We start from the raw sequence: 57,671 nt of genomic DNA on the forward strand, positions 1-57,671 counted from the left end.
ACCCGTTCCCATACCGAACACGGAAGTTAAGCTCTTCAGCGCCGATGGTAGTTGGGGGTTTCCCCCTGTGAGAGTAGGACGTTGCTAGGCATGCGAAGCCATTCCCTTTGGGGAGTGGCTTTTTTGTGTTTTATCACAGTAATACTCACTAGACAAATGAGTCAAAAAAAAACAATCCATGTCGGAAAGCCCATGGATTTGATAGCGATTATTTCTATTTAATACAATTCAATTGTAGCCGGATAATCATACGGAGTAGTAAATATCGTCTTCGCTTTCGTAGCGTACATTAATACAGAGCCCATTGTCGCATTGAAATTTAAGTCTAATAATGTCCAGATGACCAGTAAGAATTGAAAATGAATGTCGGTCCTGTTGTACAGGTAAAAGAGAATAATGGATAATATCAAAAATAAGGGAAGACAAATCTTCATAAGAAGTAAAGACATAATATTCATTAACTATATAAGCCGGCATATTGTTCATCTCCTTTTTAACTAGCTTAAAGACTGGATCGACGGGAGAGAGACCATAAATAATTATCCATTTAGCAAGTACCTGAACGCTAATTTCAATAAAGTAAAGGATTTAATTTAATGTGCAAAACCGTAAATAGAAAAATCATTCTACAGTTATTATATAGTAGAATGACAGAGAATACTATTGAGTATTGTTAGTAAAATGAAAGATGGGTGAAAAGATTATTTTTTTAAACTGACCATGGTTTTTACGAAAGCCAATAAAGCATTTTTCTCTAAAGTTGATAGTTGTATGCCATTGTAAGAAACCTTTTCTTCTAATAACTTTTCAAGAGCCATTTCTTTAGTATTTAGTTCGTCTTTTGAAGAAATATATACTTGATCAGACTTATCATTTGGTATAAAGCCGGCCAATATTAGTAGTTCATTCCTATCCACATCTAATGCAGACGCTAATGCACAAATTGATTCACGTGAAGGGTTATATCTTCCTTTTTCCAATGAAGCAATGAAGGAATAGCTAAGATTAGCACGTTCAGCCAAATAACGTAATGTCATTTTTTTTTGTTCTCGGAGTTTCCGCAAGCGTTTCCCAAACTCATTCAATTTCTTCACCCACCTTAATATGTCTAAGTTTGACGTTCTAACTGTATATCTATCATAACCGATACCTTAATAAATATAAAGAAATAGCTAGCAGAGAAATATTCAAAATAGATTTAATAGTGTGTCGTGTCACTTCACATTTATTATTTACCGTAAGTAGGCACAAAGACTAAAATCAAAAATGATTAAAAGTCTATTTTTAATTGGATATTGCAACTAGTGTGGTTGTTTAGCAGATTTATTTCAAATTTCCATAATATTGGTAAGATGATTAACAGATTATATAGACTTTTTTGATAGAAAACAAAGTTTAAGTGTTGACAAAAAAAACATTTAGACATAAAATGTGTTGTAAAGCTAAACAAATATTGTGAATTAATTGTATAAAGTGTTCTCTGCGTTTAATGGAATGGAAAGTTTCTAGAAAATTTTATTCTAAGAATTTTACTCTATTCTCTAATACGAAAATATTTGTAAAAAAAAATATGATTAACTAGTACAACCTACAATTGATAGTGAGCTTATATACTGGCGACCCAATAATTAAGAATATATAGCATTAGGCAAAAAGAATGAAGAGACATATATTACTTATCCAATAGAAATATATTTAATATTAATGACACTACAAATAGACACAAATTATAGAGCAAAAGTGGGGAGTTGGATTAGATGTTTGCCAACAATATAAAAGAGATTAGAAAGAAGATGAATTTAACTCAAGCGGAACTGGCAGAGCAAGTAGGAATCGGTCGTACAGCTTTATCCAAAATAGAAAACGGTGCTTATTATCCAAGTGCTAAAACCATGAAAAAGATTTCGGATGTTCTTAATATGCCGATAGGAGAAATATTTTTCAACTCAGATATTGAGTGAATTGGAAATTATAAATCAGTAGATGCTTAGATAGGTTTTCATGAGTGATAGAAAGGAGTGAAGATCAGTGATCAACAACGGCTCAGATGAAAAGATTAAAATGCCTATTGCTGATAATGAAATTATCGACAGAAGACATATAGATTTGCTTGAAAATAAGAAACTAACGCGATTGACTATTGTACGAGCACCCCTAGGATATGGAAAGTCCATGCTTGTAAGTAAATCAATTGCATATACGAGAGATCATGCGGCGTGGTTGACGCTAGACGAAATGGATAATGATCCCATTCGATTTTGGATTTACGTGATCATGTCAATTGAGAAAAGTGGGACTAAAATTAATGCAGAAAAGTTATTGTCTTTCGTCAAAACAACCCCGCCCTATTCTATGATTATTGATATGTTGTTGGATGAACTCAGTAACCAATCTGGAAGAACCATACTTATTCTGGATGATTATCATAAGGTTGCGAATCAGGCTGTTCATAAAATGATGAATCGCTTCATCGATAATTTACCACATCACGTAAAGGTTTTTATAATAAGTCGTAGTGAAGTACCCCTAATCATTTCTAAATGGAGGATGAAGGGTTGGGTGTACGAGGTTGGTATTGAACAACTTAAATTCCAATTAGATGAAGTACGTGAATTTTACGATAAGCGTTCTCTTAAATCGAGTCATACAATCTTTTATTATCAGCAAGTATTGCGAATTACAGAAGGTTGGCCTTTAGGTATTCAATTGATAAATTTAACTGAATCAGAAGAAGATCCCCAATGGAAAGCAAAAGATTCCTCCATTCTTTCGCCTATCGTGACAAATTACTTACTATTTAAAGCCTTATTCAGTCTCACTCCCTCTATGCAAGATTTTCTCATTCGTACATCGGTATTGAAATATATAACACCGGAAAGTTGTAATCAGGTATTGAATCGTAAAGATAGTGAAGAAGTATTGAGAGAGATTGAGAAGAGGGGTCTGTTTATCAATCGTTTGAAGGGCAATCAACTAACGTACAGATACCATAATTTTTTTTCAATTGCTCTACAGAATGAAATGCATCAACGTTTTTCGAAAGACTGTATAACAGAAATTTACGGTAAGGCAGCTCACGTTGAGTATGAACAAGGAGATTATGAAACAGGAATCGAGCTAGCGATCGAAGGGAAATTATTTGATGTAGCCGATCGTTGGATAGAAGAGAATCTAGTAAATATCTTTTCATCAAATCAGACTGAGCTGTTCATGCGGTGGGTCATAGTGCTGCGTAAAAATTCTTTTGAACTCCATGTGGAAACGCTTGTAGTATATGCAATCAATCTAGCTATTCAGTATAAAATGGATAAAGCGGAGTCGATTATCAGAGAGCTTGAACGTAGGCATGAAAAAACGAGTTGGAAAGAGAAAGATTCATTCGAAGATGCTTCGCTGATGTTCGACAGTGTAAAAAAGTTTATGTTGTTTACGCTTCATGGAGTGAAAAAGGAAAAAAACTCATATTTACAGGGAAGAATTCATGATTGCTCAATGCCTGCGGATTCCCGATGGAGAAATGTATCGATGATTTACAACCATTTTGAACCACAATTATTAAGAACCAGTTTAGGCAACAGAGGGAAGCTAAACTCCATCAAACGACTTCCTACATTTAATAATATCTTGCGAAGTAATATGTTCCTTGCACATAATCTGGCAGAATACAGTCAAGGTATACAAGCTGAAGTTTTCTATGAAATGGATCTATTATTCGAGTCTGAACAATATATGAAAAAAACTATGGATTATACTGATCGTCATAGTGATCCAGGCTTGTCTGTACCGATGTACATTTTACAAGCTAAAATTTATTTGGCTGATGAACAATTTGTCAAAGCTCAGGGCATACTGAACTATGCAATGGAATCAATGGTTAATACTAACTGGCAATGTATTTTAATTACAATGAAGGCACTAGGTTATATTCGAGAAGGATCCTTCGATCGTGCAGAGTTTGAATTAAATAAATTATCCAACTTAATACATCAGCAAGCCGAACCTTGTTTGGAATTCTGGATGCTTGTAAAAGCAAGACTGCATATGATGAAAGGTAATACGCGAAAAGCACTATATTATATTGATCGAGTCACACAAGAAGCTAAAGAAGAATTTCAAATGACAACTATTATCGAGGTGAAAATACTACGGTCAATCTGTATGTGGAGAAACAACAAGAAAAAGTTAGCAATTGATATACTTCATGACGCACTGGAATTGGCAGTTAGATTAGGTTATAAACGCTTGTTTTTAGATGAAAAGGCTTTACATCCAGTGCTGATGAGTTATATAAAAAGTCGAATGAACTTTGAACAACCACAATGGAAAACCGTACCACTTGTTTTTGCCCAGTCGTTACGGACCGATCAAATTATTCGTCCCGTAGCTATTCATCACCATAGTAAACCAAATTTGACTTCCCGCGAGGAAGAGTTGATTAAAGCGCTTGCTGCAGGCCTATCCAACAGGGAAATTGCCGAACAGCTTTTTCTTTCAGAGGGAACTGTAAGAGTGTACTTATCGAAAGTCTATAAAAAACTCAACGTCAGCTCACGGACTCAAGCAATATTACAGGCCAAGGATTGGCAGTAGACAGGATAACTACTATCGATTAGGAGGTGACTTTCATGATCACGTTGTTAGCCTCAAAAATACAAAAACCTGCCAAGCGTGAAGAGTGGATTAGCAGAGAGAATATGGTTACTGTCCAATATGAAGCTGTGCAATCCAAAGTACTATTTATTACTGCTCCAACTGGTTACGGAAAGACGTCATTTTTGTCTCATTGGTCGGACAACTTGGATGAAAACATCGCATGGCTGAAAGTCGATGAAACCGACAATGATGCTGTCCAATTTTTTCGATATATCGTCTATACTGTCTACTCGGCATGCAATTTGCTTCCACAAGAGAAACTACAACAAAAACTTGCCAATGCAGACCGTGACGAACTGGATACGATGTGGGATTTCTACAAAGAACTAGGTAGTGTAATGACAAAACGAGTTCGATTAATTATCGATGACTTTCATCATATTACTGCTCTAGAACTCTTGGAAATGATCCAGTATTTTGTAATGGATTTGCCCGAATCATTGAAAATTTGCTTCGCCAGTCGTCATCTCCCTCCCTTTACACTTGCACTCTGGCAATCTTTATTTACTGTTACTGAAGTCAAAATGCAGCATCTGCGTTTTACGACTGTAGATATGAAAGTGTTTTTGAAAAAACAACCTCAACAGCAGCAATCAGTATGGCAAGAATTCATTCAGACAGAAGGTTGGCCTGCAGGACTACGTAATGTTGTACAGTCACAAGATACATGTGATCTGCAGCATGTTAGCAGGCACCAGCAGTACACTATGAATGTGTTAATGAATGATCTGTGGGATGACTTTTCCAGCTCGGCACAGCATTTCCTATTAGCAACATCCATTCTGAGCACTATGGATCAAAGAGTATGTGACGCACTACTTGGGAATAAAGAAAGTCTGGTTCATTTAAGGGATTTAGAAGGAAAGGGTTTCTTCATAGAGATGGACACACAAAAAAACGCACGTTATCGTTATCATCCTCTTTTCGCTATAGCTTTACAGCAAAACTTGCAACAAACCTACCCAAGGGAGTTTGTATTCAAGTTGCATAAAAAAGCAGCAGGAATATACTTTCAGCAAGGTGATATTGTGCGTGCAATCACACATGCTTTGTTAGGAAAGGCGTATCCACTTGCTATCACTTGGATGATGAATTACGGCGAAGACATTGTTAGGAATGGAGAAACTTCGACTTTCCTAGCTTGGTGCCACGAATTTGAAGAAGCACATATTCCATTAACTTTAGATCTTCAGTTACTGTATGCTTTTTCTCTTCTTGCCGAGCACCAAGTGGATGCAGCGGATCTTGTCACAAGCAAAATGACAGCACAAGAGAATCGGAAAGAATGGAATGCTTTTATCGTAAGAAGCCAATCTGCTGCCTACGATTATTTCTTAATCAAGTCCTACATCACAATCATTCGAATGGGTGGAGTGACAGAAGTGGGAGAGTGGCTCCAAAAAGGTTTTGATTTACAAGTGCAGAAGCATTCCAAATTGTATTTAATGCCACTTCAGTTCAATAAAACGGAACCTACGTTGTCACGTACGCCATTAGGTTCTTATAAAAAGTCGGCCATCCATGAATACCGAAAATTGCAATTGAAACGTCAATCCTGCCAAAGAAATAAACTTTCTATCGTCGGTTATTATCACGGAATTCAGGCGGAGATATTGTACATGAAAGGTTTAATGAAAGAATCTCGAGAACATCAGGTAGAAGCACTTCTGTCAGCTCATCACTTCCAAGATCCGGGTCTGCTAATTCCTATGTATGTATTGAGTTGTAAGCTACATATGGCAAATGGCGAGATGGAAAAAGCGCATAGAACGTTGCAGAGTGCATTATTATATACAAAAGATCGCTATTGGAAAGATTTTTTATATGCATTTGAAGTATTCATTTACTTGAAACAAGGTTGTCTAGAAAAAGCAGAAATCGTCTTTTTAAAAATACAAGAGTATTTCGTAGAAGATCTTCAACCACACCCATTTGTCACACTCGTAGATGTAAGACTACTGTTGCAGAAAGATCAATGGGAAGATGCGTTAAAGAAAGTATTACATGTGAAAAGTGAAGCGTTACAGGAAGAGCAAATTGAGACATTCATCGAAGCGACAATTTTAGAAAGCTCGTGTTACGCTCATCAAGAACACTGGTTGGAGATGGCCCGGTCTTTACATGAAGCTATGATGTATAGTAAAGAATATGACTATACGCAGTTATTTATTAAGGAAGAGTCGATAGGATCGATGTTGAAGGAATATGTAAGAGTTCGTAAGCAACAACAAGATGTGAACTGGACTCGGGTTCCACATTTCTACGTAGAGCGATTAATTCAGGCATCAAACAACAGAATTTCGTCTTAGAGCTGCTGCCTCACGCTAATAAGAAGTGTCAGTTAAAGCCTATAAGCTAAGTTAACAGCGCGTAAACACTATGATGTGACATGAAAAGCGATACTCCCTTAGTCAGGAGTGTCGCTTTTTGCTATACTAAATGAAAGTAAAGGAGTGCGTATGATGAAGTATCAAGATCGTCCACTTGTGCAGGCATTGGAGAATTTCCATAATAGGAAACCCGTTTCATTCCATGTACCCGGACATAAAGGTGGCGCATTATCTGATTTGCCGGCAGCTGTACGCCAAGCACTTGCCTATGACCTGACGGAACTGACAGGACTTGATGACTTACATGAACCGACAGGAGCGATTAAAGAAGCAGAAGACAAGTTGGCGCGTCTTTATGAAAGTGAACGGAGTTTCTTTCTGGTGAATGGTTCGACTGTAGGGAACCTGGCTATGCTGTATGCGACAGTTCAGCCGGGAGACTTGGTAATTGTGCAACGTAATGCACATAAATCGATATTCAATGCGCTGGAACTGACAGGTGCGAATCCAGTGTTTCTATCTCCGGATTGGGATGAACAGACGCAGACGGCTGGAACGGTATCATTGAAGTCTGTAAATGAAGCACTCAAGCAGTATCCGAATGTGAAAGCGGCTGTTCTCACCACACCTACTTATTACGGATTAATAAATAAAGATTTAAAACAGATTGTAGAAGTATGTCATAGCCACAGTATACCGATTCTCATTGATGAAGCGCATGGTGCACATTTTATAGTAAATGATGCATTTCCCAAGAGTGCACTTGAACTCGGAGCAGATCTGGTCGTTCAGTCTGCGCATAAAACATTACCCGCCATGACGATGGCTTCTTTTTTACATGTTCGATCGAAATTTGTGAAGGGGGAAAGAGTAGCACATTTTCTCCAGATGCTACAGTCGAGCAGTCCATCCTATTTATTGATGGCCTCTTTGGATGATGCAAGGTATTATGCAGAGACGTATAGTGAAGATCACTATAAAATCTTTCAAATATACCGAAATAATTTAATTCAAGGTCTGTGTAATATAGAGTGCGTCGAAGTGGTGGAGACTGACGATAAACTAAAGTTGCTGATCCGTGCTACAGGTCATACGGGATACGCCTTGCAGGAAGCATTGGAGCAGCAGGGAATTTATTCAGAATTGGCGGATGTGTATCAAGTGTTGTTTGTATTGCCCTTGGTGAAGGCGGGGGATGAAGAACGATGCGCTGACATAATTGGAAAATTTAAACGAGCGATGGACTGTGTAACGGTGAAAAAAGCTACTTCAATACGGGTCAACAACTTTTTATCGATCAGTTCTCCGTCATCGGTAGTATATACAGCAACTCAGCTTCATATGATGGATACGGAGTGGATACATATCCAGTTAGCAACGGGAAAAGTAGCAGCAGACGCGATTATTCCATATCCACCCGGTATACCTCTTTTATGTGCTGGAGAACGTATTAGCCAAGAGCACACCGAACAAATACAAGATCTTTTAATGGCTGGCTGTAGATTTCAAGGAGCAATCAATATGGAGACGAAAAAAGTAAAAGTAGTTCTGGAATAGATAGGGGATAAGAAGATGGCAGGATTATTTATTAGTTTTGAAGGGCCGGAAGGGGCTGGTAAGACGACCGTATTGCAAGAAATTGCAGAACGCCTAAAGGCACAAGGGCAAGATGTGGTCATGACACGAGAACCAGGTGGTATTCCTATTGCAGAAAAAATTCGTGAAGTCATCTTGGATTCAAATCACAGTGCGATGGACGGCAAGACGGAAGCATTGTTGTATGCAGCCGCGCGCAGACAACATTTAGTAGAGAAAATTATACCTGCACTAAAGCAGAACAAAATTGTATTATGCGATCGTTTCATTGACAGTTCATTGGCATATCAAGGATTTGCACGTGATTTAGGCATTGATGAAGTACTGGCAATCAACTTGTTCGCGATTGAGGAATATATGCCGGATTGCACAATTTTCTTCGATGTGCCGCCTGAAGTAGGACTAGCCCGAATATGGAGAGATAAAGACCGTGAACAGAACCGTCTGGATTTAGAAAAAGTGGAATTTCATGAGCAAGTGTACAAAGGTTATCAAGAAGTGATGCTACGGAATGAAGGGCGAATCCGAGTGGTAGACGCTCAACAATTACCAGCACAAGTGGTTGAAAATGTTTGGCAAATTGTAAGTTCAGAAGTCAACTTACATAAGAATTCGTGATATAATAAAGAAGATATATGTTTTTATGAGAAATCGGAAAAGGGGAGAGTACATTGAAACTGATTGTAGCAGTGGTACAGGACCAGGACAGTAACCGATTATCTTCCGCATTGACTAAAAGTGATTTTCGGAACACAAAATTAGCCAGTACAGGTGGATTTCTTCGCGCAGGTAACACAACGTTTCTAATGGGTGTGGAAGATGAGTTAGTCTCCAAGGCACTGGATTTAATTCGTGATAATTGCCGTTCTCGGGATCAAATGGTCGCACCAGTTTCACCAATGGGCGGTAATGCGGATTCATATATTCCGTATCCAATTGAAGTAGAAGTAGGCGGAGCTACTGTATTTGTCTTGCCAATTGAACAGTTCCACCATTTTTGATTTAGAGGTGAATGCTGATGAAAGTCAATGGTGAATACCGTACAGGGATGGATAAGTTATCGCCTGATCCACTTCGGCATGCACAAAGTAATGCCAAGTTTGGACAAATGGTAGAAAAACAAGGATCGCGTCTGCAAGGAGAACAGATCGCACGGTTATTTGGGGATATCTCAAGTGCTGGAGATCGTCTCGCGAGGTCTCGAAATTTACGTGACATGGCAAAATATAAGATGTTGATCAAACGCTTTTTGAAAGAAGCAGTAGATTCAGGTATTGAGTTAACACAATCTCATACATGGAACCAATTTGGTGAAGGTCGCCGGTTGAATCTTGTCCAAACAATAGATGAAAAACTAATGGCGTTGACGGAAGCGCTGTTGGATGAAGAAGAATCATCCATTGATTTACTTGCCAAAATAGGTGAAATCAAAGGTCTTCTGATCAATTTATATACGTGATCCCGTGCCGCACTTACATGTAGCACGGTTTTTTTGCAACAACTTTACTAACTAAGGAGGAGCTTGCATGTCACAGAAGTTGCACGACCATGCATTGCAGTCTCAGAAACCAGTTATCGATAAATTAACTATGATTCACAAAAGACAGCGTATAGGACATGCTTATATATTTGACGGTTCAAATGGTGCAGGCAAAGAAGCGGTTGCGCAATATTTTACGAAATTGCTATTATGCATGAATCCAAAAGAAAATGTTCCATGTGAAACATGTCATTCGTGCAAACGTATAGAATCGGGTAATCATCCGAACGTAGTATGGATTAGACCGGATGGACAGGATATCAAAAAGGATCAAATGTCTGAATTGATTATGAAGATGACGAAAAAAGGGTATGAAGAAGGACGGAAAGTATATGTAATGGTTCATGCGGAAAGAATGAATATTTCCGCAGCCAATACATTGCTGAAATTTCTTGAAGAACCTGAAGGAAGTGTTACAGCTATCTTGCTTACGGATTCCTATACATCCATTTTGCCGACGATTCAATCACGTTGTCAGCGTATTTCACTTCAGCCGATGAATCGCCAAAATAGTATTGAAAGTCTCGTGGAAAAAGGAGTTACAGTTTCTATGGCATCCACTGTAACGATGATGACAGCAAATGTCGAAGTGGCTTATGAGATGGCCCAAGAAGATTCCTTTGTACAGAGACGGAAATTAGTGTTAAAATTAGTAGAAGCAATCGAACAGCGATCTCCAGGAGAGGCATTGCTGTTCATTCAGACGGATTGGATGCCTTTCATGAAGGAAAAAAGTGATTGTGAACAAGGGCTTGATTTGCTTCTCTTCGCATACCGTGATATTGTGGCGATAAAAGCGGGTTTGCAGTCGACTATATCCTATCCCGATCAATTAGAAGTTTTCACGGGACACTCTGTAAAAAACGCATATAGCAGTTTAACTGTTAAAATAGATGCCGTCTTGCAGGCGAAAAAACGATTGCATCAAAATATGAATCGTACGCTTTTACTAGAACAATTGGTGCTTACTATGCAGGAGGGGTTATTGTTTGTTTAAAGTCGTAGGCGTCCGCTTTAAAAAGGCGGGGAAATTATATTATTTTGATTCCTTGGATATGCCAATTGAAATTGGCGACTATGTCATTGTGGAAACCGCAAGAGGCGTAGAGTACGGTAAAGTAGCCAGTCGAAGTAATGAAATAGATGATGAAGATGTCGTCCTGCCACTGAAAAAGATCATTCGTCTTGCAGATGATGGTGATCGTGAACGTGTGAAAGAGAATGAGCAAGAGGCAAATGAAGCGTTTGATGTCTGCGCTGAAAAAATCATAGAACATCAATTAGATATGCGTTTAGTAGATGTAGAATATACATTTGACCGTAATAAAATTGTCTTTTACTTTACTGCTGAAGGTCGCGTGGACTTCCGCAATCTAGTAAAGGATCTTGCTGCGATTTTCCGGACGAGAATCGAATTGCGCCAAATCGGTGTACGTGATGAAGCGAAAATGCTAGGTGGGATTGGTCCATGTGGTAGAATGCTTTGCTGTTCAACATTTTTAGGAGATTTTGAGCCGGTATCCATTAAGATGGCAAAAGATCAAAACCTTTCACTGAACCCATCGAAGATTTCAGGTCTGTGCGGTCGCTTGATGTGTTGCTTGAAGTATGAAAATGATGAATATGAAGAAGCGAAAGCGCTAATGCCCGATCTTGGTAAACAAGTAGTGACACAAGATGGAGTAGGAAAGGTAGTCGGACTGAACTTATTGGAGCGTGTGCTTCAAGTGAATATGCCGGCATTTGAACGAGTAGTGGAATATGCGTGGAGTGAGATTGAGGATTTACAGAAAGAAACAGCTCAATTGACTAAATGATGAGGTGGAACAGTTGAAAGAAGTGAACTTCCTTGACAGGGTAATGGATTTTGAACAACAGTTGGATTCTATGCAAAAACAATTCAGGGAACTTATTGGATTTGTTGCAGAGATGACTGAAGAAAACCACTCGCTTCGTCTGGAAAACCATCATCTACGAACGCGACTCGATGAAATCGATAAGATTACACAAGAAATAGAAGAGGCCGCGCGTGATGAACGTCCAAAGAAGCTTGACGTGGGCGAAGGCGTAGACAATCTAGCTCGTTTGTACAATGAAGGTTTCCATGTGTGCAATGTCCACTATGGCAGTAGCCGTAAAGGCGAAGATTGTCTATTCTGCCTGTCATTCTTAAATAAACAGAACGGTTGAGAGGTCAATTCCTATTTTTAGGTATTGGCTTTTTCTTTTGATTAAAGGAGTGTAGATTGTGAACCTAGAAAGTGATGAACGACTAGACTATTTATTAGCGGAGGATTTACGCATCATTCAAAGTCCTTCTGTTTTTTCCTTTTCGCTAGATGCAGTTTTGTTGGCTCGTTTTGCCTATATGCCGATCCGTGGAGGAAAGGTTGTAGATTTGTGCACAGGTAACGGTGTAATCCCTTTGTTTATGAGTGCTCGGACGAAAGGTGAAATCATTGGTATTGAATTGCAAGAACGTTTAGCGGATATGGCACAAAGAAGTATAGCGCTAAACGGTTTGGAAGAACAGATTACCATTGAAAACGGGAACGTCATAGGTATTGCAAAAAAAATCGGTTATGAGTTATATGATACCGTCACATGCAATCCGCCTTATTTCCCGGCAAATGAAGCAAGTGCTAGAAATAAAAGTGAGTATTATACGATTGCTAGGCATGAAGTGGAGCTTACACTTGATCAAGCAGTAAAGTCTGCAAGTGAATTATTGAAACAAGGTGGAAAAGCTGCTTTTGTCCACCGTCCCGGTAGACTCCTAGACATCATCACATCCATGAGACAGTATCGACTAGAACCGAAGCGTATTCGTTTTGTTTATCCGAAAGAAGGGAAAGAAGCGAATACACTATTGATCGAGGCAATTAAGGATGGAAAACCTGATCTTAAAATTCTTCCTCCTTTATATGTCTATCGAGAAAACGGAGAGTATACAGAAGAAGTGAGGCAGTTATTGTATGGAGAAGAATGAACATTTCTTCTATGTGCTGACATGTAATGATGGATCATACTATGCTGGATATACGAATGACTTAGAACGCCGCTTGCGTGTACATAATGAAGGAAAAGGTGCAAAGTATACGAGAGGGCGTCTGCCTGTAAAGTACATTTATCAAGAATCATTTGAAACACAGCGACAAGCGATGCAAGCAGAATATCAGTTTAAGCAATTAACCCGAAAACAAAAAGAACACTATATAAAAAAGGAGCGGTCCACATGATTACGTCACAAAAGAGTGCCGAAGCAACAGAGTTCGGAAAATTGTTCATCGTAGGCACACCAATCGGCAACCTCGAAGATATGACATACCGTGCAGTCCGGATCTTACAGGAAGCAGATTATATTGCGGCGGAGGATACGCGTAATACGATTAAATTATGTAATCATTTTGAGATTAACACACAAATGATCAGCTATCACGAGCATAATACGCGTGTGGCGGGAGAAAAAATTATAGAACTCCTTCAAGAAGGGAAGGATATTGCCATTGTCAGTGATGCGGGAATGCCATGTATTTCAGATCCTGGTGCAGATCTCGTGGAATTGGCGATTGAAAAAGGAATTGCTGTCGTTCCCGTGCCGGGACCGAATGCAGCTATTACAGCATTAGTAGCTTCAGGTATTACACCGCAACCATTTCTGTTTTTCGGATTTCTATCGCGTCAAAAGAAGGAATCAAAAAAACAGCTTGAGAAATTACAGCACTATGAAGAAACATTGTTATTTTACGAAGCCCCACATCGTTTAAAACAAACATTGCGCGGTTTAGGAGAACAATTTGGAGATGAACGGAAGATTGTGATGGCCCGTGAATTGACGAAGCGGTTTGAAGAGTTCTTAAGAGGAACGATTGCAGAAGCAATTGAGTGGGCAGAATCCAATGAAATCAGAGGGGAGTTCTGTTTGGTTGTGGAAGGTAATCAAAACGTGCAACTCGAAATCGCGACTGCCTGGTGGACAGATTTATCGATTAAACAGCATGTCGAGCAGATAATAGAAGAAAAGGAAGTTCGTTCGAAAGATGCAATCAAGGAAGTGGCAGATGTTCGTGAGTTGAGTAAACGAGATGTTTATCAGGCATATCACGTGGAATAAGACGAAAAAACCTGAACGTATACATGTTCAGGTTTTTTGTCAATCAATTGATTTTGTTTTGAATTTCATCCATCAATTGCTTTGCACCTTCAGGGCTCAAAATTAATTTACCATCGATCAAACGAAGGTTATCGTCCGATACTTCTCCTGTAATAGAACATGTCATATTAGGCATGTACTTTTTCAAGATAATTTTATCGTCGTCCACGTATATTTCTAACGCGTCTTTTTGCTCGATACCGAGCGTACGACGAAGTTCAATCGGGATCACAACACGGCCTAGCTCATCAACTTTTCTTACAATTCCAGTAGACTTCATGGAAAGAATTCCTCCTACACTCCAAATTTAACATTCGCCAAAATTCGACATGATTCTCTTGTCTGTTAAATATCATACCAACTCTTCCAATAATCGTCAATCATCATAACTCAAATAAACACTATTAATTTTTATTAATTATTTGACAGGTAAAAAATGAGAGACGTTGTAAGTATGGGAATTGTCGTCAATGAGCAAGCTAAAAGAAGTTATAAAAGTATAAGCTTCAGAGGAGAACATGGCACTTTTGTGTAACATCCTATAAAATGAAAATATACATTAATTATTTGGAGGAATTACGCGTGGAGAATCAATCAAAAACATTTTATATCACAACACCTATTTATTATCCAAGTGGAAAATTTCACATAGGAACTGCATACACGACAATTGCATCAGATGCAATGGCGCGATATAAGCGTTTACGTGGATACGATGTCAGATTTCTAACTGGAATGGACGAACATGGCCAGAAGATTCAGGAAAAGGCAGAAGAGGAAGGTCTATCTCCAATTAAATATGTCGATGGCATTGCGGACATCGCGAAAGATTTATGGAAACTGATGGATATTTCTTATGATGATTTGATCCGTACAACAGAAGACCGTCATAAGACCATCGTTGAAAAGATATTTAAGAAGTTCCTTGATAATGGAGATATCTATAAAGGAAAGTATGAAGGATGGAAATGTGTTCCGTGTGAATCGTATTTTACCGAGTCGCAACTGGTAGATGGAAACTGTCCAGACTGTGGTCGTCCGGTTCACCGAGTAGAAGAAGAGTCATACTTCTTCAATATGAAAAAGTATGCAGACCGTCTACTTACCTATTATGAAGAGAATCCTACATTCATTGAACCGGAATCACGCAAAAATGAAATGATCAATAACTTCATTAAACCAGGACTTGAAGATTTATCTGTTTCCCGTATGTCATTTGACTGGGGAATTAAAGTGCCTGGAGATTCAAAACATGTTATTTACGTCTGGGTTGATGCATTGACGAATTACATTACGTCACTTGGTTATATGTCTGATGACGAGTCTTTATTCAATAAATACTGGCCTGCGGACGTTCACGTTGTGGGGAAAGATATCGTTCGTTTCCATACAATTTATTGGCCAATCTTCTTGATGGCACTCGATTTGCCATTACCGAAGAAAGTATTTGCACATGGTTTCATCATGATGAAAGACGGTAAGATGTCGAAATCTAAAGGCAATGTAGTTTATCCGGAAATGCTTGTTGAACGCTATGGTCTTGATGCTACGCGTTACTTCCTACTTCGTGAATTACCATTTGGTCAAGACGGCGTATTTTCACCGGAAGCATTTGTCGAACGTATTAATTATGACTTGGCGAATGACTTAGGAAACTTATTGAACCGAACGATCTCTATGATCAATAAATACTTCGATGGTGAAGTTCTGACAGAAGGTCTTGTACCGACTGAATTTGATGCGTCATTACGCGATATGATTCAGCATACAGTGAAAAAATACGAGACCTCTATGGAGAAAATGCAATTCAGTGTCGTTCTCTCCGATGTGTGGGCATTAATTTCTCGTACAAATAAATATATTGATGAAACATCTCCATGGGTATTGGCGAAATCAGAAGAAGATCGCATGAAATTAGCGTCAGTCATGTATCACTTGGCATTATCCCTTCATCATACAGCGGTACTCTTGCAGCCGTTCATGACAAATGCACCGAAACAAATGATAGAACAACTAGGTCTATCTGATGATTCATTAGGTTGGAGTACATTACATGAAGGCTATGCAATTCCTTCGGGCACAACTGTTATCAATAAAGGTGTTCCCATCTTCCCGCGTCTGGAGACAGAAGTAGAAGTCGAGTACATTCGTCAGCAAATGGCGATCACGGCTCCTGCTGAAGTGGAAGAACAGGTGGAGGAAATGAAAGAAGAAACAAATGAAATCACATTCGACGCATTCATGAACGTCGACATGCGTGTAGCCACTGTCACAGCGTGTGAAAAAATGCCAAAAGCCGACAAACTATTAAAGCTACAGGTGGACTTAGGCTATGAGCAGCGTCAAGTAGTGTCTGGCATTGCGCAACATTACAGTGCTGAGGATGTAGTAGGTATGAAAGTAATCGTCGTTGCGAATTTGAAGCCAGTTAAACTACGTGGTGAATTATCACAAGGTATGATTTTAGCAGGCGAAAAAGACGGTGTGCTAAAACTTGCTACTGTTGATCCGGCATTAGAGAATGGAGCACAAGTAAAGTAATTGGTCATGTAAATAAAGCTGTCAGTAGAGGTCAGAATCAATGACTTCTGTTGGCAGTTTTTTTGTTTAGGTATCAATTAGGTGGTTGAAGAGTAGGATGCGGAGTTATGTAGTTGCGCATGAGGGATTATTGCTTGTTATGTAAAGGTTTGGCGACTTGGTAGGAAAGAGACGGTATTAAACAGTTGTTTTGCTAGAAAGCTTACGCGACATGTCTAGTTATAGAAAATGAAGAAGTATATACTTTTTCCGTGTCCTTTTCTTAGTCCAAACATCAAATGCAACGTCCTTTACCCTAGAAAATGATATACCACTTTGCTTAACTTTATGTCGCACATGTTACAACAAACCTATAAATACTAAAAGTTTACCGGCTCCTCGCTAATGCTTGAGCATGTCTAGCGGTAAAGCGTTCCGAAGCACGTAGACGGAATAAACAAACTATTTGTTACACAACTGTAATACAAATGAGATGAAAGACACAATCAAAGACAATAGAATAGAAAACAGTGTTAGGAGAGATACTATGTTTATTGATACACATGTTCATTTAAATGCAGATCAATACGAAGAAGACGTGGAAGAAGTCATTCAACGTGCTATTGATGCAAACGTAGAAAAAATGATCGTAGTTGGGTTTGATACAAAAACTATCAACAAAGCTATGGAATTAGTAGAAAAATACACATTCATCTATGGTGTTATTGGTTGGCACCCTGTCGATGCAATAGATTGCACTGATAGCGATCTACAATGGATCAAAGAGTTGTCAGCCCATCCGAAAGTCGTCGGCATTGGAGAAACCGGTCTCGATTACCACTGGGATAAATCACCGAAAGATATACAGCAAGAGTTGTTCCGTAAACAGATACAACTGGCAAAAGAAGTAGAACTGCCAATCATCATTCATAATCGCGACGCAACAGGTGATGTAGTCCGTATTCTGCAAGAAGAAAATGCAGCGGAAGTTGGCGGGATTATGCATTGTTACAGCGGTAGTGTTGAAACAGCAAAACAATGTATAGAAATGAATTTTCTTATCTCGCTAGGCGGACCTGTAACATTTAAGAATGCTAGAATGCCAAAAGAAGTAGCAACAAATATTTCCCTAGACAAACTACTGATCGAAACGGATGCACCGTATTTAGCGCCACATCCTTATCGGGGGAAACGCAACGAACCTTCTTATGTCACATTAGTGGCGGAAGAAATCGCAAGGTTGAAAGAAGTGTCGGTTGAGGAAGTAGCAAAGCAAACGACTGCAAATGCATTACAACTGTTTAAGATTACGTGAACGACTTATGGCAATTATTTGTCTAACGGATCTGAAATGTCTTAAGTTGGGAACGGTTAGTAGTTTGGAAGTTTGACAGTGTAAAACAAACGCTATATACTCAGCCGAGTAATGAAAGGGGAAAATTTTAACATGTCACAGAAGAATACTAAGTTTATGCGCATTGCGATTTTATTTATGGCAGTGGCATTATTCGTAGCGACAACGTCACTCGTATTGATTGACGGAAAAAAGAAGAATGTCTCAATGGACCTTAATGGTAAGCAAATAGAATTACGTACAGCAGCAGCGACAGTCGGAGAAGTACTAGCAGCGAATGACGTGAAAGTACAAGAGCATGATTTAGTAGAGCCGACAGTGAACACGCCAATTGAAAATGATACAAAAATCAAATGGCAAAAAGCAAACAAAGTAGTAATTGACGTAGATGGCAAAACACAAGAACTCTGGACAACAGAGGCAACAGTGAATGATGTACTGAAAACGGCAAATATTGAAGTTACTACACATGATGAAGTTGAACCAGCTTTAGCGACGAAGATTACGGAAAATCAACCGATTGCAATTGCTAAAGCATTCCCTGTGACTGTTAAAGACGGGGGTAAAGAGCGTACGGTATGGTCAACGCAAACAACGGTCAGAAAGTTTTTGACAGATCAAAACATCCGTCTTTCAAACTTGGATAAAGTAGAAGGCGACACGAGTGCAAAGTTGACGGCATCTAATGCAGTGGTTAACATTGCACGTGTAGAAAAGATTACAGATGTAATTGAAGAAACAGCAGACTTCAAAACAAAAAGAAAAACAGATATGACTATGCTTAAAGGTAAAGAGAAAGTTGTTACGAATGGTAAAAATGGTAAACTACAAAAGAAGTTCCAAATTACCAAAAAGAACGGAAAAGTAGTTTCTCGTGAATTAGTTGGTAAGACAATGGTGGAAGAACCTACACATAAAGTAGTGCATGTAGGAGCTAAAGCACCAAAAGTAGAAGTTGCAACTGCAACACCGGCTCTAGCAAAAGCATCTACAAATGCAACGGCAAAGTCTTCAAGTACACCAGCACAGGCGCAAGTGGCAGTATCACGTGGTAACAGTAGCGAACCGAGCGGTGGAAAAGAATTCTTCGCGAATGCAAGTGCGTATACAGCTTATTGTAATGGTTGTTCAGGGATTACAGCGACAGGTATTAACTTGCGTGCGAACCCGAATATGAAATTAATCGCGGTTGATCCACGAGTGATTCCACTAGGCTCTAAAGTTTGGGTGGAAGGCTATGGTTATGCAATCGCAGGAGATACAGGTGGTGCTATCAAAGGAAACCGTATCGATTTACACATGCCTACAAAAGAAGCAGCTTACTCATTTGGTCGTCGTCAAGTAAAAATTAAAGTCATCAATTAATAGCCATATACCGATAAGAGGAGAAAAATACTCACTCTTATCGGTTTTTTCTGTTTCCTGCCGATATGGTTGTACAGAATTGAAAAAACACAGTAAAATAGAAAGAATGCTATCGTAAGAAAAGAGGAATAGTGTGAATATAGAAGAAGTAGTTGTGGTGGAAGGGAAGTCCGACACTGTGGCTGTCAAACGTGCGACAGGAGCGGATACGATTGAAACGAACGGTTCAGCGATCTCAGACAAGACGATCGAGCGGATACGTCACGCACAACAGACACGTGGAGTCATTGTTTTTACCGATCCAGACTTTCCAGGCCGACGCATCCGGGCAATTATCGAAGAACAGATTCCTGATGTGAAGCATGCGTTTTTACCAAAGAAAGAAACTATTGCGAAAAATGGACGTGGAGTAGGAATCGAACATGCGAATGACGAAGCGATTCGTCAAGCATTGGCTTCTGTTTACACGGTGAGTGAGCATACAATAGAAGAGATACCGATGGCTATATTACTAGAGGCCAGATTAATCGGTCATACCGACTCCAGAAAAAGAAGAGAACGTCTGTCGGAGTTATTGCATATTGGGCAAGTAAACGGTAAAGGATTGAAAAAACGACTGGAGATGTTCCGGATTTCTGTCGCGAAGTTGAATGAAGCGATACAAGTTCTTAATGAGGAGGAAATGAAAACAGATGTATAAAGATATAGCAACCCCAGTGAGAACAAAAGAAATTTTACAGAAACATGGGTTTTCATTCAAGAAGAGTCTAGGTCAGAATTTCTTGGTGGATTCGAACGTACTGCATAATATCGTCTCTCACGCAGCGATTACGAAAAACACGGGAGTCATTGAAGTAGGACCAGGAATTGGTGCGTTAACAGAGCATCTCGCACGGCAGGCGGGCAAAGTTGTAGCATTTGAAATTGACGGTCGACTGTTACCTGTACTCGAAGATACAATGTCTCCTTATTCGAATGTCACTGTCATTCACCAAGATATACTAAAAGCAGATATTCATCAAGTAATTGAAGAGCAATTTGCAGACTATGAAGATATCGTAGTCGTGGCCAATTTACCGTATTATATTACAACACCGATCATCATGAAGTTTCTGATGGAAAAAGCCCGCGTAAGTCAGCTTGTCATTATGATGCAAAAAGAAGTAGCAGATCGAATTACAGCCGTACCAAGTACAAAGGCATATGGTTCGTTATCAATCGCTGTCCAGTACTATATGGATGCAGAAGTATCTATGATTGTACCAAAAACGGTATTCATTCCTCAGCCGAATGTAGAATCCGCTGTACTTCGTTTGACGCGCAGAGAAGTGGCACACGCTCCTGTAGAGGATGAAGACTTCTTATTCACTGTGACGCAAGGGTCGTTCTTGCATCGTCGTAAGACGCTGTGGAACAACCTTCAGTCCTCACTCCCTGAAGGTAAGGAAAAAAAGGATTTGATTCAGCAAGCGTTTGAACAATCAGAGATAGATCCAAGTAGAAGAGGGGAAACATTATCGATTCCAGAGTTCATCAAACTGGCCAATGCACTATACCCTTACTTTGGCAAGCTAAAAACGGAATAAAATTAATGACAATTTCATATGAAAAAATAGTGAATTTCATCATAAAGTGATTGACAAAGACATATAGAAACTGTTAAAATAAAAATTTTGTTGACAAACGTCTGGAAAAATGTTATGCTTGTATTTAGTGAGGTGTAAGTAACATGCCAAAAACATTAGCAGACATTAAAAAGTCACTGGACGCTCATTTAGGGAAACGTCTCCACTTAAAAGCAAATGGCGGTCGTAAGAAGACGATTGAACATGCTGGAGTCTTGCGCGATACGTATCGTGCCGTTTTCGTAGTAGAGTTGGATCAGGATGACAATGCGTTTGAAAGAGTTTCTTACAGCTATGCTGATATTTTAACCGAAGCGGTTGAAATAACAGTCCTTGATGGTTCGGACCAAACGGCCTTTATCATCAAATAATTTATCATGCTATTTTAATTTATTTCCTAGTGAATCCGCCCGGAACGTTCTGGCGGATTTTTTATTACGTTAACTAATCGAAGTGTAATTTTCTCTGTATGGCGCAGACTACAGATGTCAGCCGAAAAGGAGGAAACTAAAATGGCGAGAAAAGGCGTCATGTCAGATCAATTGAAAGTAGAAATCGCGAAAGAGCTTGGCTTCTATGATGTAGTACAGAAAGAAGGCTGGGGCGGTATCCGCTCACGTGATGCAGGAAACATGGTAAAACATGCAATTGAAATGGCGAGTAGACAAGTGGAGGAAAGAAAATAATCCAACCAATGTCCTTAGAATCCAAAACAGGCTGACGAATGGAACTGCAAAGGAGAAATTACTTTGCAGTTCTTTTATTGCGATAAACTTTAAGGCTATCTACCAGTCATTATAATCTGTAGACGGTCCTGCAATCATATGGAATTATTTACGTTTCCACTGTTTACTATCACTGGGAACAATCGCGCTTGGTTTGCTTGGAAGAAGAGGTGTCATGTCCACAGCCTTGTACGGATCGGTTGGAAGTACTTGTTTTGCACCGAAGTCTACTTCAATTACATTGTAGAATTGCATTCTGTGTATCACCGATATTCCATACATCGAAGATCACGTGATAACATGTACGTTTAGGTTACTTCGGAAGGGGATCTATTTCTTGCCATCTACTGTACAGAACTTCCGAAAAACGACACTATTATAGCAGTTCATTTTATAGTTTTAGTTAGAACAAGATATTGTGCTCAATTGCTTTTACAGCGTTGTGTTGCACAACACAATATTGATAGTATACTCCGACTGATTGAAGCGTGTGCAGTAAAAATATATTATTGAAATCCTTAGAAAATAGAACCACACCAATGCATGTAGACGAATTATGATGATGTATGTAGCGAATTTAGTATGTTTGTGTAGTAAAACAACATGTTTTAACATATTCAACTTTTTGCTTAATTAACGTGATATAGTCATTACATATTATGGCGAAAAGGGGATCAACACGTATGAAAAATGTTTTTGCAATAATTTTAATACTTGTTTTGACGTTTTCAGTAGCTTCTAAAACACAGGCTTCCACTAAAATATTTACAGATGTACCGAAAAATCATCCGAACTATACTGCGATTATGTATTTGCTGGAAAACAAAGTGATTGAACCTAGTGTGCGCTTTGGATTAAATGACAAAGTGTCACGTGAAGAGGTTGCAATTATGGTGGCTAAAGCTACAGGGCTTGATGGAAAGAAAACGAAGACGAAGTTTACAGATGTTTCTTCTAGCAGATATTCTTCTGGTTATATTAACTCCGCGGTAAAAGCGGGGATTATTAATGGATATCCTGATGGTACGTTCAAACCTACGCAAAAGGTAACACGTGGACATATGGCTGCTTTTATTGCAAATGCATTTAAATTGACGAAAGAAAAAGATATTCGATTTAAAGACGTACCGAAGGGCTCTACTGCCTATAATGCGGTGCGTAAATTGGCCTTTGAAAATATCACCTCAGGGTATCCAGATGGTACATTTAAACCAAATGAAACACTAACACGGTCACATATTGCCGCATTTGTAGCAAGAGCCATGGATCCCGCGTTTCGACCTGCGCCGCCAGTCATGGTGACGAGAGGAATTCACTTTGGAATGGATCCTGCTCAAGTAATAAGTGTTGAATCGAAGTCGCCGGCAATATTGCTTTCTAATTTACGTGAGGGAAATAAACGATTATTGATCTATCGAACTACAAAGTATAATTACTACACCGATTTGATTTATTACTTCGAAAACAACAAATTGCAGTTCATAACGTATGATTTTATGGAAGGCGAGGATGACTATCATACTTCAGATGAAATGTTTGCGATTTACAATGAATTAAATGAGCACGCACAACGTGAATTTGGAGCGGACTATTATTCTGATACCGACTATGAAACTACGTTTAATTCGGGATGGGAAAAGACCGGCTATGTGGTGATACTGACAGTGAACGATGACAATGTAAGTACAGCGGCAAATTTAGTGTACTTACCGAATTCGATGATAAAGTAATAGATGAATTAGTAGAGTTGCAGAGTGAAATGGCTTTGCAACTTTTTCTAATACATAAAATGATGATAGGAACTTCAATTTTCTGTGATTTACGATATGATGGAGTGAACATTCATTATACGTACGAAAATTCTCAGTCCTTGTGTAGATCTATAGAATGGCAGGAGGAGAAAGTGTGAAGAAAGGAAATATAGGTCGTGCACTATTCGCTGGTGTCTTTGTCGGTATCTTCAGCTTGATCAAGGAGTTGTTTTTTGAGGGTTTGAATTCATTTTTATCGATTGCGCTTATGGCAGCGGCTGCTTTAATCGGTTATTGGTTGGGAAATAAAATATTGATGAGACGTGAAGAAAAGAGAAACAATAAAACTGCTACATAATATTTTGAGGGGGCAGTAAAGATGTGGAATAAAAATGATGTAACAAAAAAACTTGGAATTACATACCCCATCATTCAAGCAGGAATGGCTGGCGGTACGACCACACCTGAGCTAATAGCTGCTGTATCCAATGCGGGTGGCTTGGGTACTCTAGGGGCAGGCTATATGAAGGCGGAAGATATGAGAGAAGCGATAAAGAAGATAAAGGCACTAACGGATCAGCCTTTCGGAGTCAATTTGTTTATTCCAGAGACAGCAGAGGTATCCACAGATAAGATTAGAAAGGCTAACGAATTATTACGACCTTATCGTGAAGAGTTACAAATTGCTGAACCTGATGTAAAGCAAGTGTCTAGCGAGAACTTTGATAAGCAAGTGGAAGTCCTAATTGAAGAAGAGATAACGGTTTGTAGTTTCACCTTTGGGGTGCCGTCTAAAGAAAATGTCCGAAGATTAAAAGAAGAGAACATCATCGTTATGGGGACTGCTACGACTGTGAAAGAAGCTATAATCAATGAAGGATACGGAGTTGATATGGTCGTGATGCAAGGAAGCGAAGCGGGGGGACATCGTGGTACATTTTCAAGAAGCTTCGGCGATTCTATGATCGGAACGATGTCGCTTATTCCTCAAGCTGTAGACCATGTCCAGATTCCGGTTATTGCTGCTGGAGGCATTATGGATGGAAGAGGTGTCTTAGCAGCTCTTACACTCGGAGCACAAGCGGTTCAAATGGGGACTGCTTTTGTAACGGCAGTTGAAAGTGGAGCGAAAACACAACATATCGATGCTATTCTCACAAGCACGGAAGATCAAACTGTCATCACATCGGTATTTAGTGGTAAACCAGCAAGGGGCATTCAAAATGACTTTATCCGTGAAATAAAACCTTACGAAGAAGATTTACCGGATTATCCTATAATGAACACATTGACAGCAGGAATTCGAAGTGAAGCGGCCAAGCAAAATCGTCCCCAATGGATCCATCTTTGGAGCGGACAGTCACCTCGCTTAAGTGCGAGACGAAATGCCGCAGCTTTGCTGTCGCGAATCGTTTTACAAGTTGAAACTATCATACGTGACAGACGATTGGAGGGTAACGATGACGACACATAAGATTTATACAATGAGTTTTGCCAAGGTTTACCCGCTCTATATTAAAAAGGCAGAGAAAAAAGGACGCACAAAATCGGAAGTCGAGGAAATCATTCGTTGGTTGACGGGATACAGCCAAGAAGAGCTGGAAGTACAAATAGAAAAACAGACAGACTTTGAGACGTTCTTTGCTGAAGCTCCTAAGATGAATTCTTCACGGGGACTAATCAAAGGGGTAATATGTGGTGTTAGAGTGGAGGATATTGAAGAATCCACGATGCGAGAAATACGTTATTTAGATAAACTGATTGATGAGTTGGCGAAGGGTAAAGCGATGGAAAAGATCTTACGCAAATAACAAATGAAATTTAAAGTATTCAAAACTAACTGTAAGAATGCTCGACTACAGAACTGTAGAACGGAAATTCACGTAACAAAGTAAACTGCAAAGGCTTTGCAGTTCTTTTTTTTATTTAATCCCCTTATGTTCTATTCATTCTGTGGTAATATATGAGCAAGAACAATGCAGTGGGGAGGGAGCTTTTATCATGATTTACGAAAAGGCGCCTGCGAAAATCAACTTAACATTAGATGTGTTGAGTAAAAGGCCGGATGGCTATCATGATGTCGAGATGATTATGACAACGGTTGATTTGGCTGACCGTATCTGGCTACGTCCTACGACGGATCACGCCATTACGATTAAGTCATCTCATCGATTTGTGCCAAATGATCGCAAAAACTTGGCGTATCAAGCAGCGGATTTATTAAGAAAACGTTATCGCTTGAATTATGGAGTTGAAATTACTCTGGATAAAAATATTCCGATTGCCGCAGGACTAGCAGGCGGTAGTTCAGATGCAGCCGCGACTCTTCGTGGATTAAACCGCCTATGGGAACTGGGCTTAACTTTGGATCAGCTGGCAACCCTAGGTGCGGAAATCGGATCGGATGTATCATTTTGTGTATATGGTGGCACTGCTATTGCAAGAGGGCGAGGAGAAGACATTACGCATCTACCTGCTCCACCTAACTGCTGGGTCGTGCTGGCGAAACCGACAATCGGCGTTTCCACTGGCAATATCTATGGTCAGTTGAACTTGTCTTCTATCACGCATCCGCAAACGGAGCGTATGATAGAAGCGTTGCAAGAGAGTGATTATGACAAGATGTGTGCATCACTAGGCAATGTGCTGGAGCCTGTAACGATGGGTCTTCATGAGGAAGTCATCATACTCAAGGAACAAATGGAGCGTTTTGGCGCGGATGCTGTTTTAATGAGCGGTAGCGGTCCGACGGTATTTGGACTGGTAAAACACGAATCGCGTGTGCCAAGAATTGTCAATGCTTTAAAAGGGTTTTGCCATGATGTGCATGCAGTGCGTATGCTTGGGGAACCTATTGTAGTTGATTAATGCCGGACAATTATGATAATGTACTTATAAATCATTCGGATTTAGGAGTCGGTATTATATGAAATGGAAAAGAAGTGAAAGGCTTGTCGATATGACACGTCATTTGCTGGAAAATCCGCACACACTCATTTCTTTGACGTTTTTTTCGAACCGGTATTCAGCGGCCAAGTCCTCAATTAGTGAAGATCTTGGTATTTTGAAAGAGACATTTGAAGAGAGTAGTACGGGTCGTTTAGTGACGATTTCAGGCGCTGCTGGCGGTATTAAATATATTCCGTTGGTCGGTCGTGAAGAGGTAAAGGAAGTCATTCATTTACTAATGAATGAACTCAGGAAATCGGATCGATTGCTTCCTGGCGGTTATTTGTATATGACTGACCTATTGGGGAATCCTCGTTTTCTTGATCGAATTGGCAAAGTGATTGCGACAGCTTTTTTTGATAAAGAAATCGATGCAATCATGACAGTTGCGACGAAAGGTATTCCGATTGCCCATGCGATAGCCCGTCATTTAAACGTGCCTGTAATCGTAGTTAGACGGGACAGCAAAGTGACGGAAGGTCCTACTGTCAGCATTAATTACGTTTCTGGTTCTGCCCGTAGGATCCAAACAATGGTACTGTCAAAGAGAAGTATGCAGAGCGGTCAAAAAGTATTGTTGACAGATGACTTTATGAAAGTGGGCGGCACGATGCAAGGTATGAAGAGCTTGCTTGAAGAATTCAACTGTGAACTTGGCGGTGTGGCGGTCCTAGTAGAAGCTGAACATCTTGAAGAAGTTCTGGTTGATGATTATCTTTCATTAGTGAAACTGCATGCTGTCGATGAGAAACACCGCAAGATCGAGTTGGAAGAAGGGAATTATTTCACGAGGGGCGGTAATGAGTTATGGAATATGTAAAAACAGAACAAGCACCACAGGCAATTGGACCTTATTCACAAGCAGTAAAAGTGAACGGTGTAGTGTACACGTCAGGACAGATTCCTTTGACGCTTGCTGGTGAAGTAGTAAGTGGCGGAATAGAAGCACAGACAAATCAAGTTCTTCAAAACTTGAGCAAAGTACTGGAAGAAGTGGGTTCAAGCTTACAACAAGTCATTAAAACCACAGTATTTATTCAAGACATGAATGAATTTGGAGAGCTAAATGCCATTTATGAAGAACACTTTGGGGAGCATAAACCGGCTCGCTCGACAGTGGAAGTGGCCCGTCTTCCAAAAGATGTACGAGTAGAAATCGAAGCAATCGCGCTTTGTAAGTAATTGAATGTGAAGCCCGACCTGACGTAATCTAGATCAGGTCGGGTTTTCTTGTTAGTAGAGAATGAGTAGGTGGAAAGTAGCTGTATATTTGAAGGAATATACAAATATTAAAAAATTCACAAAAGATTCTATTTTCATTCGACTGAAAAACTAGTATTATAGAATCAGCACCAGTATTATGGTTAAAAAATTCATCGTGCCAACTAACCTAGAATACGTTCAGTGTGAAAACGACAACAAGGGAGTGGGGAAAATGGAAATCACAGATGTGAGATTACGCAAGGTAGACACGGAAGGTAGAATGAGAGCAATTGCTTCCATTACGCTTAACGATCAGTTTGTTATCCATGATATCCGAGTTATCGAGGGGAATGACGGATTATTTGTGGCAATGCCTAGCAAACGCACACCGGATGGGGAGTTCCGTGATGTGGCGCATCCGATTAATTCAGATGCACGGACAAAAGTACAGGAGTCCATTCTAGCGGCTTATCATCGAGTAGACGAACAGCAAGGGGAATTACAAGAGGCTGTTCTATAATTTATATCGTTAGAGAAAGCGTTTCCATTCTTCGTATCTATCAAAAGGCCATCTATTCGAGTAGATGGCCTTATTATTGTCTTGAAATGGAAGTGGAGAAGCGGGTAGCAGTAGGGGAGTAGGGATTGAGTGCAAAGATGTGCTCCTAATGCTTCGCTTTTACTCGCAAAAGCCGTCCCTACCGCAGATTCATGAAGAAAGCATCCGCCAACTGGCGCTTCCATCCCCTCGTACTTACAAATTCCCGCCTACTCCTAATTACTTGCATTTTTGAACGCTTCCTCTATAATTACCTACCACTATTATTATCGCTATGCCAATATAATCACAAAAAGATTAACAATCATAAAATAAAGTTATGTAATTGTCAAGGGGATATGCTTGAAAAAATCAGTCATTTCCGATATAGTCAATTATGAATTTATCAAATAAGGATGGAGGCTGACAGATGACAAATACATATGCGATCGTCCTGGCAGCGGGACAGGGCACGCGAATGAAGTCGGATCTTTATAAAGTACTTCATCCTGTCTGTGGAAAGCCAATGGTGGAGCACGTAATCGATCACATTCGTGATCTCCGCTCAGATCGGATCGTCACGATTGTCGGTCATGGTGCCGAGATGGTAGAGCAGACGCTGGGCAACAAAAGTGAATATGCGCTACAAGCACAACAACTGGGCACAGCACATGCCGTGCAACAAGCTGAGAGTGTACTTGCAGACCTTGAAGGTACTACGCTCGTCGTCTGTGGGGATACACCGTTAATTAGTACTGAGACAATGGCAGCACTCCTCGCACACCACCATGAAACGGAAGCGAAGGCGACAATACTTACTGCAATTGCAGATGATCCAACGGGTTATGGCCGCATCATCCGTGCAGAGAATGGTGACGTAATGCGAAACGTCGAACATAAAGATACGAATGATAGTGAGCGTCTTGTTAAGGAAATTAATACAGGCACGTATTGCTTCGATAATCGTGTGTTATTCGACACACTGAAAAAAGTGAATAACGACAATGCGCAAGGTGAGTATTATCTTCCGGATGTATTAGGGATTTTGAAATCTGAAGGACAGCGAATTTCTGCTTATACGACGCCAGATTTCCATGAAACACTGGGCGTCAATGATCGCGTGGCGCTGGCACAAGCTGAAAAAAGTATGCGCCAATTGATTGCGGAGAAGCACATGCGTAACGGTGTCACAATCATCAGCCCTGAGCAGACAGTGATCAGTGCAGAAGCGGAAATAGGACGTGATACTGTTATCCAACCTGGTGTACTGATTGAGGGTGCTACAAAAATCGGTTCACAATGTGTCATTGGTCCCAATAGTCATATCCAAAACAGTACAGTGGGCGACAACACGACGATTCATTCGTCAGTCGTTCGTGATAGTAAAGTTGGAAATCAGACTGCCGTCGGTCCATTTGCGCACTTACGACCCGAAACACAGCTTGGTGATCATGTGAAAGTAGGCAACTTCGTTGAGGTGAAAAAATCTCAACTTGGTGACGAAAGTAAAGTTTCCCACCTCAGTTACATAGGGGATACAGAAATAGGCAAGAATGTTAATGTTGGCTGTGGTACGATTACAGTGAATTACGATGGGAAAAACAAGTACAAAACAGAGATAGAAGACAATGCATTTATTGGCTGCAATGCCAATTTGGTCGCACCGGTCACGATAGGAAAGAATGCGATTGTGGCAGCGGGATCCACAGTCACAAAAAATGTTCCAGAAAATTCACTTGCAATTGCACGTGTTCGGCAAGAGAATAAAGAAGGATACGTAAAAAACTAATCTTACCCAACTAACAGGAGGGCCATCATGGCAAATCAATATCCAAACGACAAACTGAAAATCTTTTCTTTAACTGCGAACGAACCACTTGCAAAAGAAGTAGCAGATCAAGTCGGGCTTCCGCTCGGCAAGCTCTCAGTCAAACGTTTTAGTGACGGGGAAATTCAAATCAATATCGATGAAAGCATCCGTGGCTGTGAAGTATTTGTTATTCAATCAACTTCTAATCCGGTCAACGATAACTTAATGGAGCTTCTCATTATGTTAGATGCCTTAATGCGTGCATCTGCGCGTACGATTAACGTGGTTATGCCATATTACGGGTATGCACGCCAAGACCGTAAAGCGAGTTCACGTGAACCTATAACGGCTAAATTAGTTGCAAACTTACTAGAAAAGGCAGGCGCTGATCGTGTAATTGCAGTAGACTTGCACGCGCCACAAATACAAGGTTTCTTCGATATTCCAATCGATCACTTGATTGCAGAACCCATCCTAACGGAATACTTCCAGAATCAAGGATTAGCAGGCGATGATCTTGTTATCGTTTCACCTGACCATGGCGGTGTAACGCGTGCGCGTAAAATGGCGGATCGTATGAAAGCACCAATTGCAATAATCGATAAGCGTCGCCCACGTCCGAACGTAGCGGAAGTGATGAATATTGTTGGCAATGTAGAAGGAAAAACGGCCATTTTAATTGATGATATTATCGATACAGCCGGAACTATAACCATTGCTGCGAGCGCTCTAATTGAAAGTGGAGCAAAAGAAGTGTATGCTTGTTGTTCACACCCTGTTTTATCCGGACCAGCGATTGAGCGCATTAATAATTCTCAAATCAAGCAATTAGTGATTACGAATTCTATTAAATTGCCGGAAAGTAAACAATCTCCAAAAATCAAACAACTATCGATTGCGCCATTGTTGGCATCTGCAATCATTCGTGTGTTTGAGAATAAGTCTGTAAGTACATTATTTGAATGATGAATAGTTAACTGATATCTTCTGATATTGAATATTCAAAGATGTATAAAAAACTTAATGATAGGATAGGTGACTGTACAAATGAGCACAATTAAGTCGAACTTAAGAGAAACTGATAAGAAGACAGTAAGCGAATTAAGAAAAAGCGGTTGGATTCCTTCAGTAGTATACGGTTATAAAACAGAAAGCACGCCAATCGCGGTAAAAGAACGTGATCTTCTAGACACACTTCGTGAAACAGGAAGAAACGGTGTAATCAAATTGACTGTTGACGGCAACGATGTAAACGTCGTATTAAACGATTATCAGTCTGACGTTTTGACTGGTTTCCTTACACACGCTGACTTCTTGGCGATCAATATGACAGAAGAGCTTGAAGTAGATGTAGCGATCAACCTTGTTGGGGACGCGCCAGGTGAAAAAGCAGGCGGAACAATTCAACAACCGGTATGGGAAGTTACAATTCGCGTAAAGCCATCTGACATTCCTGAACATATCGACGTAGATGTTTCAGAACTTGAAATTGGTGAAACAATTCTTGTTAGTGATATCCGCGAAAAAGTGAAGTTTGAAATCTTGACTGAGGACGAAGTAGGGTTAGTAACTATTTCTGCTCCACGTACTGAAGAAGAAATGGAAGCATTAGATGAAGCTACTGAAAGCACTGAAGCTGAGCCGGAAGTAATCGGTGAAGATAAAGAAGAGAAATAAGTTACAAAATGGGCGCACGAGTTTGAACCGTGCGCTCCTTTTCTATGTATATATATTGTTTAGAAAAGGAAGAGAAGAACATGAAATTACTAATTGGTCTCGGAAATCCCGGGAAAAACTACGAAAACACGCGTCATAATATCGGTTTTCAAGTCATTGATGAATTGGCTAAGCGATGGCAAGCCCCAGCATTCCAGCAAAAATTCAATGGTCAATTTACGACTGTCCATACGGCTGAAGGTAAAATAATATTATTAAAGCCTATGACTTATATGAACTTATCGGGTGAATGTGTCCGTCCCTTAGCGGATTACTTTGAAGTGGACGACGAAGAAATAGTCGTATTATACGATGACTTGGATTTGCCGGCAGGGAAAATCCGACTTCGTCAAAAGGGAAGTGCGGGTGGCCATAATGGTATGAAGTCACTCATTGCACATCTAGGTACTTCTGAATTCAATCGTATTCGTATGGGCGTCGATCGTCCTACAGGCGGTATGAAGATCGCTGATTATGTATTATCTCCTTTTAGCAACGACGAGCAACCGTTGATTGAAGACGCGATACAAAAGAGTGCAGACGCCTGTGAAGAATGGACAATGAAAAAGAAGCCATTTCTTGAAGTGATGAATAAATTTAACGGAAAAGCATAATATATCAATTCTTTGCCTATACTTTGAAAAAGGAAGGTGAAGAGAATATGATCCGTTATTCGTGCAATCACTGTCATACGGAGATCGGCTCCATTCCATTCGAATCGGCAAAAGATACTTTGAGTCAAATAGACAATACAGATAAAAACACATTTTTGTCTGTAGACCCAGATGGTGGCCTGCATATACGATGTATTTGTGAACACTGTGAGCAATCATTGCAGGCGTTTCCGGATTATTACACCTTAAAAAAATGGTTACAATAAGTAACAGATGCTTTGGCGCTAATAGCCAAAGCTTTTTGTGCATAAAGCATTCTGTTCGATATATAGAGATAGACTAAGTTAATAGATAAGGAGGAGTAGTCGAGTGGGAGTAATAGAACAGCTTTTTCTAGAAGAGAAAGAGATTCAAGGCTTGCTGAGTGACTTGGAAGACGGGCAGGATCAGCAGTTGATCACAGGTCTTGCAGGGGGATCCAAAGCGATCTTTTTTAAATTGATTCAGCAGTCACTGACACGCCCTGTCTTAATTGTTTCACCAAATATGCTTCAAGCACAGCGAACGTATGAGGAATTGAGTAAATTAGTCGGTGACGAACATATTCACTTATACACCGCAGAAGAACTTGTTGCGGCAGACTTTTCTTTTGCAAGTTATGAACTACGTGCGGGCAGAATAGACACATTGGATCATATGGCGCGTATAGGCAGTGGTATTTATATTACACCCGTTGCAGGTTTGCGAAAATTGTTGCCGTCAAAGGAACGATGGTTGGCGCATTACGTAACAGCTTCAACAGATGAAGAGATTGATATAGGTGTCTGGCTGGAAAATCTAGTATCCATGGGCTATATCCGAAAAGACCTGGTGAGTGCACCGGGCGAATTTGCGTTGCGCGGTGGCATACTGGATATTTATCCGCTAACGATGACAGAACCTGTTCGTATTGAGTTATTCGATACGACAATTGATTCCATTCGTACATTTTCGGCAGAAGATCAGCGTTCAACAGGAAAATTAGACTCGATTACGTTATTGCCGGCGACCGAATTCATCTGGACGCCTGGAGAGTTACAGCAAGTTTCACAAAAGGTGGAGCAAGCGCTTGGTGAAAGTCTAGCCAAAATCAAAAGTGAAGAATTACAGCAGCAGTTATTGATGTCGATCATGCAAGATATCGGCATGATGAAAGATGGAATTGTGCCGGATACAATGAAGAAATATGCTTCATTTTCTTCCGGAACAAGCGCCATGCTGACTGACTACTTCCCTGCAAATGGTATCATAATCTTTGATGAGTTGGGACGAATACAAGAATCTGTAGCTACACTGGAGTCGGAAGAGCAGGAATTCCAGCTTGCGATGCTCGAAGACGGTAAAATGTTACACGATACGAAACTCGCATGGAATTACGAGCAAGTACTTGCGGATATGAATCAGCAGCGACTCTACTTATCTTTGTTTACACGCTCAGTACCTGGCTTCACTATCAAGAAGTCTATTTCGATTTCTTGTAAGCCGATGCAACAGTTTCATAGTCAGATGCCTCTATTGAAAAGTGAAATAGAGCGTTGGCAACAAGCGAACTATAACGTTTTTCTTTTGGCTTCTTCAACCGATAGAATGAAGGCAATTCAAGAAATTTTACGAGAGTATGATATAGAAGCGGCGATTCACGGCAAACCGAACAAAGATGGTGTGTTGTCCATTATAGAAGGGGATTTATCAGTAGGTTTTGAATTGCCGTTTCAGAAGCTTGCTGTCATTACGGACGCGGAATTGTTTACTGGTAAGCCAAAACGCAAAGCGCGCCCCCCTAAACTCACGAATGCCGAACGGATCAAAAGTTATTCAGAGATCAAGCCAGGTGACCATATCGTCCACGTGCATCACGGTATTGGGAAATACTATGGTGTCGTTACATTGGATGTTAAAGGCATCCAGAAAGACTACCTAGATATTCGTTATCGTGGTGAGGATAAACTCTTCGTGCCTGCTGATCAGATTGATTTAATTCAAAAGTATGTCGCTACAGGAGAGAAAGAGCCAAAGCTACATAAACTTGGCGGTACAGATTGGGTAAAAACTAAACGTAAAGTAACGGCGGCCATTCAAGATATTGCGGATGACTTGATCAAATTATACGCTAGACGAGAAGCAGAAAAAGGCTTTGCTTTTAGTGAAGACGATGATTTGCAGCGTTCATTCGAAAATGCTTTTCCATACGAAGAGACACAGGACCAGTTACAGTCCATCGAGGAAATTAAGAAAGATATGGAACGTATACGGCCTATGGATCGATTATTATGCGGTGACGTAGGATACGGAAAAACGGAAGTTGCGATTCGTGCGGCGTTTAAAGCAGTAACGAACGGTAAACAAGTTGCGTTCTTAGTGCCGACTACGATACTTGCACAGCAACATTTCGAAACGATGAAAGAGCGTTTTGCAGATTATCCTGTGACAGTTTCATTACTCAATCGTTTCCGTTCTAAGAAAGAGCAGGATGAAACGATTAAAGGGCTGAAAGCGGGAACTGTTGACATTGTCATTGGTACGCATCGCTTATTGTCTAAAGATGTAGTCTACCAGGATCTTGGGCTTCTCGTTGTTGATGAAGAGCAACGTTTTGGAGTAACGCATAAAGAGAAATTGAAGCAGTTGAAAAATAACGTAGATGTACTGACGTTGACTGCAACTCCCATTCCAAGAACTTTGCATATGTCGATGGTCGGAGTGCGCGATTTATCAGTAATTGAAACACCGCCAGCTAATCGTTTCCCTGTCCAAACATATGTCATGGAACATAACGGTGGACTCGTTCGTGAAGCGATTGAGCGAGAGATGGGACGCGGCGGACAAGTTTTCTATCTATATAATCGTGTAGAAGATATGGATCGTAAAGTTCAGGAAATTCGTGACTTGGTACCAGAAGCGCGTATCGCCTCTGCACATGGTCGGATGGGTGAGGCGGCCCTCGAAGCAGTAATTCTGAGTTTTCTCGAAGGAGAATTTGATGTGCTCGTTACAACGACCATTATCGAAACCGGAATCGATATTCCAAACGTTAATACGTTAATTGTTCATGATGCAGATCGCATGGGACTTTCACAGCTTTATCAACTACGTGGCCGAGTCGGTCGTTCCAATCGCGTGGCATACAGCTATATGCTCTATCAGCGCGATAAAGTGTTAACAGAAGTTGCAGAAAATCGTTTACAAGCAATCAAAGAGTTCACTGAGCTTGGCTCTGGTTTTAAAATTGCTATGCGTGATCTATCCATTCGGGGTGCAGGGAATTTACTTGGTTCGCAGCAACATGGATTCATTGACTCGGTTGGTTTCGATCTGTATTCGCAGTTACTACAAGAAGCGATTGAAGAAAGACAGACAGGTGTCGTAAAAGAAGACAAAGCAGATGTCGAAATCTCCTTGCCTATCAATGCCTATCTTCCTGAATCATACATTCAGGATGGTTATCAAAAAATCCAAATGTATAAACGTGTAAAAGCAATTACTGGCGATGAGGATTATCTAGAGCTTGTTGACGAGATGATCGACCGTTTCGGTGATATGCCATTCGAAGCCGATTTATTGCTCCGCGTTGGACGTATGAAGGCGTGGGGTCGTGACGCTGGTGTAATATCCATTAAAAATGTACAGGGAATAGTGGAAATCCGCTTGTCGGCAGAAGGAACAGCTCGTGCTGACGGTGCAAAACTGATGGAACGTTCATTGAAGTTTGGCCATGCGGTTGGATTGACAATCGACAACGGACAAATTACCATAACCGTGAATGAAAAAAAGTCCAAGCAGTTTACGGAATTCGATATGGTAGAAGACATGGTACACACCATGCAGGAAACAGCAAAGGAAGTAGAATCTAAGGATACCTTGTAACACCTTGATTGCATAAAATGACCAATGTTGATGCATACTATTCTCAGAAATACATTTAATTTCGAGAAAGTGAGGCATTATACATGAAAGCAACGGGTATTGTCCGCAGAATTGATGACTTGGGAAGAGTAGTTATACCGAAAGAAATTAGAAGGACACTTCGCATTCGTGAGGGGGACCCTTTGGAGATATTCACTGATCGAGAAGGGGAAGTCATTTTAAAGAAATATTCACCTATTTCAGAGCTTGGCGAATTTGCGGTAGAATATGCAGAATCACTTTATGAAACGATTGGTACACCTGCACTAATCAGTGACCGCGATGAGATGCTAGCGGTAGCGGGTCTTGCCAAGAAGGACTATATGAACCGACAGTTGGCACCGATATGCGAAGAAATTCTGAACGGCCGATCTACTGTCATGGAAAAGCATGAGAAGACGGTAGAATGGGTACCAGGCCAAGTAGAGCAGATTAAGTCTTATTGTATTGTACCTATCATTACAAATGGCGACGCTATCGGTGCAGTTTACTTACTGTCAAAAGTTCATTTTGTTGGAGAGGTCGAGCAAAAAGCTGCAGAGACAGCGGCCAACTTCCTGGCGAAACAGATGGAAAGCTAAACGAGTTTGATAAAAATATTAAGTTTTTAACGAAAACTCACAGTGGATGAATCTGCTGTGAGTTTTTTGATGACTAATTTTCTCTAAATGTAATTTAGTATGTTATTTTCAGAACAATAACATGTAAATGAACTTAACCTAAGCAAGTAATCAGAATGAAATCCGTCGTCTAATTTACATATACTACCTTTTCCGACGCGTGAAGCACCAAATACACTTCAATACTTTTCCTCAATTAAAAAGTGAAGTTTTTCACATGCTACATCCATATATCACTTTTGAGTATCATTTTTCTTTATGTGAACATATTCACAAAAGCCTTTAGTGAAGGGCTTCACAAGGTGTAAAATGAAAAGTGAAAGGTTTCACATACTACGAAAAAGCATAAAAGTCAAAACTTTTTTCAATTTTTTTAAAAGCGCTGAAAAACCCGTTGTATAGGTGATGTAACCGCTTACGATTTCTTGATTTTGGTAGTTGCCAGAATATTGCTACTTGTATTTGCTTTGCGTTTGCGCTTATAATCACTACCAACACGTTTGAACAATAAAAAACCAGATAGGGAGAGCGATATTATGAACAGGAAATACAAATCTTCTTTACACATGCATCAAATTCACAATGGAAAAATGGAAGTGGTTTCGAAGGTGCCATTAGAAAATAAAGAGGATTTGAGTTTGGCGTACTCACCAGGAGTTGCTGAGCCTTGTGTAGAAATCGCTCAAGACCCATCTCTTGCATATGAATATACAATTAAAGGGAATTTGGTTGCAGTTGTGACAGACGGAACGGCTGTACTTGGACTTGGAGATATCGGCCCTGAAGCAGCTTTGCCGGTAATGGAAGGGAAAGCTCTATTGCTGAAGCAATTTGCAGGGATTGACGCATTCCCGATTTGTCTGGATACAAAAGATGTCGATGAAATTGTCAACATCGTAAAAGCAATGAGCCCAACATTTGGTGGTATAAACCTCGAAGATATATCAGCTCCTCGTTGTTTCGAAATTGAACGCAGATTGCGTGAAGAGTGTAATATTCCAATCTTCCATGATGATCAGCATGGCACGGCAATCGTAGTGGGTGCAGGGTTACTTAATGCATTAAAAGTAGTTGGAAAAGAAAAAGAAGATGTGAAAATCGTCTTGAATGGCGCCGGTGCCGCTGGAGTTGCGATTACGAAACTATTGTTGAATATGGGCTTCAAAAACATTATCATGTGTGATTCGAAAGGTATTATTTTTGAAGGGCGCGAGAATGCGATGAATGACATTAAGCATGAAATGTCACGCGTCACAAATCTCGATAAAATCGAAGGTTCATTAGCAGCTGCAATGAAGGGTGCTGACGTATTCGTCGGTGTATCTGTAGCAAACTTGCTGACGAAGGAATTGATTGCACTAATGAATACAGATCCTATCGTATTCGGACTGGCGAATCCAATACCTGAGTTGAAGCCTGAATTGGCAGATGAGTATGGTGTGCGTATTATTGCGACAGGCCGTTCCGATTATCCTAATCAGGTCAACAACGTCTTGGCGTTCCCTGGTATCTTCCGTGGAGCACTAGACGTTAGAGCAACAGAGATCAACGAAGAGATGAAGCTTGCAGCGACGTACGCGATTGCAGACTTGATCAAGGATGAAGATCTTCGTGATGATTACATCATTCCGGATCCATTTGATGACCGTATCCCGACGATTGTTGCACATGCAGTAGGAAAAGCAGCGATTCGTACAGGTGTATCCGTTGCGAAGGAAATGGTTTTGCCTACACCCAGATGAAGATGAATAATGACCCGTCTTTCCTTGTAAGTAAGGGAAAGACGTTTTTTTTTAATAAAGTGAGCGCGCGAAGATCTATTTAGCGATGTTCTGGGTGGATGCTTTGTCGTAGGCTTGCGGAAGTTTTCGCTCATAAATTCGTACAACCGCTCATAGTTCATGGTTAACCGCTCTATAGCACTTGATTACTGCTCTATCCACATGCACAAACGCTCTATCATGCTTTGCAAGCGATCATAATGGCTGGGCAACCGCTCAATGCGTTGGCAATGTGGTCTAGTCTTGACCTAAATTAAGTACAAGACGTCATGAATTCAAGCAATAGCTACAATGAAGTCTTATATTAATTGGGGTTTGTAGCGGATTCAAAAGCCACCCCTTATCTGCTTTTCCTACAGCTATAAACCAGCCCCTCCGCGTGCATAGGAAAGGCTGGTTCTTTTACGCGCCTAACGCACACACGCCTGCTTCATTGTGCGCGTATAGTATGATAAAACCAAATGGGGGAGCGGAATGACTTGGCTACTGATCGCAGGCTTTGCAATTTCATCTAGCATTGACAACTTTGGAGTTGGACTTTCTTATGGGGTACAGCGAGTACGAATTCCATTCACATCAAATGCACTCATTGCGGCAATTTGTTTTATCTTCAGTTTGATTGGCATAGTTGCCGGTGCATGGCTGGCTGAAATGTTACCGGGCATACTACCCGATCTTATAGCATTTGCTGTACTTAGCATCATCGGAATACGCATTATGATTATCGCATTTCGTCCACAACGAAAACATCAAGCAAATGTATTTAGTGAACCGGAAAAAATGGATTTTGACGGATCTTCGCATATTAGTCTTGGGGAGGCTTTGCTGCTTGGTATTGCGCTATCTGCGAATGCGTTAACGAATGGTATCGGAGCAGGTCTTTTGGCATTGTCACCGATTGCCATCGCATTATCAGCCGCTGTTGGCAGTTATATTACATTGTCAATTGGTGTGGGGCTAGGCACGAAACTGGCAGGCGTGCGGATTGGCAAGATGTCAGTAGGGCAATTCGGAACATTTATGAGTGGGGTGATTATTTTATTGATTGCGGTCACGCGCCTATTCTGACGTGATGAAATGGTATACTAGAAATCATCATCGAATGAAAGAGGCACGTATATGGCGTTGACTAAATGGAATACGAAGTCGTTTATGAAAGGTGCATCGATTCTAACTATTGCTGCCATCATTGTCAAAGTGCTAAGCGCGGTTTATCGAGTGCCCTTTCAAAACTTAGTTGGAGATAAAGGATTCTATATTTATCAGCAAGTGTATCCGTTTATCGGAATATTTATCGTTTGGACGTCCTCGGGTTTTGCTGTCGCGGTGTCTAAAATGCTTGCAGAAAGCAAAAGTCCTGGAGAATCACGTGGCATTTTACGTGTGTCACTAGCCTATCTACTTGTTTTATCAATAGGAATTTTTCTGTTATTGCGTTCAGGCTCTTCTTTCTTTGCAGAACTAATGGGAGACACTGCACTAGCTCCCGTTTTGCAGGCAGGTGCATATATCGTCCTCGTACTGCCGTTCCTAGCTGTGCTGAAGGGTGTCTTTCAATCAGAAGGGCAAATGATACCTGTAGCGATTTCCAACGTCTCAGAGCAGTTGTTCAGGGTGATCATCGTCCTTGCGGGTACGTGGATTGCGATACGTGCAGGAACATCACTTTATAAGGTAGGGGAAATTACGATGTGGGCAGCAGTTGCAGGAGAAGCGACAGGTGTCTTGATCCTGACTTGGTTCTTCCTGCAACGAGAACGTTTGGTGGCAGTTACTGTGAAGCCGTGGCAAGTGATTAAAGACCTGACCAAGATTAGCATTGGTGTCAGTGCGAGTTCTTTAATTTTACTGGTATTTCAATTGGTGGACTCTTTTACGATCTATAACGCATTAATCGAGGCGGGGACAATGAGTGAGACCGCTATGGAAATGAAAGGTGTCTATGATCGGGGACAGCCGCTTGTGCAAATGGGTATTTTGCTTGCATCTACATTGGCGCTAGCCCTCGTACCGTTAATCGCGCATCATGCATCTAAAAATGATAGACGGGGCGCCTTACCGTTCATTAGTTTGACGTTCCGGACATCTATTTTATTCGGTTGGGCTGCGACGATAGGGTTGGTTCTCGTACTACCTTTCGTTAATGAAATGCTGTTTCAATCACGAACAGGATCTGTTGCGTTAATCATCTTCTGTATGCAGATTTTCTGGTTGTCGATTATTTTACCACTGACAGCAATTCTTCAAGGAAGTGGTAAAGTGCGTGGGCCGTTACTACTCATGCTGCTTGGTGTCGTAATCAAACTGTCAACTACACCATTAATGGTTCATCAATATGGAATTGAAGGTGCCGCTGCGTCAGGCGCTATTTCATTCGCAATCGTTGCTATATTATTGATTTTTTACTTTAAAAGATTTTGGAAGTTTCCGCTGGCTCCGCGACGGTTTTATACCGTGCTAATTATTGCTAGTGTTGCAATGGCAGGGATATTGATTCCCTGGATGCTTCTAGCCGACTCATGGTTGTTTGATGGATTATCCTCACGTACAAGCTCAACGTTAACTGCAATGTCAGCTGTCGCAATTGGAGCAATCATATTCCTTTTCGTCATCTTGAAATCACGTATAATGAATGAAAAAGAGTGGTATTTACTGCCTTTTGGAAAACGATTGGCAACTGCTCAACTATGGCTAACTAAAAATAGAAGGTGAATTATATGAATAAAATAACTGTTATCGGACTAGGTGCAAGTGATTTAGAACAACTGTCGCTAGGCACGTATCGATTATTAAAACAAGCGGACCATCTCTATCTTCGGACAGAAGAACATCCCATCGTTGCAGAATTACGTTCGGAAGGGCTAGAGATGGAAAGTTTTGATAGGATTTATGAAGCAAATGATGCGTTTGAAGACGTCTATCAGCAAATCGTCGATAAACTACTGGAATTGAGTGTGCAACAGCCGATTACATACGCTGTGCCGGGACACCCACTTGTAGCGGAACGTACGGTTCAACTGTTGATTGAAAAAGAACGGACAGGTGAGATTGAACTTCATATTGCTGGCGGCAGTAGCTTTTTAGATCCGATTTTTACAGCGTTGCGTATTGATCCGATTGAAGGATTCCAGTTGCTTGACGGTACAGACTTGAAACGTGACGACGTACGCATGGATCAGCATGTATTAATTGGACAAGTCTATGATGCATTCGTCGCTTCTGACGTGAAATTGTCTTTGATGGAGAAATATCCCGATTCTCACGTCGTCACCATCGTTACATCAGCCGGTTCACGAGATGAAGTGTTGACTGAAATACCGCTGTTTGAACTTGACCGAACAGTGACATTGAATAATCTAACGACTGTCTATGTACCGCCGCTACTTGAACACGAACAACGACTGAAAGAGTGGAGTTCATTAAGGGACATCATTGCGACTTTGCGTGGACCGGACGGCTGTCCTTGGGATCGTGAGCAAACGCATGAATCATTGAAGCGCTATTTAATCGAGGAATCCTTTGAGTTGATCCAGGCCATTGATGAAGAAAATGATGATGCTATCATCGAAGAACTAGGAGATGTTTTGCTACAAGTCTTTCTTCATGCGCAAATCGGGGAAGACAATGGCTACTTCTCCATGGAAGATGTACTCGAAACTGTAGGGGCCAAAATGATACGACGACATCCACATGTATTTGCGCAAACACAAGCTGATACAACCGAAGAAGTGTTGACGAACTGGCAAGCTATCAAGGAGCAGGAAAAACCTAAACCGTCTATGCTGTTAGAAGGACAAGAACGTTTGGCATCGTCCTTGCTGACATCTTATAACTATCAAAAGACCGCAGCCAAAGTTGGGTTTGACTGGCCGTCTATAGAAGGAGCTTTCGACAAGTTCCAGGAAGAGTGGCAAGAGTTTCAGGAAGAAGTAAAAAGTGGTGGGCCGGAGCGGCAACTAGACGAGCTCGGAGACGTATTGTTCACTATCGTCAACATCGCAAGATTCCTGAAGCTCTCACCAGAAGAAGCCATGTGGCACGCCAACGAAAAATTCAAATCTCGTTTCCATTCCGTGGAGCAATCCGTGAAACAAGGAAGCGGAAAATTTGAAAATTATACAGTAGACGAACTAGAAGAATTCTGGCAACAGGCCAAAAGAGAGGAAGAATCTAAATGAGACTCGACAAGTTTTTAAAAGTATCACGCTTTATAAAACGCCGAACGCTAGCGAAGCAAGTGGCTGACCAAGGCAGAATCACAATTAATGGGAAAGTAGCCAAGGCATCGTCTGTTGTCAAACCGGGTGATGAACTTTCAATCCGATTTGGCCAAAAGATCGTCAATGCTACGGTAAATGAGCTGAAGGCGTCAACTAAAAAAGAAGACGCAGCAGGTATGTACACGATCACTAGCGAAGAGCGCTTAGAGAAAGTGGAACCTGAGTTTGTAGACGATGAAAATTAATTGACGAGAAGATAGACTAAAGAGGAGTAGAATAGAGGGTTTGCCCCCCAACTTAAAAATGGCTTGTCATGTCTGGCCAAGCCTCTGCATATGATATGGGGAACGTACTAGAGAAGGGGGACGCATATGCAGATTCAAACAGACAGCTCCATGTATACTATTCCATCAGGAGACCACGTAGTGACGATGCGCAATCGCAAAAGAATGGACCTCACATCCGTGAAAACGATCGACCGCTTTGACCAGGAGGAATTTCTTGTTAGAACATCGCTAGGCGTACTGCAAATCCGTGGGGAGGAACTGCGTATTGTACATCTAGATGTGGACAAGGGCCTACTCACGCTTGAAGGTACTGTCCAAACACTTCAATATGATGACGAAGAAGCAGGTTCACGCAATTTCCTCCATAAATTATTCGGATGAGCCTATCCGTCCAGTTCTTCAGTCTATTGGCGATGATCGGGACAGGTATTACTGCTGGAATTGTACTGGATTTATTCGGAACCATTGTCGCCGCGTGCGATAAACGTTCATTCATTAGAAGATGGGCATTCTGGTTTGAATGCCTTATCTGGATTATGTTAGGTATCATGTCGTTTTGGGTATTAGTTTTGGTACGCGACGGGGCATGGAGAATGTATGACCCTGTTGCCCAGATTAGTGGCTTGTTATTGTACGCAGCTATCTTCCATCATCCCGTGAGAATTGTAGGTAGACTACTGTTACTTGTGGTGCTTAGGCCGATTTGGCTCATCATTCGTCTTGTCTACCTAACGATTCAACGTATTTTCTATTTAATTGTTTCTATTCTGTCAGTAATCACGTCACCGTTTATAAGATTAGTGAAGAACGTAGGGAAATTCCTTCAAAATAAATGCAGAGTACTATATAATAGAGTGCAATAGTAGAATTACGCCAGAAAGGTGTGTGCGCCATGAAAAAAACACAGAAGCCCTCAACAAAGAATGTGACATCAATCGATACAGACTATGTGCGCTCCATGCAAAAAAAAGAAAATTTTAAAAAAGCACAACAAAAACGTTTGCGTAATAGGTTGGCTGTATTTTTTGTCATCGTCTGTGTGGTTGCTGGAAGTTTGTTCAATATGAACGCTGGTCAGAAAGAAATTCTGGCTGCGAAACATAAGGAAAAAGCCCAAGCAATAGCTACATTAGAGGATTTGAAAGAACAGCAAGAACAACTGAATACGCAGTTGATTCGATTGGATGATGACGAGTATATTGCGAAACTCGCACGGAAAGAATACTTTCTTTCTGAGTCCAATGAGATCATTTTTTCCATTCCTGATAAGAAAAAAGAGTCAGAAAAAGAGATAAGAAAAGAGTAGTCAAGTTGACACTCTTTTTTTGTTGGCTATAATATAGGAGCCTGTAAAATACAGGCACTGCCAATATGGTTGATAGGCTTACGAGCCGCTTAAAACTTAAGGAGGAGCATTTTTTTTATGTCAATTGAAGTAGGCAGCAAGTTAGAAGGTAAAGTAACCGGGATCACAAATTTTGGGGCATTTGTTGAATTGCCAAGCGGATCCACAGGATTAGTCCATATTAGTGAAGTAGCTGACAATTATGTCAAAGATATTAATGATCATTTAAAAGTCGGCGATATGGTTGAAGTCAAAGTAATGAATGTGGGATCTGACGGTAAAATCGGTCTTTCCATCCGTAAGGCTAAACCTGAGTCAGAACAACGTCCACAGCGTCCACAACGTCCAACTAGACCTCGTCAAGGAAGCAAACCGAGCTTTGAACGACCAGAGAATTTTGAACAGAAGATGGCAAAATTCATGAAGGACAGCGAAGAACGTCTAACTACCTTAAAGAGAGCGACAGAGTCCAAGCGTGGCGGTCGTGGAGCCAGAAGAGGATAACTTGCTGACTAATTCAACTGCGAACTAAAATCAGATGACATCCTATACGTATGTTCCGCAATATGGAGCATGCGTTTTTTTGTGGGGAAAATTCGAGTCCATTTTGTTATGCCAGTGCCACTGAGTGTTCGTTCCGTTGTAGTTTTAAGAGGAAGTACAGCTACTTGGTGATACCGCTCATGCATTTCTCGTAAGTACAGTGGGGTTCATTGGCTTTACACTCTCATAGTCAGTCAAGTAAGTGTCCTTGTACAAAATAGACTAATAAATGATCCAGCCAAACCACTAGCACTTCTTATTAACGCTTACAATAATTAACCATGCATTAAATCGATAGTGTACTAAATTCAAGGTTAATCCACAGATAATTTTCTCCGACAAAAAATCCTCTGCGTAAGCAAGAGGATTTTTGTACTTCTATTATAGCGGCGGAGGGGGTCGAACCCACGACCTTTCGGGTATGAACCGAACGCTCTAGCCATCTGAGCTACGCCGCCAAGATGTTTTTGCATTGAAATTAGGTAATTCCATATGCAACGTCTCTTATCATACTAGGCATTTGAAGAAGTGTCAACATCTCTTTTGCTAAAAAATATACATACGGAATACGTCGAAATGTTTTGTGAATATGCCGCCACAAACAGACAAAATTTCTCGCCAACCCCATGTATAGTTTTATGTAAGAGAACATAGGGGGTATGGGAAATGAAGATGATTGACAATATGGAACGACCAATTGTACAGATGTTCAGGGCGTACTGGCAAGAGTTTATGAATCGGAAAGTATACTTGCTAACTGCCCTTCTATTCTTAGTAGGATCATTCTTTCTATCGCAAGCAGTAGTATTCGATATGGCAGTACCATTCTTCTTGCCGATCTGGGCATTAGCAAGTATGCGCTACCGTCAACACATGATCTACGTATTTATAGGAGGGATGGCAGGCAGTGCGTTTCTTGGGGTAGGACAAGCTGTCATTCATTTGGCGCAATTACTACTGTTTCATTCAATCATAAAGATTCCAGTCGTGAAAAGGTCTATTCCAATCGCTGTGGCCGGAGCAATGATTATTCCACAATTAATTTGGCAGCTCGTTAAATACGGCGATGGGATGTTGCCTTTAGCCATTCAGTTGTCTATAGGGTTAGAAGCGTTGCTTGCGTTGTTCATGACCATTTTCATGTTACTGGCTTTTCCTTCTATAGAAAGAATGCTGTATGGGCCGTGGAATCCTGAGCAGATCAGTGCGATGTGTATTGTGGGAGCGCTGGCAGCTACCGGGATGGGAGGATTCCAAATCGGTACGGTATCGGTTGCGGGGGTGTTCTTGTTTTTAGCGATATTTGTAGCCGCCGTAGTGGGGGGAGTGCCGTTCGCTACAACTGTCGGAATGATTATTGCATTAATCATAGGTGTATCAGAGTTGTCCTTCACGGGCATGATGGCGTTATATGGTATGACTGGTTTGTTGGCAGGTTCACTAAAACGCTTTGGAAAGCTAGGGGTCATCACCGGCAGTGTCTTTGTTTCGCTCTTTTTCCTTCTATATGATGCGACACTGCCTCTAGATACCGTTCACTTTTCCACAGTTGGTGCCGCGGCTTTACTGTTTATATTGATTCCTTCACGTAAATTAAGTCAAATACGACAAGTTTTATTGCCGAAACAAGAAGGAATATCGGAAAAGCGACAGCAATGGCTGGCGGATAAACTGGACGGGCAGTTAGAGGAGTTCCAACAGTTTGCTCATTTCATGTCAACACTTGTGAATGATCGTCTGTCACCCGAAGAGGAAGTGGCGGCAACAAGTCAAGTACCATCTATTTGTCAATCCTGTTTTCGTTACCGAAAGTGCTGGGAAAGTGAAGAGGACAGTATAGAACCGTTGATTGACGAATGGGAAACAACTTATTCTGCAACGAAAAAAGCGGCACGTGTACGTGTTGAACAGAAGATGAAATATAAATGTCTACGTTTTAAAGGATTAATGAATGAATTAGAAGAGAGAGGGGCCAATAAATTATTGATGGGGCAGTTGCAGCATGGTCGAAAGATGCTAGCACTACAATTGCGTGATATGAGTACGCATATTGAAAAAGTTATGAGAGAGGTAAAGGAAGATCTGACAACGTATAAGTTGGCTGAAGAAGAGCTTGCGAATCGTTTACAATCACAAGCCATAGAGTTTTTTCAAATAGATATATTATCAGAAGAACGGGGTGCCTGCAGAATTGTGATTTCTGTACCGGAAAAAAAGGCGGATTTTGAAGCCGAAACGACGGTCGGAGAATATTTATTACTGCCTATCTTGGAGCAAATGTACGATGAACCGATGCATATTTCAAAATCGACTTATCAGCCGTTCCCGTTCCCACATGTACAACTGACCTTTAGTTCAGCTGTTCGTTTTTCACTTGATTATGATATCGTCACGACAGCTGGAAAGGGATCGTTCAATGGTGGTGATGCGTATGAGCTATTCAAGATTCATGATGGCTTGTCAGCCGTACTGTTGTCGGACGGGATGGGACAAGACATCAATGCTTACCACGAAAGTAGAAAGGTAATCCGGCTGATGCGGGAGTGTCTGGGTCAAAAAATGGATCCGGAAACAGCGATCCACACTTTGCATTATATGATGGCATTGAACGGATTGGATGATATGTATGCAACGCTCGACTTGGCGTTAATTGATTTACAAGAAGGGCGACTATGGTCGTGGAAAGCAGGTTCGATGAGTACCTACATTAAAAGAAGTGATGATTGTATTCGGTTAGACAGCAAAACAGTACCATTTGGTTTCTTGCCGTCATTTTCTATAGAAGCGAAAAATGAAAAGCTCAAGTCCGGTGATATCGTCGTTATGATGACGGACGGCATATTTAATGGAGATATACCGCTTGATATCCAGGAAGACGTGATGAATCAAACGATAGAACGCTTTAAAGATATGGATTGTCGGACGATTGCAGATCAAGTAATGATGGAGATGGAACGGGTATTTGAGTCAGTGGAGGATGATCGGACGATTCTCGTAATGAAAGTCGGCCATATTGTGCCAAAGTGGTCAAAAGCGAATAAGCAACCTCGAATCATTTCTAGCTAAACAATGTTAGAATAGAGAGAGGAGGGAGATGGATCATGAAAAGTTTGCAGCAAAAGGTATTAAAATTTATTGACAAACAAACGTTGATTCCTCCCGGCTCTCGTGTATTAGTCGCGTGTTCGGGTGGTGTGGATTCCATGGCACTGCTTCACTTTCTAGCGACGCATCAGCAATCTTTGGTCATTGAAGTAGCGGCCATCCATGTAGATCACATGTTGCGTGGAGTTGAATCTGCTGAAGATGCGTTTGTTGTGAAGCAACTGTGCAAGGAATTCGGGCTACCCTTTTATTCTGAACAAATACCTATTCCAGTTATCTTGGATAGCCAGGGCGGTAATATGCAGCAAGTATGTCGGCAACAGCGTTATGCACGTTTCGAACAAACGATGGAAAGTGAGAGGTTCACAGTTCTCGCAACAGCCCATCATGCAGATGACCAACTAGAGACGGTGCTGATTCAATTAAGTAAGGGACAATCATTAAATGGTATGCCTATTCAGCGGACAATCCACTCGGGTAAAGTTATACGTCCACTTCTTCCGTTAAGAAAGAGTGAATTGTACATGTATGCGTCACATCATAAAATAATGTTCCGGGAAGATCCAAGTAATCAGCAAGACAATTATTTACGTAATCGTATGCGACATCACGTGCTACCATTCTTGATGGACGAAAACCCATCCGTCGCAGTCAACACAGTCCGCCAAACAGAACAACGGCAAGCGGATGAAAGCTTGCTGAATGAGCTTGCGGATCAACATTGGCGTTCGATTGTTACGTATACGCAGGAGCAGCTTCCCTCTTTTCAACGGGAGGCGTTTCTTGCTATTCCCCACGCTTTACAAAAGCGCGTGATTCAACTACTATTAAAATGTCTAACTAACCCAGCAACAGAGAACGCTGAGTGGCATTTTGCAGTAGTGGATGAACTGTTACAACATATTACGAACTCAGCTGGAAATGTCACAATTGATTTGGCGTATGGCTATCGGTTTATCAGGGAATATGATAAACTGCTAATTACAAAAATGGATATAGATACAGCGTCCCTTCGTCCAAAAGCACTTGAAAAAGGTACTTGGCATACGTGGGGGAATATTCAGTTTTACTGGCATCATGCCAGCGCACATATGATAGAAGAATTCTCACCTTCAGATGAAATCAGGTATTTCCAATTACCTGAGACGGAACTGCCGTTAACTGTACGTCTTCGGATGACCGGAGATAGAATGTTGATCAAAGGAATGTCCGAGCCGAAACGTGTGAAGCGGATATTGATTGATGAGAAGATAGGGATCATGCAAAGGCAGCAGCAACCTGTCGTTACGACAGCAAGCGGTACTGTGTGTGCAATACCTGGTGTACGGTATAGTGAGATGTTTTCACGCCGCCAACTGGAAGGCGATTCATACATATGGATTACGCGAGAAGGCGAGACAAGATAAAATAGAGGGGGACGGGCCGATGATCGCGCAAGATATCGAGCATGTTTTAATTTCAGAAGAGCAACTAGAAGAGAAAGTCCGAGAACTTGGAGCAACATTAACTGAGGAGTACCGTGAAAAATTCCCATTAGCAGTTGGTGTACTTAAAGGTGCACTACCATTTATGAGTGACTTGATCAAACGTATTGATACGTATATCGAATTAGATTTCATGGATGTTTCTAGTTATGGAAATGCGACAGTTTCATCAGGTGAAGTGAAGATCATCAAAGATTTGAACACTAGCATAGAAGGTCGCGACGTGTTGATTATTGAAGACATTATTGACAGTGGGAAGACATTGAATTACTTAGTGGAGCTGTTTAAATACAGAAAAGCAAACTCTATCAAAATCGTTACGTTGTTGGATAAGCCGACAGGACGTAAAGTAGATTTGAAAGCAGATTACGTAGGTTTCGATGTACCAGATGCGTTCGTTGTTGGGTACGGCTTGGATTATGCAGAGAAATACCGTAATTTACCGTACATTGGGGTATTGAAAAAGGAAATTTACTCTTTCTGACGGAAGTGCAATGAACCGAATTGAAGGCTATTTGCCTTAAGGCATTTCTTTTGTTAAGTAGTGTTAATCTATGCTAAAATTTACAATAGTTTTCTGTTTAGTTTTTGTTGAATGAGATGAGGAGGCTTGGGATGAATCGAATACTTCGATACTTTCTTTTATATGGATTGATTTTCCTAGCAATAATGGGGATTTTCAGTTCGCTTAACAATCCAAATCCGAAGATGAAACCAATTCGGTATGATGAATTCGTCACAGCGCTGGAACAGGGGAAAGTTGAAAATGCAACTTTTCAGCCATTACAGCTTGTGTATGAAGTAAAAGGGGAAATGGCTGGCTACGAAAAAGGTGAAACTTTCGTAACAAACATTCCGGAAAATGATATGGACAGTATTGGTGAAATTGTCAAAACGACAAGTACTGAGATTGACATCCTGCCGCCAAAAGAAACAAGCGCGTGGGTATCGTTCTTTACAGGACTCGTACCATTCATAATTATTATTATCCTTTTCTTCTTCTTACTGAACCAATCACAAGGCGGCGGTGGCGGCAAGGTGATGAACTTCGGAAAAAGTAAAGCGAAACTGCAATCGGATGATCGGAAGAAAGTACGTTTCAATGATGTTGCAGGTGCAGATGAGGAAAAGGCTGAGCTCGAAGAAGTCGTGGACTTCTTGAAAGATGCCAGTAAGTTTGTGGAGTTAGGTGCACGAATTCCGAAAGGGATCTTACTAGTAGGACCTCCAGGTACAGGTAAAACATTGCTTGCACGTGCAGTAGCAGGTGAATCAGGTGTACCATTCTTCTCGATTTCAGGTTCTGATTTCGTTGAGATGTTCGTAGGTGTGGGTGCTTCTCGAGTACGTGATTTATTTGAGAATGCTAAGAAAAACTCACCATGTATTATTTTTATTGATGAAATTGATGCAGTTGGACGTCAGCGTGGAGCCGGCTTAGGTGGCGGTCACGATGAACGTGAGCAAACATTGAACCAGTTGCTAGTAGAAATGGATGGATTTGAAGGGAACGAAGGAATTATTATCGTTGCTGCAACAAACCGTCCGGATATTTTGGATCCGGCACTTCTTCGTCCGGGACGTTTTGACCGTCAAATTACGGTTGGTCGTCCAGATGTTAAAGGAAGAGAAGCTGTGTTGAAAGTACATGCACGAAATAAGCCGCTTGATGATACGGTCGATATGAAAGCTCTTGCTCAACGTACTCCAGGATTCTCTGGTGCAGATCTTGAGAACTTATTGAATGAAGCAGCTCTTGTGGCAGCGAGAAGAGATAAAAAGAAAATCGATATGTCCGATATTGATGAAGCGACGGATCGTGTGATTGCAGGCCCTGCGAAAACAAATCGTGTCATCTCGAAAAAAGAGCGAAACATCGTTGCGTTCCACGAAGCGGGTCACGTAGTCGTAGGTTTAATGCTCGACGATGCAGAAATTGTCCATAAAGTAACTATAGTTCCTCGTGGGCAAGCTGGTGGATACGCAGTTATGCTTCCGAAAGAAGATCGCTACTTCATGACAAAACCTGAACTTCTCGACAAAATCGCGGGTCTTCTAGGTGGACGTGTATCAGAAGAAATTGTACTAGGTGAAGTGTCAACCGGTGCACATAATGACTTCCAGCGCGCTACAGGTATTGCACGATCGATGGTTACAGAATATGGAATGAGTGATAAAATTGGTCCGATGCAGTTCGGGCAGACACAAGGCGGCCAAGTATTCCTTGGACGTGACTTCAACTCTGAACAAAACTATTCTGAAGCAATCGCATACGAGATTGACTCTGAAATGCAAATGATCATAAAAGAACAATACGAACGCACAAGACAAATTTTGACTGAAAACCGAGAGTTGCTTAATCTAATCGCAACCACTTTATTGGAAGTCGAAACGTTGGATGCGGAACAAATCAATCACTTGAAAGATCACGGTACTTTGCCTGATCGCCCATACGACAACAACGATGGTAGCGTTGATGACAAGAAAATTGTAGAAGAATCCCCTGTGGAAACTACAACTCCTGATAGCACGGGTGCGCCATCAGACCCGTCAATCGGTGACTTGCCAAGTGAAAGTGGAGCAGTAGATAAGACACTGCCATCCATTGATGAAGAACGTAGAGACTAAGCGAACCCAACAGCCGACTGTATACAGTCGGCTGTTTTCTTATGAAGGGGGAGCGCGTTCAGTACACATTCACAGTATCTGGATGTGAAATTATGATATGATGTACGGGAAAAAGTCAAAGTAAGAGGGGACAACGACTATGTTATTAGTATTAGACACAGGCAATACGAATATTGTGTTAGGTGTATATGAAGGGGATCAACTGAAGCACCATTGGCGGATGGAAACCTATCGACATAAAACAGAAGACGAATATGCTATGCAAGTAAAGGCATTGTTCCAGCATGTGGGGATTTCATTCACTGACATCACAGGCATTATTATTTCTTCTGTAGTGCCGCCCGTTATGTTCCCGTTAGAGCAAATGTGTAAAAAGTATTTTAATCAAAAGCCAATGGTCGTTGGACCTGGCGTAAAAACAGGATTAAATATCAAATATGAAAATCCCCGCGAAGTCGGTGCAGATCGCATTGTCAATGCGGTGGCAGCGATTCGTGAATACGGTAGTCCGCTCATTATCGTAGACTTTGGAACAGCTACTACGTATTGCTATGTTAATGAGCATGGCGAATACATGGGTGGTTCTATCGCGCCTGGTATTAAAATCTCCATGGAAGCATTATTTGATCGTGCCTCTAAACTACCGCGCGTTCAACTGGCACGGCCGGAGCATGTAGTAGGTAAGAACACCGTAGCTGCCATGCAGTCGGGTATAATATTTGGTTACGTTGGACAAGTAGAAGGAATCGTCAACCGTATAAAAGAAGATTGTGCAGTAGAACCTACTGTGATCGCAACAGGTGGAATGGCGGATTTAATTGCATCTGAAACCAAAGTGATTGATATTGTGGATGATTTTTTAACGCTAAAAGGATTACATCTGATTTATGAAAGAAATATGTAGGGAGAGAATAAAATGACAACAGATTACTTAGTAAAAGCATTAGCCTTTGAAGGGCAAATACGCGCATATGCAGTTCGTTCAACAGAAACAGTAGGAGAAGTGCAAGAGCGTCATCAAATGTGGCCGACAGCGACTGCTGCTCTTGGGCGTACAATTTCAGCATCAGTCATGATGGGGGCTATGTTAAAAGGCGATGATAGCATTACGGTAAAAATTCAAGGCGATGGTCCACTTGGTCCAATTGTCGTGGATGCTAATGCTAGAGGGGAAGTTCGTGGTTATGCAACGAATCCACAAACGCATTTACCGCTGAATAAACAAGGCAAATTAGACGTTCGTGGAGCAGTAGGTACGGAAGGTATGCTATCGATTGTAAAAGATTTAGGAATGAAAGATTATTTTACGGGGCAAGTACCGATTATTTCCGGGGAAATTGCAGAAGACTTCACACAGTACATGGTAGTATCTGAACAAGTACCATCCGCTGTGGCGTTAGGTGTACTCGTTGATCCAGATAACACGGTTAAAGCATCAGGTGGCTTTATTCTGCAAGTAATGCCAGGAGCTACGGAAGAGACGATTGAATTGCTGGAAGGAAGAATCGCGAACATGACGGCAATTTCTACTATGATTGACAACGGACTGACACCTGAAGGAATCTTAGCAGAAGTACTAGGTCAGGAAAATGTAGAATTCCTCTCTAGAATCGACGTAAGATTTGAGTGTGATTGTTCAAAGGAACGTTTTAGCGAAGCGATTAAGGGGCTTGGAGCTGTAGAAATTCAAGCGATGATCGATGAAGATCAGGGTGCGGAAGCGCAATGCCACTTCTGTTTGGAGAAGTATCAATTCTCTGAGCAAGAGCTTCGTGAATTAATTTGATTTTACTCTAAACTACTCACCCGTTGCCGAAAGTGTTTTGCGGTGGCGGGTAATTTACTAATCTACGCAAATTTGTACAATCAATTTAGAAAGCGCTACCAGCACCCGCACAAGCATCCCTAGTATAAATGGATACCACCTTTTATGCAGTATTACATGAAACCTGCGGATTAGCTTGTTTAGTGTAGGATTGATAAACCATAATGTTCTGAATGATTATATTGACAAGTAAAATAGATGGTAGTAATATCAAGTTAATAAATCATATTAAAATACTAGGTATTAGGAGCGGATGACAAATGAGTAGAGTGGGAAATTCAGTTATTGATTTGGTAGGTAACACGCCGTTAGTAAAATTAAATCGTTTAACAGGTGCAGATGACGCAGATGTGTATTTGAAACTTGAATTCTTCAATCCTGGCTCAAGCGTCAAAGATCGTATTGCACTCGCCATGATCGAGGCGGCAGAAAAAAGCGGTGATTTGAAAGAAGATAGCACAATCATCGAACCGACTAGTGGCAATACAGGAATCGGGCTCGCTATGATTGCGGCGGCGAAAGGATATAAATCTGTACTCGTCATGCCGGACACAATGAGTCTAGAGCGACGCAATTTACTTCGCGCATACGGAGCGGATTTGGTATTAACACCGGGAGCTGAAGGAATGAAAGGCGCAATCTCAAAAGCTGAGCAATTGGCAGAAGAAAACGGCTGGTTCCTACCGCAACAGTTTAACAATGAAGCAAACCCCGAAGTTCATCGTCTGACAACGGGACCAGAAATCGCGAATGCGTTGGAGCAAGTAGATGCATTTATCTCGGGAATCGGTACGGGTGGTACAATTACAGGAGCAGGTGAAGTGCTGAAAGAGCGTTTCCCTGGAATCAATATCGTAGCGGTAGAGCCAGAAGATTCAGCGGTATTATCTGGCGGTAAGCCGGGACCACATAAAATTCAAGGGATCGGTGCAGGATTCGTGCCGGAAGTATTAGACACGAAAATCTACGATGAGATTATCAAAGTATCTAATGATGACGCGTATACGTTTGCGCGTCGTGCAGCTCGTGAGGAAGGCATCCTTGGAGGAGTATCTTCAGGCGCAGCGATTGCAGCTGCATTGCAAGTGGCTAAGAAGTTAGGCAAAGGCAAAACGGTAGTCGCGATCATTCCATCTAACGGAGAGCGTTACTTGAGCACACCTCTTTATCAGTTTGATGAAGAGTAAGAGATAAGGTATCGTGGGAGCCATTTGCTAGCGCACCAGTGATTCCAATGAAGTAATTTTATCCTTTCTGCATATGAAACTGTCGCTAGAAGTAGTAAGTTGCTTCTAGCGACAGTTTCTTTTTTTATCCTGTAACTAAATAGCATAATCTCTAAGCTGTTATCAGTGGGCAAAATTCTGTATAATTGAGATGAACCAAGCTAGTTATACATAGAACAGAGGAGGCTCACTGTGAATAAAAAGTGGAGCATAATAGTTTCGATTATAATTGTAATTGTCATGGGCACGATTATTTTCTTATTGAACAAGGAAATTAAAGAAGAAACGGGCGGCATCCCAGGTTATGAGGATTTGAATATGGAAAGCTTGCCGAAAGATGTGGTTGATCGTTTACCTGAAGATTGGCAAACTACTACGGACGCTGATAAGCCTGGGCTTGCTAAAGGAGATGTGGCTCCGGATTTCGAATTAACTACACTTTCAGGTGACACAGTCAAATTGTCCGATTACCGTGGCAAGACGGTCATGTTGAACTTCTGGGCGTCGTGGTGTCCGCCATGCCGATCAGAAATGCCGCATATGGAAAACTACTATATAGACAATAAAGAGTCCGACGATATGGAGATACTCGCAGTCAACATGACGAAAACTGAGAAGAATAAGGTAGAGAGTGCGAAAGAATTCGTCGATGAATATAAATTAACGTTTCCAATTTTATTGGATAAGGACAGCGAAGTAATGAAAATGTATCAGATAAAAGTTTATCCGACTTCGTATATCATCAATAAAGAAGGTGTGATTACAGATAAAGTGATGCTGCCGTTGGATGATACGATGATCAAACAGTTGATAGACGAAAGTAACGCAGAGTAAATACTAGAGACGCAGGGGGAACTAGCATGAATACAGTAGCCTATCAGACAGCTTCAATGACAAAAGACGAATTCTTTTATGCCTATCGCCAACTTGCAACAGAAATGGATCGGCATGTTTTGTTGGAGAGTGGTCGTGGCGGGAAGATGTGTGTGGCGGGACTTGATCCGCTTGTGACGTTCAATGCAACCGAAACCGGTCTACGTTTAGAATGGCGTGATGGTAAAGAAGAATTGCTGACGGGAGAAGATCCGCTAGTCTTGTTGAATGACTTTATGGCGAAATATGAATTGGAGCATCAGAACGATTTGCCTGCCTATCAAGGGGGGGCGATTGGGATGGTCAGTTACGATTATGTCAGACTTTACGAGACTCTACCGATTATTGCGGAGAACGATTTGACGACGCCTGACGTATTCTTTTATCTCTTTGATCAATGGGCTGTGTTCGATATAGAAAAGGAAAATGTCTACTTTATGGCATTGCCTGAAAAACGGCATGCGCTGGATAGTATGGTAAAGGAATGGACCGAAGCATCACAAACAGGTCTGCTGAATCGTCAATTTACTACTGGTAAGGCGGTGGATGTGGACGTTACAGAAGAAGATTTACAAGTATCTGTAACGGGAGAACAGTTCGAGCAAATGGTGCGCGATGTACAGCAATTCATTGAGGACGGAGATGTCGTGCAAGTGAATTTGTCCGTACGCCAGTCAAAACCGCTCATCGCACCATCTTTATTGATGTATGAAGCATTGCGCTCGTTCAATCCTTCACCTTATATGGCCTATATGGCGGCACCGAACTTTGAAGTAGTTTCCGGTTCGCCTGAATTATTGTTGAAAAAGCGTGGGACTGAGTTGAGCACGCGACCAATCGGTGGTACACGAAAGCGTGGGATGACGGAAGCGGAAGACTTTGCTTTACAGGAAGAATTGATATCGAACGCAAAGGAGATAGGTGAGCACAAGATGCTTGTCGATCTCGAATGTGCCGACTTTGAAGGGATCTGTCAGGAAGGCACAGTGGAAGTGGATGAATTCATGGTCGTCGAAAAGTATTCGCACGTTATGCATTTGGTGTCTAATGTTCGCGGTACTGCGTCTTCTGAAGATCTGGCATCTATTGTACACGGAGTATTCCCTGGAGGCTCCATTACGGGAGATCCTAAATTGAGGACAATGGAAATCATTGAAGAACTGGAGCCGACGCGCAGAGGACTCTATACAGGATCAATGGGTTGGATTGGTTTCAACGGAGATCTGGAGCTGAATATCACCATTCGTACAGCATTCATTCAAGATGGTATCGTGCATATCCAAGCGGGTGCTGGTTTAGTACCTGATTCGGATCCTGCTGCTGAATATCAAGAGTCTCTCAATAAAGCGA

General features: G+C 41.2%; 57 protein-coding genes, 1 tRNA gene and 1 rRNA gene (1 of these 59 running past the window's edge). 54 read left to right on the forward strand and 5 right to left on the reverse strand.

What is annotated here, in order from left to right; translation table 11 throughout:
- A 5S ribosomal RNA gene (gene rrf, locus CSV73_RS13225) occupies window positions 1–90 on the forward strand; the annotation flags it as partial.
- Window positions 91–701: 611 nt separating this feature from the next.
- Here rrf and CSV73_RS13235 read toward each other — a convergent pair.
- A complete protein-coding gene (locus tag CSV73_RS13235; RefSeq protein WP_085132291.1) occupies window positions 702–1,085 on the reverse strand; it encodes a helix-turn-helix domain-containing protein in 384 nt (127 codons plus the stop codon).
- Between the two features lie 672 nt (window positions 1,086–1,757).
- On the opposite strand from CSV73_RS13235, the gene CSV73_RS13240 reads away from it, so the two are divergent.
- The 13 genes from CSV73_RS13240 (at window position 1,758) to rsmI (ending at window position 14,233) form a co-directional block, all read left to right on the forward strand.
- Window positions 1,758–1,961 (forward strand): helix-turn-helix transcriptional regulator, encoded by a 204-nt coding sequence (locus CSV73_RS13240; RefSeq protein ID WP_085132292.1) that lies wholly within the window; start codon window positions 1,758–1,760, stop codon window positions 1,959–1,961.
- A 67-nt stretch (window positions 1,962–2,028) separates the two neighbouring features.
- Complete coding sequence (locus CSV73_RS13245; protein ID WP_099627839.1) at window positions 2,029–4,590, forward strand: winged helix-turn-helix domain-containing protein; 2,562 nt, start codon at window positions 2,029–2,031, stop codon at window positions 4,588–4,590.
- Between the two features lie 35 nt (window positions 4,591–4,625).
- Window positions 4,626–6,962, forward strand: a complete 2,337-nt coding sequence (locus CSV73_RS13250) for a winged helix-turn-helix domain-containing protein (RefSeq protein WP_099627840.1) — start codon at window positions 4,626–4,628, stop codon at window positions 6,960–6,962.
- Between the two features lie 153 nt (window positions 6,963–7,115).
- Window positions 7,116–8,540, forward strand: a complete 1,425-nt coding sequence (locus tag CSV73_RS13255; protein WP_099627841.1) for an aminotransferase class I/II-fold pyridoxal phosphate-dependent enzyme — start codon at window positions 7,116–7,118, stop codon at window positions 8,538–8,540.
- Window positions 8,541–8,555: 15 nt separating this feature from the next.
- Window positions 8,556–9,197, forward strand: a complete 642-nt coding sequence (gene tmk / locus CSV73_RS13260; RefSeq protein WP_099627842.1) for a dTMP kinase — start codon at window positions 8,556–8,558, stop codon at window positions 9,195–9,197.
- A 53-nt stretch (window positions 9,198–9,250) separates the two neighbouring features.
- Window positions 9,251–9,580 (forward strand): cyclic-di-AMP receptor, encoded by a 330-nt coding sequence (locus CSV73_RS13265; RefSeq protein WP_009499399.1) that lies wholly within the window; start codon window positions 9,251–9,253, stop codon window positions 9,578–9,580.
- Between the two features lie 17 nt (window positions 9,581–9,597).
- Window positions 9,598–10,038, forward strand: a complete 441-nt coding sequence (locus tag CSV73_RS13270) for a YaaR family protein (protein WP_085132297.1) — start codon at window positions 9,598–9,600, stop codon at window positions 10,036–10,038.
- Between the two features lie 67 nt (window positions 10,039–10,105).
- Window positions 10,106–11,116 (forward strand): DNA polymerase III subunit delta', encoded by a 1,011-nt coding sequence (gene holB, locus CSV73_RS13275; RefSeq protein WP_085132298.1) that lies wholly within the window; start codon window positions 10,106–10,108, stop codon window positions 11,114–11,116.
- Window positions 11,109–11,936, forward strand: a complete 828-nt coding sequence (locus tag CSV73_RS13280) for a PSP1 domain-containing protein (RefSeq protein ID WP_085132299.1) — start codon at window positions 11,109–11,111, stop codon at window positions 11,934–11,936. The genes holB and CSV73_RS13280 overlap by 8 nt, the downstream gene beginning before the upstream one ends.
- A 13-nt stretch (window positions 11,937–11,949) precedes the next feature.
- Window positions 11,950–12,309, forward strand: coding sequence for a DNA replication initiation control protein YabA (gene yabA / locus CSV73_RS13285; RefSeq protein ID WP_085132300.1), 360 nt, complete (start codon window positions 11,950–11,952; stop codon window positions 12,307–12,309).
- A gap of 55 nt (window positions 12,310–12,364) precedes the next feature.
- Window positions 12,365–13,108 (forward strand): tRNA1(Val) (adenine(37)-N6)-methyltransferase, encoded by a 744-nt coding sequence (locus CSV73_RS13290; RefSeq protein ID WP_099627843.1) that lies wholly within the window; start codon window positions 12,365–12,367, stop codon window positions 13,106–13,108.
- Window positions 13,095–13,358: a GIY-YIG nuclease family protein gene (locus CSV73_RS13295; protein ID WP_085132302.1), complete on the forward strand. Its 264-nt coding sequence runs from the start codon at window positions 13,095–13,097 to the stop codon at window positions 13,356–13,358. Before CSV73_RS13290 ends, CSV73_RS13295 begins: the two co-directional genes overlap by 14 nt.
- Window positions 13,358–14,233 (forward strand): 16S rRNA (cytidine(1402)-2'-O)-methyltransferase, encoded by an 876-nt coding sequence (gene rsmI / locus CSV73_RS13300; RefSeq protein WP_099627861.1) that lies wholly within the window; start codon window positions 13,358–13,360, stop codon window positions 14,231–14,233. The genes CSV73_RS13295 and rsmI overlap by 1 nt, the downstream gene beginning before the upstream one ends.
- 43 nt (window positions 14,234–14,276) lie before the next feature.
- On the opposite strand, the gene CSV73_RS13305 is transcribed toward rsmI, so the two are convergent.
- Window positions 14,277–14,552 carry a transition state genes transcriptional regulator AbrB gene (locus CSV73_RS13305; RefSeq protein ID WP_029054857.1) on the reverse strand — a complete coding sequence of 92 codons (276 nt, stop codon included), beginning with the start codon at window positions 14,550–14,552 and terminating at the stop codon, window positions 14,277–14,279.
- Between the two features lie 266 nt (window positions 14,553–14,818).
- Between CSV73_RS13305 and metG the strand changes: the two genes are divergently transcribed.
- The 7 genes from metG to CSV73_RS13340 all read left to right on the forward strand — a co-directional run bounded on the left by metG (window position 14,819) and on the right by CSV73_RS13340 (window position 21,822).
- Entirely contained in the window at window positions 14,819–16,813 is a 1,995-nt protein-coding gene (gene metG, locus CSV73_RS13310) for a methionine--tRNA ligase (protein ID WP_099627844.1), read from the forward strand.
- Between the two features lie 526 nt (window positions 16,814–17,339).
- Window positions 17,340–18,107, forward strand: coding sequence for a TatD family hydrolase (locus CSV73_RS13315; protein WP_099627845.1), 768 nt, complete (start codon window positions 17,340–17,342; stop codon window positions 18,105–18,107).
- Between the two features lie 132 nt (window positions 18,108–18,239).
- On the forward strand, window positions 18,240–19,511 hold the full coding sequence (locus CSV73_RS13320; protein WP_085132305.1) for a G5 and 3D domain-containing protein: 1,272 nt from the start codon (window positions 18,240–18,242) through the stop codon (window positions 19,509–19,511).
- Between the two features lie 133 nt (window positions 19,512–19,644).
- Window positions 19,645–20,211 (forward strand): ribonuclease M5, encoded by a 567-nt coding sequence (rnmV, locus tag CSV73_RS13325; RefSeq protein ID WP_085132306.1) that lies wholly within the window; start codon window positions 19,645–19,647, stop codon window positions 20,209–20,211.
- Window positions 20,204–21,097, forward strand: coding sequence for a 16S rRNA (adenine(1518)-N(6)/adenine(1519)-N(6))-dimethyltransferase RsmA (gene rsmA, locus CSV73_RS13330; protein WP_085132307.1), 894 nt, complete (start codon window positions 20,204–20,206; stop codon window positions 21,095–21,097). The genes rnmV and rsmA overlap by 8 nt, the downstream gene beginning before the upstream one ends.
- 143 nt (window positions 21,098–21,240) lie before the next feature.
- Complete coding sequence (gene veg, locus CSV73_RS13335; protein WP_029054863.1) at window positions 21,241–21,507, forward strand: biofilm formation stimulator Veg; 267 nt, start codon at window positions 21,241–21,243, stop codon at window positions 21,505–21,507.
- Between the two features lie 141 nt (window positions 21,508–21,648).
- Complete coding sequence (locus tag CSV73_RS13340) at window positions 21,649–21,822, forward strand: small, acid-soluble spore protein, alpha/beta type (RefSeq protein ID WP_085132308.1); 174 nt, start codon at window positions 21,649–21,651, stop codon at window positions 21,820–21,822.
- A gap of 144 nt (window positions 21,823–21,966) precedes the next feature.
- On the opposite strand, the gene CSV73_RS16530 is transcribed toward CSV73_RS13340, so the two are convergent.
- Both CSV73_RS16530 and CSV73_RS16985 read right to left on the reverse strand, forming a co-directional pair.
- Entirely contained in the window at window positions 21,967–22,116 is a 150-nt protein-coding gene (locus tag CSV73_RS16530) for a hypothetical protein (protein ID WP_158232354.1), read from the reverse strand.
- The gene (locus CSV73_RS16985) at window positions 22,094–22,153 is read right to left on the reverse strand and encodes a hypothetical protein (protein ID WP_369802597.1); all 60 of its coding nucleotides are present in this window, start codon (window positions 22,151–22,153) and stop codon (window positions 22,094–22,096) included. Before CSV73_RS16985 ends, CSV73_RS16530 begins: the two co-directional genes overlap by 23 nt.
- Before the next feature lie 391 nt (window positions 22,154–22,544).
- Here CSV73_RS16985 and CSV73_RS13345 point away from each other — a divergent pair, with 391 nt between their 5' ends.
- From CSV73_RS13345 to CSV73_RS13460, 24 genes are all read left to right on the forward strand, one after another.
- Entirely contained in the window at window positions 22,545–23,591 is a 1,047-nt protein-coding gene (locus CSV73_RS13345; RefSeq protein ID WP_158232355.1) for an S-layer homology domain-containing protein, read from the forward strand.
- Window positions 23,592–23,766: 175 nt separating this feature from the next.
- Complete coding sequence (locus CSV73_RS13350) at window positions 23,767–23,970, forward strand: hypothetical protein (RefSeq protein WP_099627847.1); 204 nt, start codon at window positions 23,767–23,769, stop codon at window positions 23,968–23,970.
- A gap of 21 nt (window positions 23,971–23,991) precedes the next feature.
- Window positions 23,992–25,086 (forward strand): NAD(P)H-dependent flavin oxidoreductase, encoded by a 1,095-nt coding sequence (locus tag CSV73_RS13355; RefSeq protein ID WP_099627848.1) that lies wholly within the window; start codon window positions 23,992–23,994, stop codon window positions 25,084–25,086.
- Window positions 25,073–25,423 carry a DUF2200 domain-containing protein gene (locus CSV73_RS13360; protein ID WP_085132312.1) on the forward strand — a complete coding sequence of 117 codons (351 nt, stop codon included), beginning with the start codon at window positions 25,073–25,075 and terminating at the stop codon, window positions 25,421–25,423. Before CSV73_RS13355 ends, CSV73_RS13360 begins: the two co-directional genes overlap by 14 nt.
- A 190-nt stretch (window positions 25,424–25,613) precedes the next feature.
- Window positions 25,614–26,480 carry a 4-(cytidine 5'-diphospho)-2-C-methyl-D-erythritol kinase gene (ispE, locus tag CSV73_RS13365; protein ID WP_085132313.1) on the forward strand — a complete coding sequence of 289 codons (867 nt, stop codon included), beginning with the start codon at window positions 25,614–25,616 and terminating at the stop codon, window positions 26,478–26,480.
- 58 nt (window positions 26,481–26,538) lie between these two features.
- Entirely contained in the window at window positions 26,539–27,381 is an 843-nt protein-coding gene (purR, locus tag CSV73_RS13370; protein ID WP_085132314.1) for a pur operon repressor, read from the forward strand.
- The gene (locus CSV73_RS13375) at window positions 27,369–27,743 is read left to right on the forward strand and encodes a RidA family protein (protein WP_099627849.1); all 375 of its coding nucleotides are present in this window, start codon (window positions 27,369–27,371) and stop codon (window positions 27,741–27,743) included. The genes purR and CSV73_RS13375 overlap by 13 nt, the downstream gene beginning before the upstream one ends.
- 253 nt (window positions 27,744–27,996) lie before the next feature.
- Window positions 27,997–28,284 carry a septation regulator SpoVG gene (gene spoVG, locus CSV73_RS13380; protein ID WP_085132316.1) on the forward strand — a complete coding sequence of 96 codons (288 nt, stop codon included), beginning with the start codon at window positions 27,997–27,999 and terminating at the stop codon, window positions 28,282–28,284.
- Window positions 28,285–28,732: 448 nt separating this feature from the next.
- On the forward strand, window positions 28,733–30,091 hold the full coding sequence (gene glmU / locus CSV73_RS13385) for a bifunctional UDP-N-acetylglucosamine diphosphorylase/glucosamine-1-phosphate N-acetyltransferase GlmU (protein ID WP_099627850.1): 1,359 nt from the start codon (window positions 28,733–28,735) through the stop codon (window positions 30,089–30,091).
- 27 nt (window positions 30,092–30,118) lie between these two features.
- Window positions 30,119–31,078, forward strand: a complete 960-nt coding sequence (locus CSV73_RS13390) for a ribose-phosphate diphosphokinase (protein WP_085132318.1) — start codon at window positions 30,119–30,121, stop codon at window positions 31,076–31,078.
- 81 nt (window positions 31,079–31,159) lie between these two features.
- Entirely contained in the window at window positions 31,160–31,789 is a 630-nt protein-coding gene (locus tag CSV73_RS13395) for a 50S ribosomal protein L25/general stress protein Ctc (RefSeq protein ID WP_085132319.1), read from the forward strand.
- 80 nt (window positions 31,790–31,869) lie between these two features.
- The gene (pth, locus tag CSV73_RS13400) at window positions 31,870–32,442 is read left to right on the forward strand and encodes an aminoacyl-tRNA hydrolase (RefSeq protein ID WP_099627851.1); all 573 of its coding nucleotides are present in this window, start codon (window positions 31,870–31,872) and stop codon (window positions 32,440–32,442) included.
- A 47-nt stretch (window positions 32,443–32,489) separates the two neighbouring features.
- Window positions 32,490–32,708: an anti-sigma-F factor Fin gene (locus tag CSV73_RS13405; protein ID WP_085132321.1), complete on the forward strand. Its 219-nt coding sequence runs from the start codon at window positions 32,490–32,492 to the stop codon at window positions 32,706–32,708.
- A 103-nt stretch (window positions 32,709–32,811) separates the two neighbouring features.
- Window positions 32,812–36,345, forward strand: a complete 3,534-nt coding sequence (gene mfd / locus CSV73_RS13410) for a transcription-repair coupling factor (RefSeq protein ID WP_099627852.1) — start codon at window positions 32,812–32,814, stop codon at window positions 36,343–36,345.
- Between the two features lie 83 nt (window positions 36,346–36,428).
- The gene (gene spoVT / locus CSV73_RS13415) at window positions 36,429–36,965 is read left to right on the forward strand and encodes a stage V sporulation protein T (RefSeq protein WP_085132323.1); all 537 of its coding nucleotides are present in this window, start codon (window positions 36,429–36,431) and stop codon (window positions 36,963–36,965) included.
- Window positions 36,966–37,540: 575 nt separating this feature from the next.
- Window positions 37,541–38,746 carry an NAD(P)-dependent malic enzyme gene (locus CSV73_RS13420; protein WP_085132324.1) on the forward strand — a complete coding sequence of 402 codons (1,206 nt, stop codon included), beginning with the start codon at window positions 37,541–37,543 and terminating at the stop codon, window positions 38,744–38,746.
- A 513-nt stretch (window positions 38,747–39,259) separates the two neighbouring features.
- Window positions 39,260–39,853, forward strand: a complete 594-nt coding sequence (ytaF, locus tag CSV73_RS13425) for a sporulation membrane protein YtaF (protein ID WP_099627853.1) — start codon at window positions 39,260–39,262, stop codon at window positions 39,851–39,853.
- A 51-nt stretch (window positions 39,854–39,904) separates the two neighbouring features.
- On the forward strand, window positions 39,905–41,497 hold the full coding sequence (locus CSV73_RS13430; RefSeq protein WP_099627854.1) for a putative polysaccharide biosynthesis protein: 1,593 nt from the start codon (window positions 39,905–39,907) through the stop codon (window positions 41,495–41,497).
- A 5-nt stretch (window positions 41,498–41,502) separates the two neighbouring features.
- The gene (gene yabN, locus CSV73_RS13435; protein ID WP_099627855.1) at window positions 41,503–42,963 is read left to right on the forward strand and encodes a bifunctional methyltransferase/pyrophosphohydrolase YabN; all 1,461 of its coding nucleotides are present in this window, start codon (window positions 41,503–41,505) and stop codon (window positions 42,961–42,963) included.
- Complete coding sequence (locus CSV73_RS13440; RefSeq protein WP_085132328.1) at window positions 42,960–43,250, forward strand: RNA-binding S4 domain-containing protein; 291 nt, start codon at window positions 42,960–42,962, stop codon at window positions 43,248–43,250. The genes yabN and CSV73_RS13440 overlap by 4 nt, the downstream gene beginning before the upstream one ends.
- 126 nt (window positions 43,251–43,376) lie before the next feature.
- Window positions 43,377–43,673 carry a sporulation protein YabP gene (gene yabP, locus CSV73_RS13445; RefSeq protein ID WP_029054884.1) on the forward strand — a complete coding sequence of 99 codons (297 nt, stop codon included), beginning with the start codon at window positions 43,377–43,379 and terminating at the stop codon, window positions 43,671–43,673.
- Entirely contained in the window at window positions 43,670–44,155 is a 486-nt protein-coding gene (yabQ, locus tag CSV73_RS13450) for a spore cortex biosynthesis protein YabQ (RefSeq protein ID WP_085132329.1), read from the forward strand. The genes yabP and yabQ overlap by 4 nt, the downstream gene beginning before the upstream one ends.
- A gap of 29 nt (window positions 44,156–44,184) precedes the next feature.
- Window positions 44,185–44,598 carry an FtsB family cell division protein gene (locus tag CSV73_RS13455; RefSeq protein ID WP_085132330.1) on the forward strand — a complete coding sequence of 138 codons (414 nt, stop codon included), beginning with the start codon at window positions 44,185–44,187 and terminating at the stop codon, window positions 44,596–44,598.
- 117 nt (window positions 44,599–44,715) lie between these two features.
- Complete coding sequence (locus CSV73_RS13460) at window positions 44,716–45,141, forward strand: S1 domain-containing RNA-binding protein (RefSeq protein ID WP_029054887.1); 426 nt, start codon at window positions 44,716–44,718, stop codon at window positions 45,139–45,141.
- A 423-nt stretch (window positions 45,142–45,564) separates the two neighbouring features.
- Here the strand turns inward: CSV73_RS13460 and CSV73_RS13465 are convergent.
- A tRNA-Met gene (locus tag CSV73_RS13465) sits at window positions 45,565–45,638 on the reverse strand.
- Window positions 45,639–45,846: 208 nt separating this feature from the next.
- Here CSV73_RS13465 and CSV73_RS13470 point away from each other — a divergent pair.
- The 9 genes from CSV73_RS13470 to CSV73_RS13510 all read left to right on the forward strand — a co-directional run.
- The gene (locus CSV73_RS13470) at window positions 45,847–48,246 is read left to right on the forward strand and encodes a SpoIIE family protein phosphatase (protein WP_085132331.1); all 2,400 of its coding nucleotides are present in this window, start codon (window positions 45,847–45,849) and stop codon (window positions 48,244–48,246) included.
- 35 nt (window positions 48,247–48,281) lie between these two features.
- Window positions 48,282–49,691 (forward strand): tRNA lysidine(34) synthetase TilS, encoded by a 1,410-nt coding sequence (tilS, locus tag CSV73_RS13475; RefSeq protein WP_099627856.1) that lies wholly within the window; start codon window positions 48,282–48,284, stop codon window positions 49,689–49,691.
- A gap of 19 nt (window positions 49,692–49,710) precedes the next feature.
- Window positions 49,711–50,253 (forward strand): hypoxanthine phosphoribosyltransferase, encoded by a 543-nt coding sequence (gene hpt / locus CSV73_RS13480; protein WP_085132333.1) that lies wholly within the window; start codon window positions 49,711–49,713, stop codon window positions 50,251–50,253.
- 131 nt (window positions 50,254–50,384) lie between these two features.
- Window positions 50,385–52,397, forward strand: a complete 2,013-nt coding sequence (gene ftsH, locus CSV73_RS13485) for an ATP-dependent zinc metalloprotease FtsH (protein ID WP_099627857.1) — start codon at window positions 50,385–50,387, stop codon at window positions 52,395–52,397.
- A 139-nt stretch (window positions 52,398–52,536) separates the two neighbouring features.
- On the forward strand, window positions 52,537–53,301 hold the full coding sequence (locus CSV73_RS13490; RefSeq protein WP_085132335.1) for a type III pantothenate kinase: 765 nt from the start codon (window positions 52,537–52,539) through the stop codon (window positions 53,299–53,301).
- Window positions 53,302–53,313: 12 nt separating this feature from the next.
- Window positions 53,314–54,183 (forward strand): Hsp33 family molecular chaperone HslO, encoded by an 870-nt coding sequence (gene hslO / locus CSV73_RS13495; protein WP_085132336.1) that lies wholly within the window; start codon window positions 53,314–53,316, stop codon window positions 54,181–54,183.
- A gap of 299 nt (window positions 54,184–54,482) precedes the next feature.
- A complete protein-coding gene (gene cysK, locus CSV73_RS13500) occupies window positions 54,483–55,409 on the forward strand; it encodes a cysteine synthase A (protein ID WP_085132337.1) in 927 nt (308 codons plus the stop codon).
- Window positions 55,410–55,640: 231 nt separating this feature from the next.
- Window positions 55,641–56,282: a peroxiredoxin family protein gene (locus CSV73_RS13505; protein WP_099627858.1), complete on the forward strand. Its 642-nt coding sequence runs from the start codon at window positions 55,641–55,643 to the stop codon at window positions 56,280–56,282.
- A 26-nt stretch (window positions 56,283–56,308) separates the two neighbouring features.
- Window positions 56,309–57,671, forward strand: partial view of an anthranilate synthase component I family protein gene (locus tag CSV73_RS13510; RefSeq protein WP_099627859.1) — the 5' portion only. It continues 68 nt past the right edge of the window; 1,363 of the gene's 1,431 nt are visible here — the first part of the coding sequence; it begins with the start codon at window positions 56,309–56,311; its stop codon lies off the right edge, out of view.

The sequence above is a fragment of the Sporosarcina sp. P1 genome, assembly GCF_002743155.1.
GTDB classification, from domain to species: domain Bacteria; phylum Bacillota; class Bacilli; order Bacillales_A; family Planococcaceae; genus Sporosarcina; species Sporosarcina ureae_B.

Excerpts from the sequence above, each read along its gene's own strand:
- CSV73_RS13240 (WP_085132292.1), top strand. The coding sequence starts at position 1,758 with ATGTTTGCCAACAATATAAAAGAGATTAGAAAGAAGATGAATTTAACT.
- CSV73_RS13250 (WP_099627840.1), top strand. The coding sequence starts at position 4,626 with ATGATCACGTTGTTAGCCTCAAAAATACAAAAACCTGCCAAGCGTGAA.
- CSV73_RS13255 (WP_099627841.1), top strand. The coding sequence starts at position 7,116 with ATGAAGTATCAAGATCGTCCACTTGTGCAGGCATTGGAGAATTTCCAT.
- tmk (WP_099627842.1), top strand. The coding sequence starts at position 8,556 with ATGGCAGGATTATTTATTAGTTTTGAAGGGCCGGAAGGGGCTGGTAAG.
- CSV73_RS13270 (WP_085132297.1), top strand. The coding sequence starts at position 9,598 with ATGAAAGTCAATGGTGAATACCGTACAGGGATGGATAAGTTATCGCCT.
- holB (WP_085132298.1), top strand. The coding sequence starts at position 10,106 with ATGTCACAGAAGTTGCACGACCATGCATTGCAGTCTCAGAAACCAGTT.
- CSV73_RS13295 (WP_085132302.1), top strand. The coding sequence starts at position 13,095 with ATGGAGAAGAATGAACATTTCTTCTATGTGCTGACATGTAATGATGGA.
- CSV73_RS13305 (WP_029054857.1), bottom strand. The coding sequence starts at position 14,552 with ATGAAGTCTACTGGAATTGTAAGAAAAGTTGATGAGCTAGGCCGTGTT.
- metG (WP_099627844.1), top strand. The coding sequence starts at position 14,819 with ATGAAAATATACATTAATTATTTGGAGGAATTACGCGTGGAGAATCAA.
- CSV73_RS13315 (WP_099627845.1), top strand. The coding sequence starts at position 17,340 with ATGTTTATTGATACACATGTTCATTTAAATGCAGATCAATACGAAGAA.
- CSV73_RS13320 (WP_085132305.1), top strand. The coding sequence starts at position 18,240 with ATGTCACAGAAGAATACTAAGTTTATGCGCATTGCGATTTTATTTATG.
- rsmA (WP_085132307.1), top strand. The coding sequence starts at position 20,204 with ATGTATAAAGATATAGCAACCCCAGTGAGAACAAAAGAAATTTTACAG.
- veg (WP_029054863.1), top strand. The coding sequence starts at position 21,241 with ATGCCAAAAACATTAGCAGACATTAAAAAGTCACTGGACGCTCATTTA.
- CSV73_RS13340 (WP_085132308.1), top strand. The coding sequence starts at position 21,649 with ATGGCGAGAAAAGGCGTCATGTCAGATCAATTGAAAGTAGAAATCGCG.
- CSV73_RS16530 (WP_158232354.1), bottom strand. The coding sequence starts at position 22,116 with ATGCAATTCTACAATGTAATTGAAGTAGACTTCGGTGCAAAACAAGTA.
- CSV73_RS13345 (WP_158232355.1), top strand. The coding sequence starts at position 22,545 with ATGAAAAATGTTTTTGCAATAATTTTAATACTTGTTTTGACGTTTTCA.
- CSV73_RS13355 (WP_099627848.1), top strand. The coding sequence starts at position 23,992 with ATGTGGAATAAAAATGATGTAACAAAAAAACTTGGAATTACATACCCC.
- CSV73_RS13360 (WP_085132312.1), top strand. The coding sequence starts at position 25,073 with ATGACGACACATAAGATTTATACAATGAGTTTTGCCAAGGTTTACCCG.
- ispE (WP_085132313.1), top strand. The coding sequence starts at position 25,614 with ATGATTTACGAAAAGGCGCCTGCGAAAATCAACTTAACATTAGATGTG.
- purR (WP_085132314.1), top strand. The coding sequence starts at position 26,539 with ATGAAATGGAAAAGAAGTGAAAGGCTTGTCGATATGACACGTCATTTG.
- CSV73_RS13375 (WP_099627849.1), top strand. The coding sequence starts at position 27,369 with ATGGAATATGTAAAAACAGAACAAGCACCACAGGCAATTGGACCTTAT.
- spoVG (WP_085132316.1), top strand. The coding sequence starts at position 27,997 with ATGGAAATCACAGATGTGAGATTACGCAAGGTAGACACGGAAGGTAGA.
- glmU (WP_099627850.1), top strand. The coding sequence starts at position 28,733 with ATGACAAATACATATGCGATCGTCCTGGCAGCGGGACAGGGCACGCGA.
- CSV73_RS13390 (WP_085132318.1), top strand. The coding sequence starts at position 30,119 with ATGGCAAATCAATATCCAAACGACAAACTGAAAATCTTTTCTTTAACT.
- CSV73_RS13395 (WP_085132319.1), top strand. The coding sequence starts at position 31,160 with ATGAGCACAATTAAGTCGAACTTAAGAGAAACTGATAAGAAGACAGTA.
- pth (WP_099627851.1), top strand. The coding sequence starts at position 31,870 with ATGAAATTACTAATTGGTCTCGGAAATCCCGGGAAAAACTACGAAAAC.
- CSV73_RS13405 (WP_085132321.1), top strand. The coding sequence starts at position 32,490 with ATGATCCGTTATTCGTGCAATCACTGTCATACGGAGATCGGCTCCATT.
- spoVT (WP_085132323.1), top strand. The coding sequence starts at position 36,429 with ATGAAAGCAACGGGTATTGTCCGCAGAATTGATGACTTGGGAAGAGTA.
- CSV73_RS13420 (WP_085132324.1), top strand. The coding sequence starts at position 37,541 with ATGAACAGGAAATACAAATCTTCTTTACACATGCATCAAATTCACAAT.
- ytaF (WP_099627853.1), top strand. The coding sequence starts at position 39,260 with ATGACTTGGCTACTGATCGCAGGCTTTGCAATTTCATCTAGCATTGAC.
- CSV73_RS13430 (WP_099627854.1), top strand. The coding sequence starts at position 39,905 with ATGGCGTTGACTAAATGGAATACGAAGTCGTTTATGAAAGGTGCATCG.
- yabN (WP_099627855.1), top strand. The coding sequence starts at position 41,503 with ATGAATAAAATAACTGTTATCGGACTAGGTGCAAGTGATTTAGAACAA.
- CSV73_RS13440 (WP_085132328.1), top strand. The coding sequence starts at position 42,960 with ATGAGACTCGACAAGTTTTTAAAAGTATCACGCTTTATAAAACGCCGA.
- yabP (WP_029054884.1), top strand. The coding sequence starts at position 43,377 with ATGCAGATTCAAACAGACAGCTCCATGTATACTATTCCATCAGGAGAC.
- yabQ (WP_085132329.1), top strand. The coding sequence starts at position 43,670 with ATGAGCCTATCCGTCCAGTTCTTCAGTCTATTGGCGATGATCGGGACA.
- CSV73_RS13455 (WP_085132330.1), top strand. The coding sequence starts at position 44,185 with ATGAAAAAAACACAGAAGCCCTCAACAAAGAATGTGACATCAATCGAT.
- CSV73_RS13460 (WP_029054887.1), top strand. The coding sequence starts at position 44,716 with ATGTCAATTGAAGTAGGCAGCAAGTTAGAAGGTAAAGTAACCGGGATC.
- CSV73_RS13470 (WP_085132331.1), top strand. The coding sequence starts at position 45,847 with ATGAAGATGATTGACAATATGGAACGACCAATTGTACAGATGTTCAGG.
- tilS (WP_099627856.1), top strand. The coding sequence starts at position 48,282 with ATGAAAAGTTTGCAGCAAAAGGTATTAAAATTTATTGACAAACAAACG.
- hpt (WP_085132333.1), top strand. The coding sequence starts at position 49,711 with ATGATCGCGCAAGATATCGAGCATGTTTTAATTTCAGAAGAGCAACTA.
- ftsH (WP_099627857.1), top strand. The coding sequence starts at position 50,385 with ATGAATCGAATACTTCGATACTTTCTTTTATATGGATTGATTTTCCTA.
- CSV73_RS13490 (WP_085132335.1), top strand. The coding sequence starts at position 52,537 with ATGTTATTAGTATTAGACACAGGCAATACGAATATTGTGTTAGGTGTA.
- hslO (WP_085132336.1), top strand. The coding sequence starts at position 53,314 with ATGACAACAGATTACTTAGTAAAAGCATTAGCCTTTGAAGGGCAAATA.
- cysK (WP_085132337.1), top strand. The coding sequence starts at position 54,483 with ATGAGTAGAGTGGGAAATTCAGTTATTGATTTGGTAGGTAACACGCCG.